This is a genomic window from Streptomyces sp. 11-1-2, from assembly GCF_003595545.1.
Classification (GTDB): domain Bacteria; phylum Actinomycetota; class Actinomycetes; order Streptomycetales; family Streptomycetaceae; genus Streptomyces; species Streptomyces hygroscopicus_B.
This window is the reverse complement of the sequence record NZ_CP022545.1, coordinates 4873626-4931296: the sequence shown is the minus strand read 5'-3', so window position 1 is coordinate 4931296 and position 57671 is coordinate 4873626. Positions and strand designations below refer to the sequence as shown.

35 protein-coding genes and 3 rRNA genes (2 of these 38 cut by a window edge) are annotated in these 57671 nt (G+C 70.1%); 28 read left to right on the top strand and 10 right to left on the bottom strand.

All coding sequences use genetic code 11. The annotated features are described in order from the left end of the window. Together cofD and CGL27_RS20540 are read right to left on the bottom strand one after the other, a co-directional pair. Positions 1-7, bottom strand: partial view of a 2-phospho-L-lactate transferase gene (cofD, locus tag CGL27_RS20545; protein WP_078641832.1) — the start only. The gene continues 965 nt to the left of window position 1, outside the view; only the first 7 of its 972 coding nucleotides appear in the window; its start codon is at positions 5-7; its stop codon lies off the left edge, out of view. Between the two features lie 49 nt (positions 8-56). Further along, positions 57-590, bottom strand: a complete 534-nt coding sequence (locus tag CGL27_RS20540; RefSeq protein WP_119989164.1) for a cysteine dioxygenase family protein — start codon at positions 588-590, stop codon at positions 57-59. Between the two features lie 712 nt (positions 591-1302). Here CGL27_RS20540 and CGL27_RS20535 point away from each other — a divergent pair. The 3 genes from CGL27_RS20535 (at position 1303) to CGL27_RS20525 (ending at position 7461) form a co-directional block, all read left to right on the top strand. Next, the gene (locus CGL27_RS20535; protein ID WP_004952403.1) at positions 1303-1566 is read left to right on the top strand and encodes a WhiB family transcriptional regulator; all 264 of its coding nucleotides are present in this window, start codon (positions 1303-1305) and stop codon (positions 1564-1566) included. 277 nt (positions 1567-1843) lie between these two features. After that, entirely contained in the window at positions 1844-5905 is a 4062-nt protein-coding gene (locus CGL27_RS20530) for a glycosyltransferase family 2 protein (protein WP_119989162.1), read from the top strand. Then, entirely contained in the window at positions 5902-7461 is a 1560-nt protein-coding gene (locus CGL27_RS20525) for a DUF5719 family protein (protein WP_119989160.1), read from the top strand. The genes CGL27_RS20530 and CGL27_RS20525 overlap by 4 nt, the downstream gene beginning before the upstream one ends. A gap of 186 nt (positions 7462-7647) precedes the next feature. Here the strand turns inward: CGL27_RS20525 and CGL27_RS20520 are convergent, their stop codons facing one another. Beyond that, positions 7648-8067, bottom strand: coding sequence for a metallopeptidase family protein (locus tag CGL27_RS20520; protein ID WP_240450577.1), 420 nt, complete (start codon positions 8065-8067; stop codon positions 7648-7650). Positions 8068-8409: 342 nt separating this feature from the next. Here CGL27_RS20520 and CGL27_RS20515 point away from each other — a divergent pair, with 342 nt between their 5' ends. The 7 genes from CGL27_RS20515 to CGL27_RS20485 all read left to right on the top strand — a co-directional run bounded on the left by CGL27_RS20515 (position 8410) and on the right by CGL27_RS20485 (position 16334). Then, positions 8410-8865: a DUF3499 domain-containing protein gene (locus tag CGL27_RS20515; protein ID WP_119989156.1), complete on the top strand. Its 456-nt coding sequence runs from the start codon at positions 8410-8412 to the stop codon at positions 8863-8865. 232 nt (positions 8866-9097) lie between these two features. Beyond that, positions 9098-10714 carry an L-lactate permease gene (locus CGL27_RS20510; RefSeq protein ID WP_119989154.1) on the top strand — a complete coding sequence of 539 codons (1617 nt, stop codon included), beginning with the start codon at positions 9098-9100 and terminating at the stop codon, positions 10712-10714. 186 nt (positions 10715-10900) lie between these two features. Then, positions 10901-12259, top strand: a complete 1359-nt coding sequence (locus CGL27_RS20505) for a phosphomannomutase/phosphoglucomutase (RefSeq protein WP_119989152.1) — start codon at positions 10901-10903, stop codon at positions 12257-12259. A 202-nt stretch (positions 12260-12461) separates the two neighbouring features. Next, positions 12462-12644 (top strand): Trm112 family protein, encoded by a 183-nt coding sequence (locus tag CGL27_RS20500; protein WP_078641824.1) that lies wholly within the window; start codon positions 12462-12464, stop codon positions 12642-12644. Between the two features lie 78 nt (positions 12645-12722). Further along, positions 12723-14030 (top strand): SIS domain-containing protein, encoded by a 1308-nt coding sequence (locus CGL27_RS20495; RefSeq protein WP_119989150.1) that lies wholly within the window; start codon positions 12723-12725, stop codon positions 14028-14030. Between the two features lie 78 nt (positions 14031-14108). Next, entirely contained in the window at positions 14109-15305 is a 1197-nt protein-coding gene (gene manA, locus CGL27_RS20490; protein ID WP_078641822.1) for a mannose-6-phosphate isomerase, class I, read from the top strand. Positions 15306-15410: 105 nt separating this feature from the next. After that, the gene (locus CGL27_RS20485; protein ID WP_078641821.1) at positions 15411-16334 is read left to right on the top strand and encodes a cation diffusion facilitator family transporter; all 924 of its coding nucleotides are present in this window, start codon (positions 15411-15413) and stop codon (positions 16332-16334) included. Positions 16335-16745: 411 nt separating this feature from the next. Here CGL27_RS20485 and CGL27_RS20480 read toward each other — a convergent pair whose 3' ends face one another. After that, positions 16746-18941, bottom strand: coding sequence for a fructose-specific PTS transporter subunit EIIC (locus CGL27_RS20480; protein WP_119989148.1), 2196 nt, complete (start codon positions 18939-18941; stop codon positions 16746-16748). Positions 18942-19352: 411 nt separating this feature from the next. On the opposite strand from CGL27_RS20480, the gene ahcY reads away from it, so the two are divergent. The 5 genes from ahcY (at position 19353) to rrf (ending at position 27365) form a co-directional block, all read left to right on the top strand. Beyond that, on the top strand, positions 19353-20810 hold the full coding sequence (gene ahcY / locus CGL27_RS20475) for an adenosylhomocysteinase (RefSeq protein ID WP_078641819.1): 1458 nt from the start codon (positions 19353-19355) through the stop codon (positions 20808-20810). 136 nt (positions 20811-20946) lie between these two features. After that, positions 20947-21564: a hypothetical protein gene (locus CGL27_RS20470; RefSeq protein ID WP_078641818.1), complete on the top strand. Its 618-nt coding sequence runs from the start codon at positions 20947-20949 to the stop codon at positions 21562-21564. A 655-nt stretch (positions 21565-22219) separates the two neighbouring features. Further along, positions 22220-23746, top strand: a 16S ribosomal RNA gene (locus CGL27_RS20460). A 285-nt stretch (positions 23747-24031) separates the two neighbouring features. Further along, positions 24032-27153, top strand: a 23S ribosomal RNA gene (locus tag CGL27_RS20455). Positions 27154-27248: 95 nt separating this feature from the next. After that, a 5S ribosomal RNA gene (rrf, locus tag CGL27_RS20450) occupies positions 27249-27365 on the top strand. Together the 16S, 23S and 5S rRNA genes form the textbook arrangement of a ribosomal RNA operon. Before the next feature lie 299 nt (positions 27366-27664). Here the strand turns inward: rrf and CGL27_RS20445 are convergent. After that, a complete protein-coding gene (locus CGL27_RS20445) occupies positions 27665-28933 on the bottom strand; it encodes a hypothetical protein (protein ID WP_119989144.1) in 1269 nt (422 codons plus the stop codon). Between the two features lie 149 nt (positions 28934-29082). Between CGL27_RS20445 and mtnA the strand changes: the two genes are divergently transcribed. From mtnA to CGL27_RS20410, 7 genes are all read left to right on the top strand, one after another. Then, positions 29083-30240 (top strand): S-methyl-5-thioribose-1-phosphate isomerase, encoded by a 1158-nt coding sequence (gene mtnA / locus CGL27_RS20440; RefSeq protein WP_119989142.1) that lies wholly within the window; start codon positions 29083-29085, stop codon positions 30238-30240. Continuing rightward, a complete protein-coding gene (gene mtrA / locus CGL27_RS20435; protein ID WP_014061181.1) occupies positions 30237-30914 on the top strand; it encodes a two-component system response regulator MtrA in 678 nt (225 codons plus the stop codon). Before mtnA ends, mtrA begins: the two co-directional genes overlap by 4 nt. A gap of 64 nt (positions 30915-30978) precedes the next feature. Beyond that, positions 30979-32952, top strand: a complete 1974-nt coding sequence (gene mtrB, locus CGL27_RS20430) for an MtrAB system histidine kinase MtrB (RefSeq protein WP_119989140.1) — start codon at positions 30979-30981, stop codon at positions 32950-32952. Further along, positions 32942-34819 (top strand): LpqB family beta-propeller domain-containing protein, encoded by a 1878-nt coding sequence (locus tag CGL27_RS20425; protein ID WP_078641814.1) that lies wholly within the window; start codon positions 32942-32944, stop codon positions 34817-34819. Before mtrB ends, CGL27_RS20425 begins: the two co-directional genes overlap by 11 nt. 120 nt (positions 34820-34939) lie before the next feature. Continuing rightward, positions 34940-35821 (top strand): ComF family protein, encoded by an 882-nt coding sequence (locus CGL27_RS20420; protein ID WP_240450576.1) that lies wholly within the window; start codon positions 34940-34942, stop codon positions 35819-35821. Positions 35822-36136: 315 nt separating this feature from the next. Further along, entirely contained in the window at positions 36137-36826 is a 690-nt protein-coding gene (gene raiA, locus CGL27_RS20415; RefSeq protein ID WP_078641812.1) for a ribosome-associated translation inhibitor RaiA, read from the top strand. A 221-nt stretch (positions 36827-37047) separates the two neighbouring features. Then, on the top strand, positions 37048-37797 hold the full coding sequence (locus CGL27_RS20410) for a response regulator transcription factor (RefSeq protein ID WP_014061176.1): 750 nt from the start codon (positions 37048-37050) through the stop codon (positions 37795-37797). A 145-nt stretch (positions 37798-37942) separates the two neighbouring features. Here the strand turns inward: CGL27_RS20410 and CGL27_RS20405 are convergent, their stop codons facing one another. Both CGL27_RS20405 and CGL27_RS20400 read right to left on the bottom strand, forming a co-directional pair. Then, the gene (locus tag CGL27_RS20405; protein WP_119989137.1) at positions 37943-39127 is read right to left on the bottom strand and encodes a crosslink repair DNA glycosylase YcaQ family protein; all 1185 of its coding nucleotides are present in this window, start codon (positions 39125-39127) and stop codon (positions 37943-37945) included. Between the two features lie 140 nt (positions 39128-39267). After that, entirely contained in the window at positions 39268-39924 is a 657-nt protein-coding gene (locus CGL27_RS20400) for a GNAT family N-acetyltransferase (RefSeq protein WP_119989135.1), read from the bottom strand. Between the two features lie 242 nt (positions 39925-40166). On the opposite strand from CGL27_RS20400, the gene secA reads away from it, so the two are divergent. Next, on the top strand, positions 40167-43010 hold the full coding sequence (gene secA, locus CGL27_RS20395) for a preprotein translocase subunit SecA (protein WP_078647455.1): 2844 nt from the start codon (positions 40167-40169) through the stop codon (positions 43008-43010). A 388-nt stretch (positions 43011-43398) separates the two neighbouring features. On the opposite strand, the gene CGL27_RS20390 is transcribed toward secA, so the two are convergent. Continuing rightward, entirely contained in the window at positions 43399-43743 is a 345-nt protein-coding gene (locus CGL27_RS20390) for an Rv3235 family protein (RefSeq protein ID WP_078641809.1), read from the bottom strand. A gap of 604 nt (positions 43744-44347) precedes the next feature. Here CGL27_RS20390 and CGL27_RS20385 point away from each other — a divergent pair. Then, positions 44348-44854 (top strand): hypothetical protein, encoded by a 507-nt coding sequence (locus CGL27_RS20385; RefSeq protein ID WP_078641807.1) that lies wholly within the window; start codon positions 44348-44350, stop codon positions 44852-44854. A 35-nt stretch (positions 44855-44889) separates the two neighbouring features. After that, a complete protein-coding gene (locus CGL27_RS20380; protein ID WP_119989133.1) occupies positions 44890-45558 on the top strand; it encodes an HAD family hydrolase in 669 nt (222 codons plus the stop codon). Positions 45559-45638: 80 nt separating this feature from the next. Here CGL27_RS20380 and CGL27_RS20375 read toward each other — a convergent pair whose 3' ends face one another. Further along, positions 45639-46205 carry a DJ-1/PfpI family protein gene (locus CGL27_RS20375; protein WP_119994472.1) on the bottom strand — a complete coding sequence of 189 codons (567 nt, stop codon included), beginning with the start codon at positions 46203-46205 and terminating at the stop codon, positions 45639-45641. Positions 46206-46703: 498 nt separating this feature from the next. On the opposite strand from CGL27_RS20375, the gene CGL27_RS20370 reads away from it, so the two are divergent. From CGL27_RS20370 to CGL27_RS20360, 3 genes are all read left to right on the top strand, one after another. Beyond that, positions 46704-51671 (top strand): NAD-glutamate dehydrogenase, encoded by a 4968-nt coding sequence (locus CGL27_RS20370; protein ID WP_119989131.1) that lies wholly within the window; start codon positions 46704-46706, stop codon positions 51669-51671. Between the two features lie 386 nt (positions 51672-52057). Further along, positions 52058-54319 carry a bifunctional glycosyltransferase/CDP-glycerol:glycerophosphate glycerophosphotransferase gene (locus CGL27_RS20365; RefSeq protein ID WP_119989129.1) on the top strand — a complete coding sequence of 754 codons (2262 nt, stop codon included), beginning with the start codon at positions 52058-52060 and terminating at the stop codon, positions 54317-54319. Between the two features lie 50 nt (positions 54320-54369). After that, positions 54370-56379: a glycosyltransferase family 2 protein gene (locus CGL27_RS20360; protein ID WP_119989127.1), complete on the top strand. Its 2010-nt coding sequence runs from the start codon at positions 54370-54372 to the stop codon at positions 56377-56379. Between the two features lie 103 nt (positions 56380-56482). On the opposite strand, the gene CGL27_RS53170 is transcribed toward CGL27_RS20360, so the two are convergent. Then, on the bottom strand, positions 56483-57671 hold the 3' portion of the coding sequence (locus CGL27_RS53170) for a glycosyltransferase (RefSeq protein WP_119989125.1). Its footprint extends 815 nt past the window's final position; 1189 of the gene's 2004 nt are visible here — the last part of the coding sequence; the start codon falls outside the window, past its right edge; the stop codon is at positions 56483-56485.

Genomic DNA, 57671 nt, shown 5'->3' with positions numbered 1-57671 from the left:
TGCGCATGGGAGACAGTCTGGCAGCAGCCCCGGACATCGCGGGCGTTCGGGGCGGCTCAGCGACCCGGGACGCCCAGCGTGCCGGGGGCCGCGGCAGGGCGCGCGGGGGCGGACAACTCGGCGCTCTGGGTGGGGTGCAGCGGCATCTCGGTCAGCCCGGGGAAGTAGATGTGCAGACTGACGGCCGGTTCGAGGGCGTCGTTGACGACGTCGTGCACATAACCGGGCGCGAAGACGCGCTGTGCGCCGGCGCGCAGCGCATGCCGCACGCCGCGCGTTCCCACCCGTTCGGTGAGCTCGCCCTGGAGCACGGTCAGCACCCCGGAGGAGCGGCCGTGGTCATGGGCTCCGCTGCCCTGTCCGGGCACCCAGCTGAGCAGCCACACCTCATAGCCGGGGCCGGTGCGCAGCCGGTGGTACCACCGGCTGGTGGCGTCGTACTCGACGAGGGACGCCCAGCCGTCGCGGTCGGCCGCGATGGTGCGGGCCAGGCCCGCGAAGGCGGAGACGGTGGAGGGGTGCGCGGGTACGGGCGGCAGCAGATGCGGGATGGCGAGCGGGTCACCGGCGATCTGGACGTCGCTGTTCATGGCGGGGGTTCCTCGGCGGGAAGGGCGCGGAGAGGTGCGCCGTAGGGGACGCGGTAAGGGCGCGAAGTGCGGTGCGAACGCGGTCTCAGGACGAGACGCCGTAAGCGATGCGAGAGAAACGCGGAGAAAGCTGGAGCTCGGTGGGCATCAACAGCTCGAACAGCGACAGCGAGCCTGCACAGCGCAGCGGAACCCGTGGTCACGGGTCGGCAGGGGCGCGTGGGTCACTGACATGCGACCAAGGAGACCCGGATCGCCGCGCCGCTGTCAACTTGATCTCACGTTTCAGCTCAAGGTTCACCTCATCAGGTCGCTATGGAGGCAGAAAGGTTTGTGCGCGCGTTGTACCGGTGAGAGGGCGCACCAACGCGCATCGACGCGCACCACCCCCGCACGACCCCTGCACGATCCCCGCACGACCCCCGCGCCACCCCGCACCATCTCCCGCGCGATGCAACGGGACCGGCGCCGATGGCGTCCTCCTCAGTGAGCGTGAGAGGAGTGGCCCGGGCGTCGAATGGGGAAGGTGTCGCGTTTAGGCCGATTTGAACACTTTCCGCGCAGCCTTGGTTCCGCAGAGTGAATAAGAGGCCCAATAGCAGATCTCGGCTTGACTGGCCCGGATCGGCGCACTTGTAATTTCACTCGTGTCGTTCTGCCGGTTCATCGACGGCATCAGGCACGGGGACGCAAAGACAGACGAGGGGCGCACATGACCGAGTTGTTCCAGCAACTGCTGGTCGAAGAGGCGGACGAGGAGCTCGGTTGGCAGGAGCGCGCACTGTGCGCCCAGACCGATCCCGAATCGTTCTTCCCGGAAAAGGGCGGATCCACCCGTGAGGCGAAGAAGGTCTGCCTCGCCTGTGAGGTCCGTTCCGAGTGCCTTGAGTACGCCCTCGCCAACGACGAGCGGTTCGGCATCTGGGGTGGTCTGTCCGAGCGTGAGCGCCGCCGACTGAAGAAGGCCGCCGTCTGACACCCGACGCCGGACCCGCCGGACCCGCCGGACCCGTCGGTCCCGTCGACTCGTCGGGCCCGTCAGACCTGCCGGAACCGTATGACCCGCGCTGACATATCCGCACAGTTCGCGGCGGGCTGAGCCACCGCGACCGGTCCGCCCCCGCCCGCATGGTGACGGGAGGCGGACCGGCCGCATACACAGCCGTTAGTGTGGGGCCCCGTCCGAGACGCTCCAACGCCCCCAGGGGGCGCGCGCGTCCACCGCAGTCCAGCGAACCGGGGCCCGTACCTCGATGTCCGTGCACAGCCACCAGGCGGCCCAATATCCGGCCGCCAACGCCGCGTTTGCGCCCGCTCAAGAACCGGTTCAGGCACCGGCCTATCCGCGTCATGTCGTCACCGCCGTCCTGGTCGCCCACGACGGCGCCCGCTGGCTGCCCGACGCGCTGTCCGGTCTGCTCGGCCAGGAGCGCCCCGTCCAGAGCGTCGTCGCGGCCGACACCGGCAGCGCCGACGACTCCGCCCGGCTGCTCACCGAGACCCTCGGCGAGCAGCGGGTGCTGCATATGGCGCGCCGCAGCGGCTTCGGCACGGCCGTCGCCGAGGCGGTCCGTACGGCCCCGGAGCTCGGCCCCGAGGAGCTCACGTACCTCAAGCGCCCCAGCGGCTGGGACCCCGTCAACCGGGCCTGGCGCGATGACGCGTACGACCTGCCGGAGTTGCCGCACGGCGAGCCCGTCCAGTGGCTGTGGCTGCTGCACGACGACTGCGCGCCCGAGCCCGACGCGCTGGCCGAGCTGCTGCGGGTCGTCGACGCCGAGCTCACCGCCAACCGCGAGCCCGCGATCGTCGGCCCCAAGCTGCGCGGCTGGTACGACCGCCGGCAGCTGCTCGAAGTCGGCGTCAGTATTGCCCGCAGTGGCCGCCGCTGGACCGGTCTGGAGCGGCGCGAGCAGGACCAGGGCCAGCACGACCAGGTGCGCCCCGTGCTGTCGGTGTCCAGCGCGGGCATGCTGGTGCGCCGCGACGTATGGGAGGAGCTGGGCGGTTTCGACACCCGGCTGCCCCTGATGCGGGACGACGTCGACCTGTGCTGGCGCGCCCAGGCGGCCGGGCACCAGGTGCTGATCGCTCCGGACGCCGTACTGCGGCATGCGGAGGCGTCCGCGCGCGAGCGGCGGCCCATCGACTGCGTGGGGCGCTCCGTGGCGAACCCCCATCGCGTGGACAAGGCCGGCGCCGTCTACACCCTGCTGGTCAACACCCGCGGCGCGCTGCTGCCCTATGTGATGCTGCGGCTTCTGTTCGGCACGCTGCTGCGCACCCTGGCCTACCTCGTGGGCAAGGTGCCGGGGCAGGCCCTGGACGAGGTCGCCGGTCTCTTCGGCATCCTGTTGCGGCCGGGGCGGATCCTCGCCGCGCGCAAGCGCAGAGGCCGCCCCGCGGCGGAGCCGAGCGAGCTGCGGCCGCTGTTCCCGCCGCCCGGCGCGACCGTAAGGGCGACGGTCGAGCAGGTCGCCAGCAATATAGGCGGCCGTTCCGAGCCCGAGCTGTCCTCCGGCGGGCGGCACGGCGCGGTCGAGTCCGGGCCCGGCGGCGATGACGCCGACTTCCTGGAGGTCGAGCAGTTCGCCCGGCTCAAGCGGATCGCGCGCAAGCCCGGGCCGATGCTCTTCCTCGTCCTGCTGGTGGTCTCGCTGGTCGCCTGCCGGGATCTGCTCGGTGCGGGCGCGCTCGCGGGCGGCGCCCTGCTGCCCGCGCCCGCTCATGTCTCCGAGCTGTGGTCGAGCTATGTGGACGGCTGGCATCCGGTCGGCACCGGCGGGACGCAGTCCGCGCCGCCGTATCTGGCCGCCCTCGCCGCGCTGGGCACGGTCTTCCTGGGCTCCACGGGCTTCACGCTGACCCTGCTGCTGGTCTGTTCGGTGCCGCTGGCCGGGTTCATCGCGTACTTCGCCTCCCGGCCCCTGGTCGAGTCCCGCCTGCTGCGCGCCTGGGGGAGCGTCGCGTACGCCTTCCTCCCGGCCGCGACCGGGGCGCTCGCGGGCGGGCGGCTCGGCACCGCCGTGCTCGCCATACTGCTGCCGCTGATGGCCCGGGCCGCTGCCGCGGCGAGCGGGTTCACGAGCAATGGGACGCGGCTGCCGAGCTGGCGGGCGGCGTGGGCGTACGCGCTGCTGCTGACGTTCACCATGGCCTTCACCCCGGTCGTCTGGCCGATGGCGCTCCTCCTGGGCGTCGGCGTGCTCGTACTGCGCTACCGGCAGAGCGGCACCGAGCAGCTCATGGGGTACGGGCTGCGGTTCCTGACCGTGGTCGTCACCCCGCTCGTCGTGCTCGCCCCCTGGTCGCTGGACCTCCTTACCGACCCCGCCCGCTTCCTCGAGGAGGCCGGGCTGGACCGCGGCGCCGGTTCCGCGTCCGCCCTGGACCTGCTCGCGCTCAGCCCCGGCGGCCCCAAGGGCGGCGGCACGCTGCTGCTGCTCGGCTTCGTCCTGGCCGCGCTCGCCGCGCTGATGCGCGGGGAGCGGCAGACGGTCGTGCGCACCGCGTGGGTCGTGGCGCTCACCGGCTTCCTCTTCGCGGCGTTCACGGGCGGCTCCGGCTGGGCCGGGCCCGCGACCCTCGTCTACGGCCTGGCGCTGCTGACCGCAGGTGTGGTCGCCGCCGAGAACGCACGCGAGCGGGTCGCGGCGCAGAGCTTCGGCTGGCGCCAGCCGGTGGCGCTGCTGATCGCGGTCGCCACGGTCGCCGCGCCGCTGTACGCCGCCGTCAGCTGGATGGTGAGCGGCGCGGACGGCCCGGTGGGGCGGCGCGACCCCTCGCAGGTTCCGGCGTTCGTGGCGGCCGAGAGCGCCACCGAGGACCAGGCCCGCACCCTGGTGCTCGGCGGCGGCAGCAGCGCCGCCCACGCCGACTACGCCCTGGTGCGCGGCTCCGGCGCCCGGCTGGGCGAGGGCGAACTCGCGGCGGCCGTCGGCGCCGACACCCGGCTCGACGGTGTCGTGGCCAATCTGATCGCGGGCTCCGGCGCCGACCAGACCCGTCAGCTCGGCGGCTACGCGGTGCGCTACGTGTACGTCCAGAAGGGCGCGCCGTCCGAGATGGAGCGGGTGCTGAACGCGACCCCGGGCCTCACCCAGCTCAGCCGCGAGCACGGCGGCGTGCTGTGGCGGGTCGACCAGCGCGTCTCGCGGGTCTCCATCGTCCCGGCCGAGTCCTCGGGCCGTCCGGCGGGCGGCGCGGCGGCCAAGCCGGTGCATGTGGCGTCCGGCCCCGTCGAGGCGCACACCACGGTGCCCGACGGCACGGCCGGGCGGGTGCTGCGGATCGCCGACCGGTCCGCGCCCGACTGGCAGGCCACGCTCGACGGCAAGCCGCTGAAGGCGACGACGGTCGACGGCTGGGCGCAGGGCTTCGAACTCCCGGCGAACGGCGGCCGGTTGGACCTCACCTACGACACACCCATCACGCACACGGCGTGGGTGTGGGCGCAGGGGCTGCTCGCGGTCGTGCTGCTGGTGCTCGCCCTGCCGGGCCGCCGCCGGAACGTCGACGACGACCTGCCGGACGCGGAGGCCGCGGCCGCCGTCATCACCGCCGAGGACATGGCGGGCGACGGACGCCGGGCGCGGCGGCTGCGGGCCGCCGCGGAGGCGCAGGCCGTGCAGGCCGAGGCCACCCAGGGGCGGCCGGAGGCGGATCCGGCCGCCGCGGACGCCATGCCCCCGCTGCCGGACGCCATGCCCCCGCAGCCGGACGAGATTCCCCCGCAGCCGGGCGAGCCGCCGATGCGGCCGCCCGCCGAGCCGGCCGCCATGGGTGACCCTTACGGCGACCAGGCCGCGGCGAACGACCCTTACGGTGACCAGGCGGTGGCGAACGATCCGTACGGCGACCAGACGGCCGCCGGTGATCCGTACGCGGCGGTGCCGCATCAGCAGCAGGCCGTGCCGCATCAGGAGCAGTACGGGCAGCAGTGGGACGCGCAGACGTACGCCGACGCCGGATACGGCCAGTACCCGGCCGGTCAGTACCAGGGGGAGCAGTACCAAGGCGAGCAGTACCAGGGCGAGGGCTACCCGGGTCAGTACCCCGGCGGCCAGTACCCGGCCGGTGACTACCAGGGCGGCTATCAGGACACCGGCTATCCGGCCGGCTACCAGGAGGGCCAGGGCCAGTACCAGGAGGGCCAGTACCCGGCGGACCCGTACGCGGGCGGCCAGTACGCCGATCCTTACGGCTACGACCAGCAGCAGCCCTACCCCGACGGCGGCTACCCCCCGCAGGGCGACACGACGTACGGCGGCGCCGACCCCGAGGACCGCCGCGACGGGAGCGAGCAGCAGCGATGAACCGCACCACCCTGTCCCTGATCGGCGCCGCCACGGCGCTGGCCGCCGTCACCGGCGTCGCGGCCCTCACCGGGGGCTCCTCCGATGACGCGGACTCCGCCGCGAAGGCCGCCACCCGGCTGCCCGTGCAGCGCTCGACGCTGCTGTGCCCGACGCCCTCCTCCTCGGATGTGAGCAGCACCACCTACACCGCGTACACGCCCAAGCGGGACGGCGTGGACGCCAAGGACGGCACCGCCGAACTGCTGCCCGCCCAGAACCCCGCTGACGACGTGGCGGATCCCGGCGGCGACGACGGCGGTAAGGGCGGCAAGGACGGCAAGAAGGGCGGCCAGCCGTCCCCGGGCGGCGACAAGCCCGTACTGCCCCTGAAGGAGCCCGGCAAGCCCGTCACCACCGACCAGGACAGCGCGGGAGCCCCCGCGCTCATCGGCACCGCCGACGGCCGCTTCGCGCCCGGCTGGACCGTCCAGCAGACCACCACGATCGACGCGGGCAGCGGGCGCGGCATCCTGGGCACCGCGTGCACGGCGCCCGACACGGACTTCTGGTTCCCCGGTGTCAGCACCGACCGGAACCGCCAGGACTTCGTCCATCTGACGAACCCGGACGACGCCGCCGCCGAGGTGGACCTGAAGCTCTACGGACCGAGCGGCCGGCTGAAGCCCTCGACCGACGAGTCGATCACGGTCCCGCCGCGCTCCACGGTCCCGGTCCTGCTCTCGACCCTCACCGACCAGCGGACGGCCAGCGCCTCGCTCCGCGTGACGGCCCGCACCGGCCGGATCGGCGCGGCCGTACAGGCCGTGGACCAGAAGGCGGGGAGCGACTGGCTTCCCGCCTCCGCCGTGCCCTCGACGAGCGTGGCGATTCCCGGCCTCCCCAAGGACGCCACCTCGGCGCGCCTGGTCGTCTTCGCGCCCGGGGCCGACGACGCGGACCTCAAGGTGCGGCTGGCCGGGCCGAACAACTCGATCACCCCCGCCGGACATGAGTCGCTGCACGTCAAGAGCGGGATGACGACCGCGATCGACCTCGGCGACGTAACCAAGGGCGAGCCCGGCTCGCTGCTGCTCACCCCCGAGGGCGGCGACGGCCCTGCCACACCGGTGGTAGCCGGGCTCCAGGTGACCCGGGGCAAGGGGAGCGAGCAGGAGACGGCGTTCATCCCGGCGACCGGCGCGATCGAGCGCAGCGCCACCGCGGCCGACAACCGCACCAAGGGCTCGACGCTCTCCCTGGTGGCGCCGGGAGCGACCGCCAAGGTGCGGATCACCGCTTCGGCGGGCGCCGGCGGCGGCAGCCCGGTCAGCAAGACCTACGAGGTCAAGGGCGGCACCACCCAGGCCCTGGAGCCACCGCGCCCGGCCTCGGGCAAGGGCCCGTACGCGGTGACGGTCGAGCGGCTCTCCGGCGGCCCGGTGCACGCCTCGCGGATGCTGGCGCTGCCGCAGGACGGGGTCCCGATGTTCACGATCCAGCCGCTGCCGGACGACCGGGGCATGGTCGCGGTGCCCGAGGCGGGCCAGGACCTGTCCCTGCTCAACGACGACTAGGGCCGCGCCTGGGGACGTCTAGGGCCGGGTCCTGGGGTCCTGCGGCCCGTGCCGGGGCGTGCAACGGAGGTTCGCGGCCCGCCCCGGGGCGGGCCGCGTCTCTGGGCGCCTCGTCCCTCGGGGCGCCTCGCGTCTCTGGGCGTCGCGTGCCTCGGAGCGCCTCGCGCCTTGGGGTGCCGCCGCCCGCTAGTCCTGCCCGTACCGCGGGTCCACGGACTCCGGAGCCAGCCCCAGCAGCTCCGCCACCTGCTCGACCACGACCTCGTGCACCAGCAGCGCCCGCTCGTCCCGGTTCTTCGCCCGGATCTCGACCGGGCGGCGGTAGATCACGATCCGGTCCGGCGCGTCCCCGCGAGCCGCGATGAAGCGCCCGAGCGGCACGGACTCGCCGTCCCAGCCGTCCGGTCCGCCGTGCCCGTCCGGGCCCCCGCCCGGCTCCGGGCCGCCGAGTCCCGACGTGGGCACCTCCAGCACCGTGAAGTCGACTCCGGAAAGCTGTGGCCAGCGTCTCTCCAGCCGCTCCGCCGAGTCCTGCACCAGATCGACGAAGGACTCCGCACGACTGACCGAGAGCGGCACCTGGGGCGGCGCGATAGGGCCGCGCATACCTCGTCCGTGGCGGTCGCGACGGCGAGGGCGCGGCTCGGACTGTTGGGGATGTACGGGCCTGGTCATCACTCACGAGGGTAGCCGTCGCCTGCCCACCCCCCATGCGCTTACCGGACAGCCGTGCCGGATGTCGCCAAATGAGCATTCCAGCCATGCTTGGGTCCAAAAACGGACGTCTCTTGCGTCGCTTCCCTGGCCCAGGATGATCTCTCTCGGTTCGAGTGCTGACCGGATTCGTTGTCGGCGGTTTTTGTCGCGCCGGAAGTCCATGCTGGTCAACCGGTAAGTTCACGTTTCGGGTGCACGGGGCGAACCAGGACGACACGGCGGAGTGAGCTGGTGGAGAGTCGTCGCGGCCCGCTCAAGAGTGCGGTACCGTCCAACGTCGTGAGCCCTGTACGTCGCTGTTCGCGCACCGCCTGCGGCCGCCCCGCCGTCGCGACGCTGACGTACGTCTATGCGGACTCGACCGCCGTTCTCGGGCCGCTCGCCACCTACGCCGAGCCCCACTGCTACGACCTGTGCTCGGAGCACTCCGAGCGGCTGACCGCCCCGCGTGGCTGGGAGGTCGTCCGGCTCGCCGTCGACACCGGCCCGACCCGGCCCAGCGGTGACGATCTGGAGGCGCTGGCCAACGCGGTCCGCGAGGCCGCCCGCCCGCATGAGCGCGCGGCGGGGGCGGCGTCCGGTTCGGGAGGATCCGGGGCCGGGAGCGGACACGGCGGCCGGGAGGGCGACCCGCGTGAGGTCGCGCGCCGCGGCCATCTGCGGGTCCTGCGGTCGCCCGAGTCCTGATCGGCCGCTAGCCGCACTTTCCCCCGCGACCTTCCCGCACTTTCCCCGCGATCTTTCCCCGCGATCTTCTCGCGAACGTCTCGCGGTCCTCTCCGGCCCCTTGCCGGGATCACTTGCTGACGGAGCATTGACTGTGACTTGGCGCGGACACGACCATGCCTGCACGCCAGGGTCCTCCGTTTCCGCATTACGGATGTGACCTTCCAGGGATGGTCCATGCCGGGAGGCCCGTGTGTTCGTGCAGCAGTTGGACCCCGTCGCCGATTCACTCTCCCTGTCCGCCCTCGTCGCCGCCCTTCCCCTCGTCACCGTCCTCGTCCTGCTCGGCGGGGTGCGGATGCGCGCCCACTACGCGGGCCCCATAGGGCTCGTCGTCGCCGCGCTCGTCGCCTGCCTCCCGTACGGAATGCCCGTCGGCCAGGCTCTCTCCAGCGCCGTCCAGGGGGCGCTCTTCGGTCTCTTCCCCATCTTGTGGATCGTCGTCAACGCCCTGTGGGTGTACCGGATGACCGTCCGCACCGACCACTTCGACGTGCTGCGCCGCTCCTTCGGCCGGCTCTCGGACGACCCCCGCGTCCAGGCACTCGTCATCGCCTTCTGCTTCGGTGCGCTCCTGGAGGCGCTCGCCGGGTTCGGCGCACCCGTGGCGATCTGCTCGGTCATGCTCGTGGCGCTCGGCTTCGACCCGGTGCGCGCCGCCGTGGTCGCGCTCGTCGCCAACACCGCGCCGGTCGCCTTCGGCGCCATGGCCACCCCCGTGGTGACGCTGGCTCAGGTCACCGGGCTGCCGCTGGACTCCGTCGCCTCCGTCGTGGGGCGGCAGACCCCGCTGCTCGCCCTCGTCGTCCCGCTGCTGCTGGTCGCGCTCGTGGACGGCCGGCGCGGGCTGCGCGAGACCTGGGCGCCCGCGCTCGCCTGCGGGGTCGCCTTCGCCGTCGCCCAGTTCACCGTCTCCAACTACCTCTCCGTCCAGCTCGCCGACATCGCGGCGGCGCTGGTCGGCGCGGCCGTGCTGGTGGCCATGCCCGCCGCCCGGCGCCCGGCCGAGGAGCCGGTGCGCGCCGCCGTGCTCACCGGCGTACGCAGCGACGATCTGGACCGCGAGGACCCGCGCCCCGAGGTGCTGCGCGCCTACGCCCCGTACGCGCTCATCGTGGCGATCTTCTCCATAGCCCAGATGGGCCCGGTCAAGGATCTCCTGGCCAAGGCCACCCGCACCTTCGACTGGCCCTTCCTGGACGTCGCGGCGCCCGACGGCAAGCCGGTCGGCGCCAATGTCTTCTCGCTGCCGCTGATCGCCACCGGCGGGACCCTGGTGCTGGTGGCCGGGGTGGCCACCGTCGCCGTGCTGGGGGTGACCGCCTGTGACGCCGCGCGGGAGTGGACAGCGACGGTGCACGAACTGCGTCATGCGATCCTTACGGTCACTTCGGTGCTCGCGCTCGCCTATGTCATGAATCTCTCCGGGCAGGCCGCCAGCATCGGGCACTTCGTCGCGGCCGCCGGGGCCGGGCTGGCCTTCCTCTCTCCGGTGCTCGGCTGGTTCGGCGTCGCCGTCTCCGGCTCGGACACCTCCGCGAACGCCCTCTTCGGTGCCCTCCAGGTGACCGCCGCCCATGAGTCCGGGCTCTCCCCGGATCTGCTGGCCGCGGCCAACAGCTCGGGCGGGGTGCTCGGCAAGATGATCTCCCCGCAGAACCTCACCATCGCCTGCGCGGCGGTCGGGCTGAAGGGGCGCGAGGGGGATCTGCTCCGTAAGGTGCTGCCGTGGAGCCTCGCGCTGCTGCTGGTGATGTGCCTCATCGTCGTCGCGCAGTCGTCGTTCCTGCTGAGCTGGATGCTGCCGTGACCCGCTCGGGGACGCCCGGCAGCACGCCATGCTGTCGTGACCCGGCCCGGGAGGCCCGGCAGCACGCCGCGCGACGGGGCTCACAGTTCCGGCCCAGGTCCTGCGGGTAGGTTTTGAGGTCCGTAGGGACGTCCCCAGAGGCGTCCGCAGATACATCTTCACCAGGACCTCCAGAAGGGGTTGGCTGTGCCCGACTTGTCGCAGATCGTGAAGGCGTACGACGTGCGCGGTGTGGTCCCGGACCAGTGGGACGAGTCGCTCTCGGAACTCTTCGGCGCCGCCTTCGCCCGGGTGACCGGCGCGGACGCGATCGTCGTCGGCCATGACATGCGCCCCTCCTCGCCCGGTCTGGCGCGGGCCTTCGCGCGTGGCGCCGCCTCGCTCGGGGTGGACGTGACCGAGATCGGGCTGTGCTCGACCGATCAGCTCTACTTCGCGAGCGGACATCTCGGCCTGCCCGGCGCGATGTTCACCGCCAGCCACAACCCCGCGCAGTACAACGGCATCAAGATGTGCCGCGCGGGCGCCGCCCCCATCGGCCAGGACAGCGGGCTCGCCGACATCCGCGCCCTGGTCGAGGAATGGGCCGACAGCGGCGCGCCCGCGCCCGCCGCCGAGGCCGGCACCATCACCCAGCGGGACGTCCTCGCCGACTACGCCGCCCATCTGCGCTCGCTGGTGGACCTGACCGCCATCCGGCCGCTGAAGGTCGTCGTGGACGCGGGCAACGGCATGGGCGGCCACACCGTCCCGACCGTCTTCGAGGGGCTCCCGCTCGAGCTCGACGCCCTCTACTTCGAGCTGGACGGCACCTTCCCCAACCACGAGGCCAACCCGCTCGACCCCAAGAACATCGTTGATCTGCAGGCCCGGGTCCTGGAGACCGGCGCCGACCTCGGGCTCGCCTTCGACGGCGACGCCGACCGCTGCTTCGTCGTGGACGGGAGCGGCGAGCCGGTGTCCCCCTCCGCCATCACCGCCCTGGTCGCCGCCCGCGAGCTGGGCAAGCACCCGGGCGGGACGGTCATCCACAACTGCATCACCTCGTGGTCGGTCCCGGAGGTCGTCAAGGAGAACGGGGGCGCCCCCGTCCGCACTCGCGTGGGCCACTCCTTCATCAAGGCCGAGATGGCCCGCACTGGCGCGATCTTCGGCGGTGAGCACTCCGCGCACTACTACTTCCGCGACTTCTGGAACGCCGACACCGGCATGCTGGCCGCCCTGCACGTCCTGGCCGCGCTCGGCGGCCAGAAGGGCCCGCTGTCGGAGCTGGTCGCGCAGTACGACCGGTACGCGGCCTCCGGGGAGATCAACAGCACCGTCGACGACCAGACCGGGCGCATGGAGGCGGTCAAGGCGGCGTACGAGGGCCGCGAAGGCGTCGAGCTCGATGAACTCGACGGCCTTACGGTCACCGCCGCCGACTGGTGGTTCAACCTCCGCCCCTCCAACACCGAGCCGCTGCTGCGGCTGAACGTGGAGGCGCGGGACGCGGAGCGGGTGGCCGGGGTCCGCGACGAGGTCCTCTCCATCGTCCGCGCGTAAGCCTTACGGCCGTCCGCGCGCGGACCCCGCGGCCGTCCGCGTCCTTACGGCGGACACCGCACGCGGGGCGCACGGCATCACCGGAGCCCGGGGGCGAGCCCCCGGGCTCCGGTGCCCACCGGCCGCGCCGCGCCCCCGCCCGGCGGTACGCTGACCACGCCGGGCCGATGTCCGGCTGGACCCATACCCGAAGGGACGCCCCATGCCGCTCGAAGCCGGTCTTCTGGACATCCTCGCCTGCCCGGCGTGCCACGCCCCGCTGCGCGAGGAGCAGTCCCCGGAGACCCCCGAGCTGGTGTGCACGGGCGAGGGGTGCGGTCTCGCGTACCCCGTCCGGGACGGCATCCCCGTGCTGCTCGTCGACGAGGCCCGCCGCCCGGCCTGACCCGGCGGCCCGCCGGAGCCCCAGCCCCGCGCGGTCCCGCGCGTACCGCCCGCCACGGCGATCGGAGGCCGAAGCACGATGCTCGACGAATCCCTCCTCGACGCCCCAGAGGCCCTAGCCCGCGCCGATAGCCGCGGGCTGCTCCGCGGAGCAGCCGAATCCGGCGCCCGCATCCGCACCGCCGCCCGGCATGCCACCGAGGCGGGGATCGGCGATCTCAAGCCGGACGGGCGGCCGCGCGCCGTCATGGTCGCGGGCCCAGGGGCGGCCGGAACCTGCACCGCCGACCTCCTCGGCGCGCTCAGCGGGGGCAACTGCCCGGTCAGCCTGATCGCGCCCACCGGCGTGGCCCCCGCGCCGGGCGCCCTGCGCTGGACGCTGCCCGGCTGGGCGGGCCCGCTCGACCTGCTGGTCGTCGCGACGCCGGACGGTACGGAACCGGGCCTTCCGCGCCTTGTCGAGCAGGCGTACCGCCGCGGCTGCGCGATCGTCGCGGTCGCCCCGGGCCAGTCCCCGCTGACCGACGCGGTCGCGCAGGCGCGCGGCCTGATGGTGCCGCTGGCCACCGCGCCGTACGCCACGGCCCCGTACGCCACGGGCGGGTACAGCACCGATCCGTACCGCAGGGACCCGCACGCGCCCGGCACGGCCGAGGACGACGACACCGCCCGCGCCGAGGGCGCCCTGGGCGATGCCCCCGGCACATACGGGACGCCTCCCGTCCCGCACCCCGTCGAGCCGCCCGGCACCGCGCCCGACGAGATGACCGGCCCCGCGCTGCCCGGCACGCTGTGGGCCCTGCTCACGCCGCTGCTGCTGCTGGTCGACCGGATCGGCCTGGTGTCCGCGTCGCCCGCCGCGCTGCTGCAGGTCGCCGACCGACTCGACCAGGTCGCCGAGCGCTGCGGCCCGGCCATCGCCACCTACACCAACCCCGCCAAGACGCTCGCGGCCGAGCTCGCCGGGGCGCTTCCGCTGCTGTGGACCGAGGGCCCGGTCGCCGCCGCGACCGGACGGCGCTTCGCGAGGCTGCTCGCGTCGCTCGCCGGGCGCCCCGCGCTCGTCGCCGAGCTCCCCGGGGCGCTCGCCGCACATGGCGCGATGCTGACCGGGGCATTCGCGGGCGGAGCCGACCCGGACGACTTCTTCCGCGACCGGGTGGAGGAGGCCGAGGCGCTCCGCGCCCGGATCGTGCTGCTCCACGAGGAGCCGGTGGGCCAGGTCTCGGCGGTGCCGACCGCCCGGGAGCTCGCGCTGGCGCATGACACCGCGTTCAGCGAGCTGGAACCGGCCGGGGGCACCCCGCTGGAGAACGCCGCGGAACTTCTCGCCATCACGGATTTCGCCGCCGTTTACCTCGCGCTCGCTTCGGCCGATAGAACTTGACGCAGTCAGAACGTGACGCCGTAAGACCACCCACCACCCGCCCCACGTCCCTCACTGCACAGTCAGGAACCGCACCGCATGGACCGCCTCGTCAACACCGTGCGCCCCTACGCCTGGGGCTCCACCACCGCCATCCCCGAGCTGCTGGGCGTCCGGCCGACTGGGGAGCCGCAGGCCGAGATGTGGATGGGGGCACACCCCGGGGCGCCGTCCCGGGTCGACCGGGGCACGGGCCCCGTCGCGCTCTCCGAGGTGATCGCCGCGGATCCCGAGGGCGAGCTCGGCGCGGACGCCGTGAGCCTCTTCGGGCCGCAGCTGCCGTTCCTGCTGAAGGTGCTGGCCGCCGCCTCGCCGCTGTCGCTCCAGGTCCACCCCGACCTCGAGCAGGCCAAGGAGGGCTACGCGGACGAGGAGGAGCGCGGCGTTCCGGCCGATGCCCCGCATCGCAACTACAAGGACGCCAACCACAAGCCCGAGTTGATATGCGCGCTCACGCCGTTCAACGGGCTGTGCGGCTTCCGCGACCCGAACGAGGCGGCCGAACTGCTGGCCGCCCTGGAGGTCGACTCGCTCAAGCCGTACGTCGACATCCTGCACGCCCACCCGGAGTCGCACGCACTGCGCGAGGTGCTGACCGCCGTGCTGACGGCCGACCCTGAGGCGATGACGGAGACCGTAAGGCAGGCAGCGGCCGCCGCCGAGCGGCTCGGCGCGCTGGACGGACCGCACGCCCCGGCGTACGCGGCGTACGCCTCCATCGCGCAGCACTACCCGGGCGACCCCGGGGCGATCGCCGCGATGCTGCTCAACTTCGTGACCCTCCAGCCCGGCGAGGCGCTTTACCTCGGCGCCGGCGTACCGCACGCCTATCTCGACGGCCTGGGCGTCGAGATCATGGCCAACTCCGACAATGTGCTGCGCTGCGGGCTCACGCCCAAGCATGTGGACGTCCCCGAGCTGCTGCGCGTCGTCCGCTTCGAAAGCGCCGCCCCCGCCGTCCTGCGGCCCGAGGCGGACCCCTCCGGTGAGGAGCTCTACACCACCCCGATCGGCGAGTTCCGGCTCTCCCGCCACGTCCTGGCCGACGGCGCCGCTCCGCGCCCGCTGCCGGCGACTGGCCCGCAGATCCTGCTGTGCGCCTCGGGCGAGGTCTCCCTGCGCGGCGCGGACGGCGAACTCCCGCTGACGCGCGGGCAGTCGGCCTTCGTACCGGCCGGCGAGGAGGCCGTACTGGGCGGCGACGGCACTGTGTTCAGGGCCACAGTGACGGCCTGACGTACGGCCCGTTCGAGGGGCTGGAACAATGGCCCGCCGTGAGGCGGTAAAGCGCTGGCAAAGCCGCCATGAGCTGTAATGAAGCGGAAGGGACATTCGGCACATATGAGTGCATCAGGCGGAACCAAGGCGATTGTTGCCGCGCTGGGCGCGAACCTGGCTATCGCCGCAGCCAAGTTCGTGGCGTTCGCCTTCAGCGGCTCGTCGTCGATGCTCGCCGAAGGCGTGCACTCGCTCGCCGACTCGGGCAACCAGGGGCTGCTGCTCCTCGGTGGGAAGAAGGCCAAGCGCGAGGCCACCCCCGAGCACCCCTTCGGCTACGGCCGCGAGCGCTATATCTACGGCTTCCTCGTCTCCATCGTGCTGTTCACCATCGGCGGTGTCTTCGCGCTGTACGAGGGCTACGAGAAGATCAAGCATCCCCATGAGGTGGAGCACTGGTACTGGCCGGTCGGGGTGCTCATCTTCGCGATCATCGCCGAGGGCTTCTCCTTCCGTACGGCCATCAAGGAGTCCAACGAGATCCGCGGCAAGCTGAGCTGGTCGCAGTTCGTGCGCCGGGCCAAGGCTCCCGAACTGCCCGTCGTCCTCCTGGAGGACTTCGGCGCCCTCGTCGGACTGGTCCTCGCGCTCGGCGGGGTCGGGCTCGCGCTGCTGACCGGCGACGGCGTCTGGGACGGCATCGGCACCCTCTGCATCGGCGTCCTGCTGGTGCTGATCGCCCTGGTGCTCGCGGCCGAGACCAAGTCGCTGCTGCTGGGCGAGGCGGCCGACGTCACCGAGGTCGCCAAGATCCGCGAAGCGGTCGTGGACGGCGAGACCGTCACCGGGCTGATCCACATGCGCACGCTCCACCTCGGCCCCGAGGAACTGCTGGTCGCCGCCAAGATCGCGGTGCAGCACGATGACACGGCGGTGGAGGTCGCCCGCGCCATCGACGCCGCGGAGGCGCGCATCCGCGAGGCGGTCCCCATCGCCCGAGTCATCTACCTGGAACCGGACATCCTCCGCACATCCACGCCCACCTGAACGCATACGGCAGAGCCGCCCCGCCGGTTTGTGGGCATTCGTTCCGCGGGGCGGAACGGGTGGGCACAAACCGGCCACCGGGCCGCACCCGGCAAAGCACCCTGGCCGCCAACGGCGCGTGCCGCACAGGCCACCGGGTGGCACCCGGCAAAGCACCTCGGCCGGTGACGGGGCGCCCCGCACGAACAACGGGGCCGCACCCGGAAGCGCACCTTGGCCGGTGACGGGGCGCCCCGCACGAACAGCCGGGCCGCACCCGGAAGCGCACCTTGGCCGCCGACGGCGCGCCCCGCACGAACAACGGGGCCGCACCCGGAAGCGCGCCCCGGCCGCCGACGGCATACGCCGCCCACGCAACCGGGGCGCACCTGCCCACAAGGGGCTGCCGGTAGGGAGCTGCCCACAAGGGGCCTACTCGATCTCCCCGAGCACCCGCAGAATCGCCGCCACATCCGTCGCCCCCAGCAACCGCTCCCGGAACTCGGCGCCCATCAACTTGCGCGACAGCAGCGCCAGAATCCGCAGATGCTCATCGCCCGCGGCCGCCTCCGGCACCGCGATCATGAACACCAGCCTGGCCTTCGTGCCGTCCGGCGCGCCCCACTCGATGCCCTCGGGGGAGCGCGCGAAGCCGACGACGGGAGCGGTCACCGCGTCCGTCTTGGCATGCGGAATCGCGATCTCCTCGCCGAGACCGGTGGTGCCCTGGTCCTCCCGGGCGAACGCGGCCCGGACCAGCTCCGCCGTATCCGCCACCTTGCCGGTCGCGGCCAGCAGCTCGGCCATCTCGCGGATCGCGGCGTCCTTACCGTCCGCCGTCAGCCGCTCCTTCACGGTCTGCCCGGTGAGATAGCCGGACAGCACCTGGTCCGCGGCATCGACCTCGGGAGCGGCCTCAGCCTCCGGAGCGGCCTCAGCCTCGGCCTCGGCCTTACCGCCGCCCCGCGGCTCAGCGGCCGAGACGGACACAGTCTTAGGGGCGGCGGCGTCAGAGGCAGCCACGGCACCGCTCGCCGAGGAATCCGCCACGGCACCGCTCGCCGCCCCCGTACCGCCCCCGCTGCCCACCCCGGCCAGCACCGGCGCACCCGCCGGCGACGGAACCAAGGAGACGGCTTCCGCGGCCCCCGCCGCCTCCGCATCCGCATCCCGCCCGCCGCCGCCGCCCAGCGACATCAGCGCGATCGTGACCAGCGCCGTAACCGCCGTACCGACGACAACCGCGACGAAGAACATCGGCACCCCGCCGACCGCGCCGAGCACCGCGACGATCGGCCCGCCGTGCGGCACGTTGTCCTCGACCGACGCCACCCCGGCTATCGCCCCGGCGACCGCGCCGCCCAGCATGTTCGCCGGGATGACCCGCGCCGGACGCGCCGCGGCGAATGGAATCGCGCCCTCGGTGATGCCGAAGAAGCCCATGAAGAGCGCCGCGAGCCCGGTCTCCCGCTCCTGGTCGTCGAACATCCGGCGGCGCAGCAGCGTGGCCAGCCCCTGGCCCAGCGGCGGAACCGGAATGGCCGCCGCACACGCCCCCATGACCTCAGGGTTCTTGGACACCAACCCCGCACCGAAGAGGAACGCGGTTTTGTTGACGGGACCGCCCATGTCGAACGCGATCATCAGCCCGAGGATGATGCCGAGCAGCGCCGCGCTGGTGCCGGTCAGCCCGCCGAGCCAGTCGGTGAGGCGCTCGAAGACCCAGGAGATCGGTTCGCCGAGGACATATATGAAGAAGAGGCCGAGCGCCGAGGTCGCCACGATCGGGATCACGATGATCGGCATGATCGGCTGGACGAACTTCGGAACCTTGACCCGCTTGATCCACAGCACCAGATAGCCGGCCAGGAAGCCGGTGACGATCGCCCCGATGAAACCGGCGCCCGCCTCGCTGTCGTACAGCTCGCCGTGGGCCGCGATCCAGCCGCCCACCATGCCCGGCACCAGCGCGGGCCGGTCCGCGATGGCGTAGGCGATATAGCCGGACAGGGCCGGGATCATCAGCGCGAAGCCGATGCTCCCGATGTCGTTGACCGTCTTCCAGAAGGAGTCGTCGGGGATGACGATGCCCTTGGACGTCGTATCACCGCCCAGGGCGAGCGAGACCGCGATCAGCAGACCGCCGACCACGACGAACGGGATCATGTACGAGACGCCGTTCATGAGCGCCTTATAGGTGACGCTGCGCCCCTTACCGCCGCCGGAAGCCGCCGAGGCGGCGCCGCGCTGGGGCTCATGGCCGTCGCCCTGGTACACCGGCGCGTTGCGCACCTGCTCGAGCAGCCGCTCCGGGCGGTGGATGCCGTCGGCGACCCCGACGACGAGCACTCTCTTCCCGATGAACCGGCTGCGGTCGACGTCCTTGTCGGCGGCGATGATGATGCCGTCGGCCTGTCTGACATCGTTGTCAGACAGAACGTTCTCGGCCCCGATCGAGCCCTGGGTCTCCACCTTCATGCTGTGGCCGAGTGACTCCGCCGCCTGAGCCAGCTTCTCAGCGGCCATATAGGTGTGGGCGATACCCGTGGGACAAGCGGTCACCGCGAGCAGCTTGAGCCCCGGTCCGCTGGCCCCCGCACCGTTGGGGGGATCGGCTGGACTGGTCACGTGGTTCTCCTTAACAACGCATCGAGCGGGCGCGGGAAGCTGCCAGCGTCCCCGCGCTCGCGGCATCGTGCAATACATCCGGCCAGGATCAAAGCGACGGGGTGAGCCACCGGGCTCCCCGAGCGGCGTGGCCGTCGGCGCAGGTCATCGCCTTACGGCCGAAGATGGCCCATGGGGGCTGGGGTTTGCCACGCCGATCGGTGTAGATTCGTGACCGAGCCAGACGTCGCTGCTGATGGCGGTCGGGCGGCCCGTACACCGGGTCGGCCGAGGGAGAGAGGGCCTCCGACGGACTGCGCACTGTGAGGTAGAAGGGGATAGGTGTGCCCGCTGCGCGGGGCCCTGTCCAGCGCCTCACATGCCCAGCCGAAACCACTCTCGCTCACACACGATCGAGGAGGAGCAGCACTCATGACGACAGCCGTCTCCGGTCAGGACTTCAAGGTCGCGGACCTCTCCTTGGCTGCCTTCGGCCGTAAGGAGATCACCCTCGCCGAGCATGAGATGCCCGGCCTGATGGCGATCCGTAAGGAGTACGCCGAGCAGCAGCCCCTGGCCGGCGCCCGTGTCACCGGCTCGCTGCACATGACCGTGCAGACCGCCGTGCTGATCGAGACCCTGGCCGCCCTTGGCGCCGAGGTCCGGTGGGCCTCCTGCAACATCTTCTCCACCCAGGACCACGCCGCGGCCGCGATCGCCGTCGGTCCGAACGGCACTGTGGAGAACCCGCAGGGCATCCCGGTCTTCGCCTGGAAGGGCGAGACCCTGGAGGAGTACTGGTGGTGCACGGAGCAGGCCCTGACCTGGCCCGGCACCCCCACCGGCGGGCCCAACATGATCCTGGACGACGGTGGCGACGCCACCCTCCTCGTCCACAAGGGCGTCGAGTACGAGAAGGCCGGCGCCGCCCCTGACGTCGCCACCGCCGAGAACGACGAGCACCGCGTCATCCTCGAGCTGCTGAACCGCACCATCGCCGAGAACCCGCAGAAGTGGACTCAGCTGGCCTCCGAGATCCGCGGGGTCACCGAGGAGACCACCACCGGCGTCCACCGCCTCTACGAGATGCAGCGGGACGGCTTGCTGCTCTTCCCGGCGATCAACGTCAACGACGCGGTGACCAAGTCCAAGTTCGACAACAAGTACGGCTGCCGCCACTCCCTGGTCGACGGCATCAACCGCGCGACCGACGTGCTGATCGGTGGCAAGGTCGCGGTCATCTGCGGCTACGGCGATGTGGGCAAGGGCTGCGCCGAGTCGCTGCGCGGCCAGGGCGCCCGGGTGATCATCACCGAGATCGACCCGATCTGCGCACTGCAGGCCGCGATGGACGGCTACCAGGTCGCCACCCTGGACGACGTGGTGGAGACCGCCGACATCTTCATCACCACGACCGGCAACAAGGACATCATCATGGCCGCGGACATGGCCAAGATGAAGCACCAGGCGATCGTCGGGAACATCGGCCACTTCGACAACGAGATCGACATGGCCGGCCTCGCCGCCCTCCCGGGCATCGTGAAGGACGAGGTCAAGCCGCAGGTCCACACCTGGACCTTCCCCGACGGCAAGACGCTCATTGTGCTCTCCGAGGGCCGTCTGCTGAACCTCGGCAACGCGACCGGTCACCCGTCGTTCGTGATGTCCAACTCCTTCGCGAACCAGACCATCGCCCAGATCGAGCTCTTCACCAAGCCGGAGTCGTACCCGACCGACGTCTACGTGCTCCCCAAGCACCTGGACGAGAAGGTCGCCCGCCTTCACCTGGACGCGCTGGGGGCGAAGCTGACCACGCTCCGGCCCGAGCAGGCCGCCTACATCGGCGTCCCGGTCGAGGGCCCGTACAAGCCCGAGCACTACCGTTACTGATCACATCCGCTGATCGCACCGGCCCCGTCGACCGCACGGTCGGCGGCCGCTGACCCGGCCCCCGCCCCGGCGGGGGCCCCAGGGCCCGTCCGCGCCGTCCGGCGGGGCGGGCCCGACGTTCGTCAAGGACCTCACCATGCCTCGCGGCCGCTACTCCCTCCACGACCCGCACGACCACACCCCGCTGGGTGAGGAGCACTTCCAGTGCGCGCCCGGCCCCAGCGGATGGCGCTATGTCGCACAGCGGACCTCACCTTCCGGCGATCACGCCGGGTCCGTGGACCTCACCCTCGACGAACTGGGCCGACCGCTCAGAGTCGAGCTGCACGCGGCGAGCTGGCAGGTCAAGGGCGCCGCACTGGACGGGGTCACCTGGGTCCGTACGGATCCCACCGGGGAGCACGCGACCGAGGGCAATGTCGGCGCCCACGCCTTCACCGGTGCCTCCCCGGCCTTCCTGGTCGCCATCTCCCGCCTGCTGCGGCTGGAGCCGGGCGCCGGAGCCGTCCGCGTCCGCCTCGTGGCCTTCACCGATCCGGTCCTCGCGCCCCTGACCCTGGACCAGTCCTGGGCACTTCGCGACAGAGCCGGACACACCACCGACACTGGCCCACTCGTTGTGGATGAATACCAGGTCAGCGAGCTGGACACCGGAGAGGTCCGGACGATCCATATCGCCGGCGACGTGGTCCTCGCAGCCCCCGGCATCGAGCTCGAGGACCTGGAGAGCCCGCCGTCGTCCTTCGCCGCCTGACCGCCGCCACGCCCCCTCTGACCTGCGACGTTGAGAATCTTCTGGGATTCCCTTGACGCAGGGAGTACGGATGTGTAGGTTGGAATGTCGCGGCGGATGGAGAGCGTAGGCGCTTCGATGGCGCCGCACAAAGAATCTTCCCCAGGATCCTTGACGAGGTTCACCTTGGGAGGTAGGTTTAAACGGTTGTGGTGAGCAGTGTCTGCTCACTCACAGACGCTTAAATCTGAACTCGCTCCGCAGACGGATGGAAATCCAACGGAGCACCTTTGACACCTGCAGGCATCATTCGAAGCCGATTAGGTTCGGCGGATGCGTGTCTGCTAAAGTCGAAAACACGCCGAAAGGCAAAGGCCCCTCCAACGGCCACCGGAATCAGAAATCGGACCGGAAACGGACCGAAAAAGAATCTGGTAAGGTTGGAAACACCGAAGGGAAGCGCCCGGAGAAACCGGTGAAACGGTTTCAAAGGAAGCGTCCGTTCCTTGAGAACTCAACAGCGTGCCAAAAGTCAACGCCAGATATGTTGATACCCCGTCCATCTCGGACGAGGTTCCTTTGGAAAAATACACAGCGAGGACGCTGTGAGCGGACTGGATTATTCCTCCGGTCTGCTCCGCTCTCGTGACTGTGTGACCGGGATATCCCGGAAGCATTCACGGAGAGTTTGATCCTGGCTCAGGACGAACGCTGGCGGCGTGCTTAACACATGCAAGTCGAACGATGAACCGGTTTCGGCCGGGGATTAGTGGCGAACGGGTGAGTAACACGTGGGCAATCTGCCCTGCACTCTGGGACAAGCCCTGGAAACGGGGTCTAATACCGGATATGACACGCTCCCGCATGGGATGCGTGTGGAAAGCTCCGGCGGTGCAGGATGAGCCCGCGGCCTATCAGCTTGTTGGTGGGGTGATGGCCTACCAAGGCGACGACGGGTAGCCGGCCTGAGAGGGCGACCGGCCACACTGGGACTGAGACACGGCCCAGACTCCTACGGGAGGCAGCAGTGGGGAATATTGCACAATGGGCGAAAGCCTGATGCAGCGACGCCGCGTGAGGGATGACGGCCTTCGGGTTGTAAACCTCTTTCAGCAGGGAAGAAGCGAGAGTGACGGTACCTGCAGAAGAAGCGCCGGCTAACTACGTGCCAGCAGCCGCGGTAATACGTAGGGCGCAAGCGTTGTCCGGAATTATTGGGCGTAAAGAGCTCGTAGGCGGCTTGTCGCGTCGGATGTGAAAGCCCGGAGCTTAACTCCGGGTCTGCATTCGATACGGGCAGGCTAGAGTTCGGTAGGGGAGATCGGAATTCCTGGTGTAGCGGTGAAATGCGCAGATATCAGGAGGAACACCGGTGGCGAAGGCGGATCTCTGGGCCGACACTGACGCTGAGGAGCGAAAGCGTGGGGAGCGAACAGGATTAGATACCCTGGTAGTCCACGCCGTAAACGTTGGGAACTAGGTGTGGGCGACATTCCACGTTGTCCGCGCCGCAGCTAACGCATTAAGTTCCCCGCCTGGGGAGTACGGCCGCAAGGCTAAAACTCAAAGGAATTGACGGGGGCCCGCACAAGCGGCGGAGCATGTGGCTTAATTCGACGCAACGCGAAGAACCTTACCAAGGCTTGACATACACCGGAAACCTCTGGAGACAGGGGCCCCCTTGTGGTCGGTGTACAGGTGGTGCATGGCTGTCGTCAGCTCGTGTCGTGAGATGTTGGGTTAAGTCCCGCAACGAGCGCAACCCTTGTTCTGTGTTGCCAGCATGCCTTTCGGGGTGATGGGGACTCACAGGAGACTGCCGGGGTCAACTCGGAGGAAGGTGGGGACGACGTCAAGTCATCATGCCCCTTATGTCTTGGGCTGCACACGTGCTACAATGGCCGGTACAATGAGCTGCGAAGCCGTGAGGTGGAGCGAATCTCAAAAAGCCGGTCTCAGTTCGGATTGGGGTCTGCAACTCGACCCCATGAAGTCGGAGTCGCTAGTAATCGCAGATCAGCATTGCTGCGGTGAATACGTTCCCGGGCCTTGTACACACCGCCCGTCACGTCACGAAAGTCGGTAACACCCGAAGCCGGTGGCCCAACCCTTGTGGGGGGAGCCGTCGAAGGTGGGACTGGCGATTGGGACGAAGTCGTAACAAGGTAGCCGTACCGGAAGGTGCGGCTGGATCACCTCCTTTCTAAGGAGCACATAGCCGACTGCGAGCGCATGTCTCGCACGGTTTGCTCATGGGTGGAACGTTGACTATTCGGCATCGTCTGGATGCTCTTCTCTGTTAGTACTGCTTCGGCGTGGAACACAGAGTGAGCAGAAAAATGATGCCGGGCACGCTGTTGGGTGTCTGAGGGTACGGGCTGGAAAGTTGCCTGTTCCTTCGGCCGGTCCCGGTGAACCGCATCGTGAGGTGTGGGTGACGGGGTACGGGTCGTTGTTTGAGAACTGCACAGTGGACGCGAGCATCTGTGGCCAAGTTTTTAAGGGCGCACGGTGGATGCCTTGGCACCAGGAACCGATGAAGGACGTGGGAGGCCGCGATAGGCCCCGGGGAGCTGTCAACCGAGCTTTGATCCGGGGGTGTCCGAATGGGGAAACCCGGCAGTCGTCATGGGCTGTCACCCATACCTGAACACATAGGGTATGTGGAGGGAACGCGGGGAAGTGAAACATCTCAGTACCCGCAGGAAGAGAAAACAACCGTGATTCCGGGAGTAGTGGCGAGCGAAACTGGATGAGGCTAAACCGTATGTGTGTGATACCCGGCAGGGGTTGCGCATACGGGGTTGTGGGAGTGCTTTTGATCGGTCTGCCGGCCGGTCGGTGAGTCAGAAATTGTTGATGTAGGCGAAGGGCATGCGAAAGGCCCGGCGTAGAGGGTAAGACCCCCGTAGCTGAAACGTCAGCAACTTGCTTGAGTATTTCCCAAGTAGCACGGGGCCCGAGAAATCCTGTGTGAATCTGGCGGGACCACCCGCTAAGCCTAAATATTCCCTGGTGACCGATAGCGGATAGTACCGTGAGGGAATGGTGAAAAGTACCGCGGGAGCGGAGTGAAATAGTACCTGAAACCGTGTGCCTACAAGCCGTGGGAGCGTCGCCGTGTTCTTCGGAGCACGGTCGTGACTGCGTGCCTTTTGAAGAATGAGCCTGCGAGTTTGCGGTGTGTTGCGAGGTTAACCCGTGTGGGGAAGCCGTAGCGAAAGCGAGTCCGAATAGGGCGGTTTAGTAGCGCGCTCAAGACCCGAAGCGGAGTGATCTAGCCATGGGCAGGTTGAAGCGGAGGTAAGACTTCGTGGAGGACCGAACCCACCAGGGTTGAAAACCTGGGGGATGACCTGTGGTTAGGGGTGAAAGGCCAATCAAACTCCGTGATAGCTGGTTCTCCCCGAAATGCATTTAGGTGCAGCGTCGTGTGTTTCTTGCCGGAGGTAGAGCACTGGATAGGCGATGGGCCCTACCGGGTTACTGACCTTAGCCAAACTCCGAATGCCGGTAAGTGAGAGCGCGGCAGTGAGACTGTGGGGGATAAGCTCCATGGTCGAGAGGGAAACAGCCCAGAGCATCGACTAAGGCCCCTAAGCGTACGCTAAGTGGGAAAGGATGTGGAGTCGCAGAGACAACCAGGAGGTTGGCTTAGAAGCAGCCATCCTTGAAAGAGTGCGTAATAGCTCACTGGTCAAGTGATTCCGCGCCGACAATGTAGCGGGGCTCAAGCGTACCGCCGAAGTCGTGTCATTGCAGCATGTGGTCTAACGATCGCTGTGATGGGTAGGGGAGCGTCGTGTGCCGGGTGAAGCAGCCGTGTAAGCGAGTTGTGGATGGTTCACGAGTGAGAATGCAGGCATGAGTAGCGATACACACGTGGGAAACGTGTGCGCCGATTGACTAAGGGTTCCTGGGTCAAGCTGATCTGCCCAGGGTAAGTCGGGACCTAAGGCGAGGCCGACAGGCGTAGTCGATGGACAACCGGTTGATATTCCGGTACCCGCTTTGAAGCGCCAACGTCGAACCAGGCGATGCTAAGTCCGTGAAGCCGCCCTGATCTCTTCGGAGTTGAGGGGAGTGGTGGAGCCGACGGTCCAGACCTGTAGTAGGTGAGTGATGGGGTGACGCAGGAAGGTAGTCCAGCCCGGGCGGTGGTTGTCCCGGGGTAAGGGTGTAGCCCGAGGAGTAGGTAAATCCGTTCCTCATTGAAGGGTGAGACCTGATGCCGAGCCGATTGTGGTGAAGTGGATGATCCTATGCTGTCGAGAAAAGCCTCTAGCGAGTTTCATGGCGGCCCGTACCCTAAACCGACTCAGGTGGTCAGGTAGAGAATACCGAGGCGTTCGGGTGAACTATGGTTAAGGAACTCGGCAAAATGCCCCCGTAACTTCGGGAGAAGGGGGGCCATTGCTGGTGATGGGATTTTCTCCTTGAGCTGGTGGTGGCCGCAGAGACCAGCGAGAAGCGACTGTTTACTAAAAACACAGGTCCGTGCGAAGCCGTAAGGCGATGTATACGGACTGACGCCTGCCCGGTGCTGGAACGTTAAGGGGACCGGTTAGTCACATTTCGGTGTGGCGAAGCTGAGAACTTAAGCGCCAGTAAACGGCGGTGGTAACTATAACCATCCTAAGGTAGCGAAATTCCTTGTCGGGTAAGTTCCGACCTGCACGAATGGCGTAACGACTTCTCGACTGTCTCAACCATAGGCCCGGTGAAATTGCACTACGAGTAAAGATGCTCGTTTCGCGCAGCAGGACGGAAAGACCCCGGGACCTTTACTATAGCTTGATATTGGTGTTCGGTTCGGCTTGTGTAGGATAGGTGGGAGACTGTGAAGCCGCAACGCCAGTTGTGGTGGAGTCATTGTTGAAATACCACTCTGGTCGTGCTGGATGTCTAACCTGGGTCCGTGATCCGGATCAGGGACAGTGTCTGGTGGGTAGTTTAACTGGGGCGGTTGCCTCCTAAAGGGTAACGGAGGCGCCCAAAGGTTCCCTCAGCCTGGTTGGCAATCAGGTGTTGAGTGTAAGTGCACAAGGGAGCTTGACTGTGAGACCGACGGGTCGAGCAGGGACGAAAGTCGGGACTAGTGATCCGGCGGTGGCTTGTGGAAGCGCCGTCGCTCAACGGATAAAAGGTACCCCGGGGATAACAGGCTGATCTTCCCCAAGAGTCCATATCGACGGGATGGTTTGGCACCTCGATGTCGGCTCGTCGCATCCTGGGGCTGGAGTCGGTCCCAAGGGTTGGGCTGTTCGCCCATTAAAGCGGTACGCGAGCTGGGTTTAGAACGTCGTGAGACAGTTCGGTCCCTATCCGCTGTGCGCGTAGGAGTCTTGAGAAGGGCTGTCCCTAGTACGAGAGGACCGGGACGGACGAACCTCTGGTGTGCCAGTTGTCCTGCCAAGGGCATGGCTGGTTGGCTACGTTCGGGAGGGATAACCGCTGAAAGCATCTAAGCGGGAAGCCTGCTTCGAGATGAGGACTCCCACCCACTTGATGGGTTAAGGCTCCCAGTAGACGACTGGGTTGATAGGCCAGATATGGAAGCCGGGTAACTGGTGGAGTTGACTGGTACTAATAGGCCGAGGGCTTGTCCTCAGGTGCTCGCGTCCACTGTGTTGGTTCTGAAGCAATGAACCGTATTGAACCCCCCTTTTGTTTTGGGGTGTGGTTCCGGTTCAGTTTCATAGTGTTTCGGTGGTCATAGCGTTAGGGAAACGCCCGGTTACATTTCGAACCCGGAAGCTAAGCCTTTCAGCGCCGATGGTACTGCAGGGGGGACCCTGTGGGAGAGTAGGACACCGCCGAACAATCTCTAGCCTCGGTCCCGAGCATTCAGTGCTCGGGACCGAGGCTTTTTTGCGTTCCCATTCGATCGGATGTTCCACCGGATCGAGTGAAAAGCCCTCAGGGCCCTGGCGTGGCGCGGTTGCTGGCACTCAGAGTTGTCAGTGAGGCCGGGGTCCAACAGGTCCGTTGACGACCGGTCAGCAGGCCGCAGGCGCGACGCCGAACGGGCGAACGGGGGAGGTGAGGGCCTGTGCGAGTGACGACCTGTGCGGTGAAGGGGCGTCGGGTGACGCCTCGTTCGTGCCCGCCTGTGAGTCCGTCAGTTCCCGGACGTCGAGGCGACGGTCGGCTGGTCCTTGCCATGGTCTTCCGTGGGTTCGCCCGGCATTCCCGCGGCGCGGGCGAGCTCGAGGTCGAGAGCCTCGCGCCGGATGCGCTGGTCCATGTAGAGAAGAGCCGTCACACCCGCGCTGATCGGGAAGGTGATGGTCGAGCTGATCACTCCGCCGACGCCGACCACGACCAGGAAGGTCCAGCTGACGGAGACGGATTCACCGGACAGCCAGTCGATGGCGTTGTCCCCGCCGATGACCATGGCGATCAGGCTGGTGGGGATCTCGACGATGGCGCCGACGATGAAGACCAGGACGACGGCGAGCAGTTGGATGCCGAAGACGCGCCCCCACGCACCGCGCACCAGCTTGAAGGAGCGTCGCAGGGCCTTGATGATCCCCTGCTTCTCCAGCATCAGCGCGGGAGGGGCGAGGCTGAAGCGGACCCAGAGCCAGACGGCGACGCCGGCCGCGGCGAACCCGCCGAGAGAGGCGAGTGCGGCGCCCTCGCTGTGCACGCCCGCGAAGGCCAGCAGCAGACCCGGCGTCATACCGGCGGCGATGACGGCCACGGCGATGGCGGGGATCAGAAGGAGCAGCCCGCACAGCTGAAGGAGACGCGGGCGGGCACCGCCCCATGCCTCCTTGGTGGACACGGACCGGCCCAGCACCGCCCGGGCGGTGACCACGGTCAGCAGGGCGGTGGTGACGATCGTTCCGAGGACGCCGAGCAGCAGGGTGACTCCGCTGTCCCCGAGCGCGGCGCCGACGGCGCGCATCGCCTGGCTCACGGTGACGTCCCGATCGTCGAGGACATTGCTCTCGTTGCCGCGGGCGTCGTTGAACCAGAGTCCCGTGGCGGCCGTGATCAGACCCTGGATGACGATCGAGACGATCAGCGAGATGCCGAGGACCGTGCGCCAGTGGGCGCGCATGGTGGCCACCGCGCCGTTCAGGATCTCGCTGACGGCCAGCGGTCGCAGCGGAATGACACCGGGGCGGGGAGCAGGTGGCTGACGCGGGCCGGTGCCCCATCCGCCGCCCGGCGTGGGAGCGGGTGGCACCTGCGGTGGCGTGGGGCCTCGTCCCGATGCGGTCCAGCGGCCGGGCGGCGGCTGGCGCCGGGCCCATTGGCCGCCCCAGGTGGGCTGCTCCGGGGCGGGCTGGTCGGCGGGCTCCTTCTGCTGCTGAGCGCCGTGGTCCGGTTCGTCGGAAGGGGACGATCCGGGCGGGGCCCAACCCGGAGTGTCATTCATCGTCGCTCCGTAGGTTGTTCGTTGACCGGCCGCGGCGTCCGCGGCGGGCGTATGCCAGCCATCGTGCCACGGTGGGTTGTGCCTCGTGCCGGTCACTGGGGGCGGTCCGGCACTTCAATAGTCGGTGGCGCACAGGGCAGACTGGGCGGATGGCTGATCAGCATCCGGTGTCCCCGGAAGGCCCCATACCTCCCATCGCCTTGGCGCTGCGCTGGGAGGAGCCCCCGGAGGAGCCCGTACTGGTACTTCTCGACCAGACCCGGCTGCCCGCCGAAGAGGTCGAGCTGGTGTGCACCGATGTGCCGGCGCTGGTGGAGGCGATCCGCTCTCTCGCCGTGCGCGGCGCCCCGCTGCTCGGCCTCGCCGGGGCATACGGGATCGCGCTTGCCGCGGCCCGGGGTTTCGATGTGGACGAGGCCGCCGAATCGCTCGCCCATGCCCGTCCCACGGCCGTCAACCTCGGCTATGGCGTTCGCCGGGCCGTCGCCGCGTATCACGGCGCGATCCGGGACGACGCGGACGACGCTCAGGCTGCCGCGGCCGCCCTCGCCGAGGCCCGGGCCCTGCATCGGGAGGATGCCGAGGCCAGCGACCGCATGGCGGCTCATGGTCGAGCGCTCCTCGATGAGCTGCTGCCTGCCGGTGGTCATCGAATCCTCACTCACTGCAACACCGGCGCCCTGGTCTCCGGAGGTGAGGGGACCGCCCTCGCCGTGGTCAAGGCGGTGCACCGGGCGGGGCAGCTGCGGCGGCTCTGGGTGGACGAGACCCGGCCCCTGCTCCAGGGGGCGCGGTTGACCGCGTACGAGGCGGCGCGTGCCGGTATGGCTTACACGCTGCTCGCGGACAACGCGGCGGGCTCGCTGTTCGCGGCCGGTGAGGTGGACGCGGTGCTGATCGGGGCGGACCGGATCGCCGCGGACGGCTCGGTGGCCAACAAGGTGGGCAGCTATCCGCTCGCGGTGCTGGCCCGCTACCACCATGTGCCGTTTGTGGTGGTAGCCCCGACCACCACGGTGGACCCGGCCACTCCCGACGGCGCCTCGATCGAGGTCGAGCAGCGCCCTGGACATGAGGTGACAGACATCACAATTCCTTACGCCCCCATCGCCGGGCACGAGGCGGGCACCGGAGTGCCGGTCGCTCCGCTGGGGACACAGGCCCACAATCCGGCTTTCGACGTCACACCACCGGAGTTGGTGACGGCGATCGTGACCGAGGAGGGTGTGATCTCTCCGGTCACGGCGGACGGTATCGCCGAGCTGTGGGCCAGGTCACGATCGGGTAATGGGATGATGTCGATATGAAGGGACGCGTCCTTGTCGTCGACGACGACACCGCACTGGCAGAGATGCTTGGCATCGTGCTGCGCGGCGAAGGCTTTGAACCGTCGTTTGTGTCGGACGGCGACAAGGCTCTTGCCGCCTTCCGCGAGACCAAGCCCGATCTGGTGCTGCTCGATCTGATGCTGCCCGGACGGGACGGCATCGAGGTCTGCCGACTGATCCGGGCCGAGTCGGGGGTCCCGATCGTCATGCTCACGGCCAAGAGCGACACGGTCGATGTGGTGGTCGGGCTCGAGTCCGGGGCGGATGACTACATCGTCAAGCCGTTCAAGCCGAAGGAGCTGGTGGCCCGGATCCGGGCCCGGCTGAGGCGTTCCGAGGAGCCGGCACCGGAGCAGCTGGCCATAGGCGATCTGGTGATCGACGTGGCGGGCCATTCGGTGAAGCGGGACGGCCAGTCGATAGCGCTGACCCCGCTGGAGTTCGATCTTCTGGTGGCGCTGGCCCGCAAGCCGTGGCAGGTCTTTACCCGTGAGGTGCTGCTGGAGCAGGTCTGGGGCTATCGGCATGCCGCCGACACCCGGCTGGTGAATGTGCATGTGCAGCGGCTGCGGTCGAAGGTCGAGAAGGACCCGGAGCGGCCGGAGATCGTGGTGACCGTGCGCGGTGTCGGCTACAAGGCCGGGCCAAGCTGAGATGACGGGTGGTACGGCGCCGCAGCCCGGAGGACCGGGAGGCGGGGCCCCGGAGGGTGCCCGGATGGGGCGGCCCGACCCGGCGGGTGAGATACCGCTGCTGCGGAGGTTGTGGAGCGGTGGGCATCTGCTGCCCGACGGGGCGTCCGGAGGGCCGGCCCATCCGGTGATCCGGCTGTTCGGACGGTGGGTGCGCCGTCCGCTGCTGCCCGCTGCCCGGCTGTGGCGGCGGAACATCCAGCTGCGGGTGGTCGCCACCACGCTGCTGATGTCGCTCGGTGTGGTGCTGCTGCTGGGCCTGGTGGTCATCGGGCAGGTGCGCAACGGTCTGCTGGACGCCAAGCGCCATGCGGCGCAGGGGCAGGCTGTCGGCGGGTTCGAGGTGGCCGAGCAGATGGCCGACCGCAAGAGCGATTCCCGTGGCCAGGACGGGCCGGGGGCCGGTGCCGAGGATTCCGGCGCCTGGCTGAACGCGCTGGTGGAGCAGCTTTCCAGCGGCGGCAAGGGCGCGTATTCGGTGGTGGCGCTCAGCTCCGACTCCGGTGAGACGCCCTATGTGGCCAGCCGGGGGCCGCGGGCCTCCGGCGATGTCCAGCCGGACAGTGTGCCCGCCGATCTGCGCCGGAGGGTGGACGAGGGCCGGACGGCGCCGTACGAGCGCTACGGAAAGATCGTGCACGCGGGCTCCGGAGACGCCGAGCCCGCGCTGATCATCGGCAAGCGTCTGGACGACAACAACGGCGACGCCTACCAGCTCTACTACCTCTTCCCGTTCACCCAGGAGGAGAAGTCGCTGAGCCTGGTCAAGGGCACCCTGGCCACGGCCGGGGTGTTCGTGGTGGTGCTGCTCGGGGCCATCGCCTGGGTGGTGGTCCGGCAGGTCGTGACGCCCGTAAGGATGGCGGCGGGGATCTCCGAGCGGCTGGCGGCCGGTCTGCTCCAGGAGCGGATGAAGGTCACCGGGGAGGACGACATCGCCCGCCTGGGGGAGTCGTTCAACAAGATGGCGCAGAACCTCCAGCTCAAGATTCAGCAGCTGGAGGAGCTCTCCCGGATGCAGCGCCGCTTCGTCTCCGATGTCTCCCATGAGCTGCGCACTCCGCTGACGACCGTAAGGATGGCGGCGGACGTCATTCACGAGGCGCGTGAGGACTTCGACCCGATCACCGCGCGCTCCGCCGAGCTGCTGTGGGGCCAGGTCGACCGCTTCGAGTCGCTGCTCAGCGATCTGCTGGAGATCAGCCGGTTCGACGCGGGCGCGGCCGCGCTGGAGGCCGAGCCGATCGATCTGCGCGATGTGGTGCACCGGGTGGTGGGCGGCGCCGAGCCGCTCGCCGAGGCGAAGGGCACCCGGATCCTGGTGCGGGGCGCCGAGGCGCCGGTGATCGCGGAGGCGGACACCCGCCGTGTCGAGCGGGTGCTGCGCAATCTGGTGGTCAACGCCGTGGAGCACGGTGAGGGCCGCGATGTGGTCGTGCGGCTCGCGACGGCGGGCGGTGCGGTGGCCGTCGCGGTGCGGGACTACGGCGTCGGGCTCAAGCCCGGCGAGGCGACGCGGGTGTTCAACCGCTTCTGGCGGGCCGATCCGGCCCGTGCGCGCACCACCGGCGGCACCGGTCTCGGCCTGTCGATCGCGGTGGAGGACGCGCGGCTGCACGATGGCTGGCTGCAGGCGTGGGGTGAGCCCGGCGGCGGTTCGCAGTTCCGGCTGACGCTGCCGCGTACCGCGGGCGATGTGCTGCGCGGCTCGCCGATCCCGCTTGAGCCCGAGGACTCCCGGCGTAACCGCCGTACGGATGACGCCGGGGCCCCGCAGCCTCCTGCGGAGGGGCTGGCGGCGGTGCCCGCGCAACCGCGGTCCGCGCTGCCCGCCGAAGCCGCTGCGCCGTCGGCCGATCCCACGGCCCTGCCGGGCAATGGGTCGCGGGTGGTGCGCGGCGCCCCGGAGACGCCGTCCGAGGGGCCGCGGGGCGGCAGGGCGCCGGCCGCCCGGCCGACGACATCGAACGAAGGGGAGGGCCGCCCTCGTGGGCGCTGACCATGCCGACCGTCGCCGTTTCCGCCGCCGTGGGCGTCGCCCGGACGGCCGGGCCCTGAGCACGCCGGCGCTGCTGGCCTGTGGCGCCCTGTTGCTGTCCGGCTGTGCCTCGATGCCCGACAGCGGCGATGTGCGGCGGGTGGACTCCTCACCGCGCTCCGACGTCGATTCGCAGGTCCGGGTGTACGGGGTGAGCCCGGGCAAGGGCGAGCAGCCCGCGGAGCTGGTCTCCGGCTTCCTGGAGGCCACGACGAGCGACGAGGAGAACTTCGGCACCGCGAAGGAGTATCTGACCAAGAGCGCGGTCAGGCGGTGGCAGCCGTTCGCGGCCACCACCGTGCTGGAGCAGGCTCCGGATGTGCGGGTGGAGACGGACCCGGGCGACCGGGACGGCAGCGGTAAGACGGTCGTGCTGTCGGGCAAGCGGATCGCCGTCGTGGACGAAACGCACGCCTACAAGCCCGATGCGCAGCCGTACGAGGAGCGCATCCATCTCACGCTGAGCGGTTCGGAGTGGCGGATCGACGGGCCGCCGCGGGGGCTGATCCTCGGCGAGTCCGACTTCCAGCGCATCTACCGCTCGGTCAACAAGTACTACTTCGCCGATCTGTCCCCGGACGCCGACGAGTCGACGGCCGGGGACAACGTGCTGGTGGCCGATCCGGTCTATGTGCGGCGCCGTATCGATCCGGTGACCGCGACCGTCAAGGCGCTGCTGGGCGGTCCCACGGAGTGGCTGGAGCCGGTGGTCAGCAGCTCCTTCCCGCGCGGTTCGGCACTCGGCCGCCGGGACGAGCGGCTGTCGCTGGACGATTCGAACACGCTGAAGGTCCGGCTGAGCGACCGGGCGGCGCAGGTCAGCGGGGCGCGGTGTGCCCGGATGGCGGCGCAGACGCTGTTCACGGTCCAGGATCTGGGCGAGGGATCGTCCGAGGTCAGCGGGGTGCGGCTGGAGCGGCAGAACGGTTCGGAGCTGTGTGCCCTCTCCAGTGACGCGGCGCGTGCCTACGCCCCGGACGGGGTCGAGGGCCATCCGCGCCACCAGTACTTCGTGGACTCCGATCATCGGATGGTCCGGCTGTCCGACGACGAGGACCGGCCACAGCCGGTTCCGGGGCCGTTCGGCTCCGAGGACGCGGGTCTGGGCACGGTGGCGGTCTCCCGCGACGAGCGGGACGTGGCGGGGGTCACCGCCGACGGCCAGGCGCTGTACGTCACCCAGATGGCCCCAGGCGCCGAGCGCGGCAAGGTGCGGCTGCGCAGCCAGGGCGGCAGCGTGGAGCACGGTCTGACGGCGCCGAGCTGGGACGGGCTGGGCGGTCTGTGGGTGGCCGACCGCAATCCGCAGCGGCCGAGGCTGCTGCGGCTGCGGGGCGGCATCGGAGCGGCGGACGAGGTGGCGCTGCCGCAGTTGGACGGCGGCCGGATCACGGCGCTGCGGGTCTCGGCGGACGGTTCCAGGATCGCGATGCTGGTCAAGCGGTCCGGCCACACCACGCTGCGGCTGGGCCGGATCGAGCGGCGGGGGACCGAGGCGGCCCCGAAGCTGTCGGTGGGGGCGCTGCGGGCGGTCGCGCCGAAGCTGGAGGACGTGGACACCTTCTCCTGGGCGGGCGACAGCCGGCTGGTGGTCGCGGGCCGGGAGTCGGACGGGGTGCAGCAGCTGCAGTACGTGGAGACGGACGGCTCCCCGTCGAACATCCCGGAGGTGCCGGGTCCGAACGGCGTGCAGTCGATCGGCGCCTCGGAGGACCAGACCCGGCCGCTGATCGCCGAGACCAGGGAGAACGGCATCGTGCGGCTGCTGCCGAACACCGACTGGAAGACCGTGGACCAGGACGGTTCGGCTCCGGTCTACCCAGGCTAGGCGGGGCCGTAGCGGCATCTTCCAGGCCAGGACACCGGTCGGGGGTGGCTGGTTGTCCACATGTGCGCGGTTGTCCACAAGGGGTGGCGCGGGGGCTTGGCCGCCGGGACAGTGGTGTTCATGCGGGGCTGGTGGCAGGAGATCGCCGATCTGGCGCTGCCGGCCGACTGTGCCGGATGCGGTCGGCCGGGCGGCGCGTTGTGTGAGCGTTGTCGTGGGGCGCTGCGCGGGTCCGGGGCGCGCCGGGTGGAGCCGAGCCCGGTGCCGCCGGGGCTGCCGGTGGTCCATGCGGCGGTGGATTACGTGGACGAGGCGCGGGCGGTGCTGCTCGCGCACAAGGAGCGCGGAGCGCTCCGGCTGGCGCGGCCCCTGGGTGAGGCGCTGGCGGGGGCGGTGCGGGCGGCTTGCCCCGGCCCGGGGTCCGGCTCAGGGGCTGGCCCAGAGCCCGGCTCAGGGCCCGGTGCGGGGTCCCGAAGATGGGCGGGCGCGGGATTGGACCGGGTATCCGGGGTGAGACCGGGTACTGGATCGGGAGCGTGTGCCGGGGCGAGACCCGGGTACGGATCCGGGGCGAGACCCGGGTACGGATCCGGGGCGAGACCCCGCGGGGGTCCGCTGCTGCTGGTGCCGGTGCCATCGGCCCGGCGAGCGGTGGGCGCCCGGGGGCATGACCCGGCCCGGCGGATCGCGCTCGCCGCGGCGGGTGTGCTGCGCGGTGGCGGGCGCTCGGCGCGGGTCCCGGCGGTGCTGCGCCAGCGGCGCCGGGTGAGCGACCAGTCGGGGCTGGACGCACGGCAGCGGCGGGCGAATGTGACGGGGGCGCTGGAGGCGGTCCCCGGCAGCGGCCGGCTGCTGGCGGCAGGCCCGGTCGTCCTGGTGGACGACCTGATGACGACGGGGGCCTCGCTCGCGGAGGCGGCGCGAGCGGTGACGGCGGCCGGTGGGCTGGTCATCGGCGCGGCCGTGGTGGCCGCACCCCTGATGCGCATCAACCGGAACTGAATACGAAGCCGCATCGTTGCAGGTGGTAACCGCGGCAAAGCACCTGATCGGAGGTACGTGCCGGTAGGGGGTGCCGACTTCCGGCCGGTCGAGCTATGTTCGGTTGTGAGGAAAGGCGAGTGCTATGACTCGCTCATCCGCTTGGCGTGTTTTGCCTGCATTCTGGTGAGGCTTGGAACAAACGGGATTGAGATCCTCTCCGTGGGAAGGAGGAGCTGAAAGCGCCAAGCCGATGGCTCCGGAGGATGCCGGAGCCAAGTGCACAAGGGATGACGCTCCGATACTGACTGGAGCTACCCGGGAACGGAGTTCTGCGTGGACATCGTCGTCAAGGGCCGTAAAACTGAGGTGCCCGAGCGGTTCCGGAAGCACGTGGCCGAGAAGCTGAAGCTGGATAAGATCCAGAAGCTCGACGGCAAGGTGATCAGCCTCGACGTCGAGGTGTCCAAGGAGCACAACCCGCGGCAGGCCGACCGCGCCGACCGAGTGGAGATCACGCTCCGCTCGCGCGGCCCGGTGATCCGGGCGGAGGCCGCCGCGGCCGATCCGTACGCGGCGCTGGACCTGGCGGCCAGCAAGCTGGAAGCACGGATGCGCAAGCAGCACGACAAGCGCCATACGCGCCGTGGAAACGGTCGCATTCCGGCCAGCGACGTGGCTGTCACCGTGCCCAACGCGGCCCGCATCAACGGGCATGGGGACATCGCCCCCCAGCGCACGACGGAGACCGTCCCCACCACCCGGATGGGCCCTCTGGAAGTCCAGGGGGAGGGCCCCCTGGTGGTCCGGGAGAAGACCCACGCCGCGGCTCCGATGAGCCTCGACCAGGCTCTCTACGAGATGGAGCTGGTCGGGCACGACTTCTATTTGTTCGTCGACTCCGACACCAACCAGCCCAGCGTCGTCTACCGGCGGCATGGTTATGACTACGGGGTGATTCATCTTCAGCCTGAGGCGTTCGTCGGAGAGGCACCCGGCGGCGCCGGTGGCGCACTCGGCGGCTGACCGAGAAATTCAGCCGAATCCGGCCTGACAAGTAAGTGGTGCCCCGGAGCGCCTGCGCGCCCCCGGGGCACCGCCGTGCGACCAAGGTAGGAACATTCCGCCGTCCGGGCATGAAATCATGGCCGGGCGGCCAACCGGTGTATCGAATGCACCGGTTGACGCCAGACCGAGTGCACCCAGGGTGCGGACCGCAAGGGCCATGGCCTTCAGGGGGAGGAACGATGGCGGACAGCTTCGGGCCCGTGTCCGACGCCGGTGAAGACCATGGCGTCGGTCCGGACGGGGGTGAGCCGCGCGGCGAACCGCGCAAGGAGCCGATTCGGGTCCTCGTCGTGGACGACCACGCGCTCTTCCGGCGTGGATTGGAGATCGTCCTGGCCCAGGAGGAGGACATCCAGGTTGTCGGCGAGGCGGGGGACGGGGCCGAGGCCGTGGACAAGGCGGCGGATCTGCTGCCGGACATCGTCCTGATGGATGTGCGGATGCCCAAGCGTGGGGGGATCGAGGCCTGCACCGCCATCAAGGAGGTGGCACCCAGCGCCAAGATCATCATGCTGACGATCAGCGATGAGGAAGCCGACCTCTACGACGCGATCAAGGCGGGTGCCACGGGCTATCTGCTGAAGGAGATCTCGACCGACGAGGTCTCGACCGCCATCCGGGCGGTGGCGGACGGCCAGTCGCAGATCAGCCCGTCGATGGCGGCCAAGCTGCTGACCGAGTTCAAGTCGATGATCCAGCGCACCGATGAGCGGCGGCTGGTGCCCGCGCCCCGGCTCACCGACCGGGAGCTGGAGGTGCTCAAGCTGGTGGCGACCGGAATGAACAACCGGGATATCGCCAAGGAGCTGTTCATCAGTGAGAACACCGTGAAGAACCACGTTCGCAACATTCTGGAGAAATTGCAGCTGCACTCCAGGATGGAGGCCGTGGTCTATGCGATGCGGGAGAAGATCCTCGAGATCAGGTAAGGGATGCGCCCGGCGCCGGAGCTGCGGAGCTCCGGACATGCCGGAGCCCTCTGTGAGCCATCACCCCGGATGAGCCGGAAGCCCAGGTGAGCCGGAGCCCCAGGTGAGCCGGAGCCCCGGCCGAGCGTCCACCGGGGCGGGCGGTTCAGACGACGGCCGCCGCGAGCGGTGCGGCGAGCTCCGGGCGGTCGACGCGCTCGACCCGTACGGAGTCACAGCCCACCCATTCGGCCGCCTCCCGCAGCGCCTGCGCCATCGGGGCCACGGCCTTCGGCGACTCCAGGGACACCTGCCGGGCGACCAGGGTCTTCCCCTCCCGGGCCGGATCGACCCGGCCCAGCAGCCGCCCGCCCGACAGCAGCGGCATGGCGAAGTAGCCGTAGATCCGCTTAGGCCTGGGCACATACGCCTCCAGCCGATGAGTGAAGCCGAAGATCCGCTCGGTGCGCGCCCGGTCCCATATCAGCGAGTCGAAGGGCGAGAGCAGCGTGGTGCGGTGCCGGCCGCGCGGCGGGGCGGCCAGCGCCTCGGGGTCCGCCCAGGCCGGCTTGTCCCAGCCCTCGACCGCCACCGGCACCAGCCCCGAGTCCGCGATCACCGCGGCCACCTGCTCGCCCTTGAGCCGGTGGTAGTCGGCGATATCCGCCCGTGTGCCCACGCCCAGGGACTGCCCGGCCAGCCGGACCAGCCGGCGCAGACACTCCCGGTCGTCCAGGTCGTCATGGAGCAGGGCATCCGGCACGGCGCGCTCCGCCAGGTCGTACACCCGCTTCCAGCCGCGCCGCTCGACGCACACCACCTCGCCGAACATCAGGGCCCGCTCGACCGCGATCTTCGCCGCCGACCAGTCCCACCACGGCCCGCCGTTCTTGGCCCCGCCCAGCTCCGTCGCGGTCAGCGGGCCCGCCGCGCGCAACTGCTTGACCACCGTCTCGTACACCCCGTCCGGCAGCTCGTGGTGCCAGTGCGGACGGAGGCGGTAGGCGCGGCGCCGGAAGGCGAAGTGCGGCCACTCCTCGATCGGCAGCACACAGGCGGCATGCGACCAGTACTCGAAGGCGTGGGTGTCGCTCCAATAGGCCGACTCGACCGTCTTACGGCCGACCGCGCCCAGCCGTGCGTACGGAATCAGCTCATGCGAGCGGGCCAGCACCGAGATCGTGTCGAGCTGCACCGCGCCCAGATGGCGCAGCACGCCCCGCACCCCGCCACGCCGGTCGGGGGCGCCCAGCAGCCCCTGGGCGCGCAGCGCGATCCGGCGCGCCTCGTCGGCGGAGAGCGTGGCCTCGGGTGTGCGGTCCACGGCGGACCCGGTGGCGGCGTTCGTCATGCGCGCCACCGTAGTAGCACCCACTGACAACGCCGCCCATGCCGCCCAGACCCCCGGCGCCCTGGGCCGCCGGGCCCGCCGCGCCTCGGCCCCGGCGGCCCCTCACGGCCGTTGGCCCCGGCGGCTCCTCAGGGCCTCTCTCAGACCGCTGGCGGCGCCGTGAACGCCCGGCCGGACGCCTCGGGAGCCTGCGGTGCGTTGGACGCCTCCGATGCCTTGGCGGGCAGATACGGCGTCGTCGACGGCAGCCCCCAGTCGGAGGGCAGCAGCGCGCCCCGCCAGGCGTCCCGCCGGGTCCCCTGGTGGACGATCCGGGCGCGGTCCGTCCCCTCCATCCGGAAGCCCACCCCGAGGGCGACCGCCCGCGAGCCCTCGTTCCCGGCCTCGCAGCACCACTCCAGGCGCTCCACCCCGAGCCGGGTGAACGCCCACTCGATCACGGCCCGCGCCGCCTCGTCCGTATAGCCGCGCCGCCGGTGCTCCCGGACCGTCCAGTAGCCCAGCTCGGCCTGGTGCTCGAGAGTGCGCAGATGGGCCAGCCGCACCAGGCCCATGGCGCCGACGAGGGTGTCGTCACTCTTGGTGACCATCGCGAAGTCGTAGGTCACGTCGTCGCGCCAGTTCTCCGGGCAGATCCGGCCGGTGAAGTCCTCCGCGTGCGCACGTTCGTACGGGGAGGGCACGGTGGTCCATCGCTGGATGTCCGGGTCCTGGCAAGCTGCGAAGAGGGCGTCCGTGTCGATGGGCCGGAAGGGGCGCAGGACCAGACGCTCGGTGGTGAGGGTGACAGGCTCCATGCGTCCCGAGTCTGCGCCGCCGTCGTCACTCACCGCGAGCGGTTTCCGCGAATTGGAGGGCACCTGGGGGAGCTCTCGGGCGTTGACACGGTGAGGTGACATCCGGTCCTCGTGGTGACGGACCTCCCGGCGTGCCGGGGTCTGTCTTACGATGGCCGTTGCGGCGGGGCCTGCGCCCCTTGACAATGCCGCGCCAGCGCACCCCGACCGTGCCAGGCCCGACCGGCAAGGAGCCAGCCTACGTGTCCGTCCTCAACAAGCTCATGCGTGCAGGCGAAGGAAAGATCCTGCGCAAGCTGCACCGCATCGCGGACCAGGTCAATTCCATCGAAGAGGACTTCCTGTCGCTCTCCGACGCCGAGCTGCGCGCCCTCACCGACGAGTACAAGCAGCGGTACGCCGACGGTGAGAGCCTCGACGACCTGATGCCCGAAGCGTTCGCCACGGTGCGCGAGGCGGCCAAGCGGGTGCTCGGCCAGCGTCACTACGACGTCCAGCTGATGGGCGGCGCGGCGCTGCACCTCGGGTATGTCGCCGAGATGAAGACCGGTGAGGGCAAGACCCTGGTCGGCACCCTCCCGGCGTATCTGAACGCGCTGTCGGACAAGGGTGTCCACCTCATCACGGTCAACGACTACCTGGCCGAGCGCGACTCCGAGTGGATGGGCCGGGTGCACCGGTTCCTCGGCCTGGAGGTCGGCTGCATCCTCGCCAACATGACCCCGGCGCAGCGCCGCGAGCAGTACGCGTGCGACATCACCTACGGCACCAACAACGAGTTCGGCTTCGACTATCTGCGCGACAACATGGCGTGGTCGCAGGACGAGCTGGTGCAGCGCGGCCACAACTTCGCGATCGTCGACGAGGTCGACTCGATCCTGGTGGACGAGGCCCGTACGCCGCTGATCATCTCCGGCCCGGCCGACCAGGCCACCAAGTGGTACGGCGACTTCGCCAAGCTGGTCACCCGGCTCAGCAGGGGCCAGGCCGCCGAGCCGCAGAAGGGCGTGGAGGAGACCGGGGACTACGAGGTCGACGAGAAGAAGCGCACCGTCGGCATCCATGAGTCCGGTGTCACCAAGGTCGAGGACTGGCTGGGGATCGACAACCTCTACGAGTCGGTCAACACCCCGCTGGTCGGCTACCTCAACAACGCGATCAAGGCCAAGGAGCTCTTCAAGAAGGACAAGGACTACGTCGTCATGGACGGCGAAGTCATGATCGTCGACGAGCACACCGGCCGTATCCTCGCGGGCCGCCGCTACAACGAGGGCATGCACCAGGCCATCGAGGCGAAGGAAGCGGTGGAGATCAAGGACGAGAACCAGACGCTCGCCACGATCACCCTGCAGAACTTCTTCCGCCTCTACGACAAGCTCTCCGGCATGACCGGTACGGCGATGACCGAGGCCGCTGAGTTCCACCAGATCTACAAGCTCGGCGTGGTCCCGATCCCGACCCACCGCCCCCTCTCCCGGATCGACCAGTCCGACCTGATCTACCGCACCGAGGTCGCGAAGTTCGACGCGGTGGTCGACGACATCGCCGAGAAGCACACGAAGGGCCAGCCGGTCCTGGTCGGCACCACCTCCGTGGAGAAGTCCGAGTACCTCTCCCAGCAGCTCGCCAAGCGCGGGGTGCCGCATGAGGTGCTCAACGCCAAGCAGCACGACCGGGAGGCGACGATCGTCGCCCAGGCCGGCCGTAAGGGCGCCGTGACGGTGGCGACCAACATGGCGGGCCGCGGTACCGACATCAAGCTCGGCGGCAACCCCGACGACCTCGCCGAGGCCGAGCTGCGCCAGCGCGGTCTGGACCCGGTGGAGCACTCCGAGGAGTGGGCCGCCGCGCTGCCCGCCGCCCTGGAGAAGGCCGAGGCCGCGGTCAAGGCCGAGTTCGAGGAGGTCAAGGAGCTCGGCGGGCTGTATGTGCTGGGCACCGAGCGCCATGAGTCACGCCGGATCGACAACCAGCTCCGTGGCCGTTCCGGCCGTCAGGGCGACCCCGGCGAGTCCCGCTTCTACCTCTCGCTCGGCGACGATCTGATGCGGCTGTTCAAGGCGCAGATGGTCGAGCGCGTCATGGCGATGGCGAACGTCCCGGACGACGTCCCGATCGAGAACAAGATGGTCACGCGGGCCATCGCCTCCGCCCAGTCGCAGGTCGAGCAGCAGAACTTCGAGACCCGTAAGAACGTCCTGAAGTACGACGAGGTCCTGAACCGGCAGCGTGAGGTCATCTACGGCGAGCGCCGCCGCGTCCTGGAGGGCGAGAACCTGGAGGACCAGGTCGGCCACTTCATGGACGACACCATCGAAGCCTATGTGCGGGCGGAGACGGTCGAGGGCTTCGCCGAGGAGTGGGACATGGACCGGCTGTGGAGCGCCTTCAAGCAGCTCTACCCGGTCAGCGCGACGATCGAGGAGCTGGAGGAGGCGGCCGGCGACCGCGCCGGGATCACCGCCGAGTTCATCGAAGAGTCCATCAGGGACGACATCCACCAGCAGTACGAAGCGCGCGAGGAGCAGCTGGGCTCCGAGATCATGCGTGAGCTGGAGCGGCGGGTCGTGCTCTCCGTCCTGGACCGCAAGTGGCGCGAGCACCTCTACGAGATGGACTACCTCCAGGAGGGCATCGGGCTGCGCGCGATGGCCCAGAAGGACCCGCTGGTCGAGTACCAGCGGGAGGGCTTCGACATGTTCCAGGCCATGATGGAGGGCATCAAGGAGGAGTCCGTCGGCTACCTGTTCAACCTGGAGGTCCAGGTCGAGCAGCAGGTCGAGGAGGTCCCGGTCGAGGCGGCGGACGAGAAGGTCGCCCTCGCGAAGGACGTGGAGGACGCGGTGCCGGCGGGCGCGCCCGCCGCGGGCTCCTCGGGCCGCCCCGAGATCCGCGCCAAGGGCCTGGAGGCCCCGCAGCGGCCGGATCGGCTGCACTTCTCCGCCCCGACGGTGGACGGTGAGGGCGGTGTCGTCGAGGGCGACTTCCCCAACGGTGAGACGCCGCCGGCGCCTCGGTCGGAGGCCGATGGGATGACGCGGGCGGAGCGGCGTAAGGCGCAGAAGGGGCGCCGCCGCAAGAAGTAGTCCGGCAGGGTTTTGGTGGACGGGCCGGGGTGCCGCGCGAGAGCGCGGCACCCCGGCCCGTCGCGTTGTGGCCGTGGCCGTGGTTGTGGGCCTATGGGGTGTCCGGCGGTCTTTCCCCTACCCGCCCCTTCCCGAACCGGGTCCCGGCCCTGGCCCCGCCGGGGCTCCGCCCCTGGACCCCGCTCCTCAAACGCCGGAGGGGCTGGGATGGCTCCCCGCCCCTTCCCGTTGCCAGGGGCTTCGCCCCCTGGACCACAGGGCCTGGGGCGAAGCCCCGGTTTCGGGAAGGCGCTCTGGGCACCGGGGTCTGGGGTGGAGCCCCGCCACGCGGCGGAGCCGCATCGATGCTGTGGGAAGGGGCGGGGAGGGGAGCAGCCTGCCGCAGGCGTCACGATCCGTTGGACACCGCTTGGGCGAGTGGCCCGAGGTCGATGGCGGCGCAGCGCCAGCGGGCGTCGGCGCCGAGCTCCAGCCGGAACGCGAGCGCGCTGAGCCGGTCTCCGGAGGCGATCCGGGCGAACGCCTCGATGACCCCGTGCCGGGGCTGGTACTCGCCACAGCGCCGTACGACGGGTGCCGTGGCACGTCCTGAGGCGGGGCGCAGCGGGGCGCGCGGGGCGAGTTCGATCAGTCGGTCGTAGGCGGCCGGGAGGGCGTGCCCGAGGAGGGTGTGGACGGGGCGCTGACCGCTGAGGGTGAGCACCAGCCGGTTGGCGAACCAGTAGCGCGGCAACCGGTCCCGCTGCCGACACGCCGCTGCGGCGGCCGCACTGCGCGATACGGCCGCGGCGCGGGATGCGGTGAGGGTGTCGTTGGTGGTGGTTGTGTTGTGTTGGGTGGTTGGGGTGGGGGGTGTGGTTGTCGTGGTGGGGGGTGCCGACGTTGTGGGGGTGGTGCGGGGGCGGCGGGGGTCCTTGCGGCCTGGGGGGCCGCTTCGGCCGGGTCCGCTGCCGCCGCGCCGTCGTACGCCCTCCCCGGTCGCCGTGGCCCGATCCGTCGCCCGGACGCCCTCGCGCATGCTTCTGGCCCCGTTCTCTCCGGCCCGGCCGAATACCGGGCGGTAGCTTTCGTCGGAGAGTCTTCTACCGGGGGGTTTTCGGCCTCCGCAATGAGCGCGGCCCCTGGTCGCGGTCGACGCTGCGGTTCACCTATTCGGGGCACCCGGGCGCTCATCGCCCCTGGTCGCGGGGTCGGGCAAGGCACAAGCCCGGCTTTGTGCGGCGCCGTCGTACCCCGTCCCCCGAAAGGGGACCACCGGGCCTGTGAAGAAGGCTCGGGACTGGGGACGGGCGATCGTATGCTTGGGGGCCTATTGGTCTCTGATGAAAGCGGCAGACATGCGCGTCTACGTCCCCCTGACCCTCTCCGCTCTCGCCGAGGCGCACAAGGAGGGCCAACTGGGGCCGACGCCGTTGACGGCCTACGCGGTCACCCCCGCGCTCCGCGAGTGGTACGTGTCGGACGACATCGAGGAGCTGGAGTACGCGGCGCTGAGCCGGGCCGCGCAGGCGTCGCTGCGGCTGCTCGCCGTCGATCCGCGCGCGCCCCGCCGTCGGGTCGTGGTGGCCGTGGACGTGCCCGACGGGCAGGCGGTCGCCGATCCGGACCGGGGGCTGGACCAGTCCGCGCTGGGCGAGGTGCGGATCAAGACCGCCGTACCGCTGGCGAAGGCCGCCGCCGTGCATCTGGACGCCGATGACGCCGAGCGCGACATCGCCGCGGCCGCCGACGCGTTGGGCGCGGCGGACCTCGGTGACGACGACGCGCAGTTCACCGTGGACGGCGCCGAGGACCATGAGCTGCTCTGGTACGCCACCCAGGAGATCCCCAATCTCATCGAGTGATGCCCGCTGTCGGACCCGGCAGGTACGGTCGTGGAATGGGGAAGAACCACGTGACGCACCTCGTCTGGGACTGGAACGGCACGCTGCTCCACGACATCGACGCCGTGATCTCGGCGACGAACGCATCGTTCGGGGAGGTCGGCCTGCCGCCGATCACCATCGAGCGCTATCGCGACCTGTACTGCGTCCCGGTCCCGCGCTTCTATGAGCGGCTGATGGGGCGGCTGCCCACCGACGAGGAGTGGGCGGTCATGGACGAGGCGTTCCACCGGCACTACTGGGCGCTGGCGGAGAGCGCCGGGCTGGCGATCGGCGCCCGGCAACTGCTCGTCGAGTGGCAGGAGGCGGGGCTCACCCAGTCGCTGTGCTCACTGGCCCCGCATGAGCATCTGGTCCCGCTGGTGCGGACGCATGGCATCGAGCGCCATTTCATCCGGGTGGACGGCCGCGTCGGCCAGAGCAACACCGGCAAGGCCGAGCAGATGATGCGCCATATCGCCGAGCTCGAAGGGGTGCCGCCGCAGCGGATGGTGGTGATCGGGGACGCCGTGGACGACGCGGTGGCGGCACGCCATGTGGGGGCGCGGGCCGTGCTCTACACGGGCGGTTCGCACAGCCGGGCCAGTCTGGAGGCGGCCGGGGTGCCGGTCGTGGACACGCTCGAGGAGGCCGTACGGGAGGCCGAGCGCATGGCCGACGGGTAAGCGAGTAAGCCGGAGCGGCCCCTCGGAAGTCAGCTTCGGCCTTCAGCCCTGGGCCGCCGGCCGTGGGCCGCCCCACCCCCTCATACCACCGGCGCCTTCGTCCGCAGCACCGCCAGGAACTCCCGCATCCACGCCGGATGGTCCGGCCAGGCCCGTGAGGAGACCAGCGAGCCGTCGACCACGACCTCCGCGTCCTGGTACTCCGCCCCCGCCGCCTGCATGTCCGGCTCCAGCGCCGGATACGCGGTGACCCGCCGCCCGCTCAGGCCGCCCACGGCCGCCGTCAGCAGCGGGCCGTGGCAGATCTGCGCCACCGGCTTGTCCGCGTCGAAGAACGCCTTGCAGATCTTGCGCAGCTCGGGGTCGTTGCGCAGATACTCCGGGGCCCGGCCGCCCGGGATCACGAGGGCTCCGTATTGACCTGGGTCGACCTCGGAGAAGGCGAGGTCGGCGGGGAGTGTGTAGCCCGGCTTCTCGGTGTAGGTGTCGAAGCCCTCCTCGAAGTCATGGACCACGAGGCGCAGCGTCTTGCGGGTCGGGGCCGCGATATGGACCTCGTACCCCTCCTCGCGCAGCCGCTGGTAGGGGTAGAGCACCTCCAGCGATTCGGCCGCGTCGCCGGTCACCAGAAGGATCTTCGTAGTCATGCCGCCCACCTCCACCTTCACATCCACGCTTACCACCGTCTACCACCGTCCCGATCACGGTGCATCCGCGCCGGCGCGTTGCCAAGAGGGCGCAAGAGGGCACAAGAGGGCACTAGAGGGCATCAGAGATGCATGAGCGGCACATCATCGGTTCGCGCGCGCCCGCGGTCGCTGTCCATTTCGTCAAACTTCAGGGCTCGGTTTTGTACACGAACGGCTCATGACGACCCCCTGGGGAGGAGCGATAGCCTTACTGCGTGATCAGCGCGATAGTCCGTGAGGGCAATGAGGCCCTCGCTCCGCGCCCGGAGCCCCACCGGCCCCGGGCCCGAGCCGCCGCTGACCCGTGGCGCGTGGGTTCTTGGTCACTTACGGCCCAGTACACCCCGGCCATTCCCCGATCCGGCATACCGTCGTCAACGACCGGATTTTTCGCGTCGCGGCGTCATGCCACCGCCATCGATGTCACGCAACGGCGCGCGACAGGAGCCAGAGGACATGCAGACCAAGCTGGACGAAGCCAAGGCCGAGTTGCTCGAACGGGCCGCCCGGGTCGCTGAGAACAGCCCTGCCGGGGGAAAACCGGTTCAGGGCCCAGGACCGGAGACCCTGACCGCATACCTCCAGCACTACTACCTGCACACGCCTCCGGAGGACCTCGCCGACCGCGACCCGGTCGACGTCTTCGGGGCGGCGCTCTCCCACTACCGGCTCGCCGAGGTGCGTCCGCAGGGCACGGCGAACGTCCGGGTGCACACCCCGACCGTCGAGGAGCACGGCTGGACCTGCAGCCACTCCGTGGTCGAGGTGGTCACCGACGACATGCCGTTCCTGGTCGACTCGGTCACCAATGAGCTCACCCGCCAGGGGCGCGGCATCCATGTCGTGATCCACCCGCAGGTGATCGTGCGCCGTGACATCACCGGCAAGCTGATCGAGCTGCTCGATGTCTCCCCGGACGGCCCGGCCAGGAAGAAGCTCCCGCATGACGCGGTCGTGGAGTCCTGGATCCATGTCGAGACCGACCGCGAGACCGACCGCGGCGATCTGAAGCAGATCACCGCCGATCTCCTGCGCGTCCTGTCCGATGTCCGCGAGGCGGTCGAGGACTGGGAGAAGATGCGCGAGTCCGCGATGCGCATCGCCGAGGGCCTGCCGGACGAGCCCAAGGCCGCCGAGGTCCGCGAGGAGGAGGTCGAGGAGGCCCGTGAGCTGCTGCGCTGGCTCGCCGACGACCACTTCACCTTCATCGGCTTCCGCGAGTACGAGCTGACGCAGGTCCCCACCGAGGCCGGTGGCGAGGAGGACGTGCTGACCGCGGTGCCCGGCACGGGCCTCGGCATCCTCCGCTCCGATCCGCAGCACAAGGACACCGACGAGAGCACCCCCGTGGGCCCCGGGGGCCCGGGGTCGCCGTCCTTCAACCGGCTTCCGGCCGACGCCCGCGCCAAGGCGCGCGAGCGCAAGCTGCTGGTGCTCACCAAGGCGAACAGCCGCGCCACCGTCCACCGCCCCTCGTACCTCGACTACATCGGCGTGAAGAAGTTCGACGCCGAGGGCAATGTGATCGGCGAGCGCCGCTTCCTGGGGCTGTTCTCCTCCGCCGCGTACACCGAGTCGGTGCGCCGGGTCCCGGTCATCCGCCGCAAGGTCGTCGAGGTGCTCGCGGGCGCGGGCTTCGCGCCCAACAGCCACGACGGCCGGGATCTGCTGCAGATCCTGGAGACCTACCCGCGCGATGAGCTGTTCCAGACCCCGGTCGACCAGCTCCGCTCGATCGTCACCAGCGTGCTCTACCTCCAGGAGCGCCGCCGGCTGCGGCTGTTCCTCCGCCAGGACGAGTACGGGCGCTACTATTCCGCGCTGGTCTATCTGCCGCGTGATCGTTTCACCACCGATGTGCGGCTGCGGCTGACCGACATCCTGCTGGAGGAGCTGAGCGGCCGCCCGCCGGTCGACTTCACCGCCCTGCACACCGAATCGGTGCTCTCGCGGCTGCACTTCGTGGTCCGCCTCCAGCCCGGCACCGAGCTGCCCGACCTCACCGACGCCGATGTGGAGCGGATCGAGGGCCGGCTGATCGAGGCCGCCCGCTCCTGGGCCGACGGCTTCGCCGAGGCGCTGGTCTCCGAGGCAGGTGAGGAGCGCGCGGCCGAGCTGCTGCGCCGCTATCAGCACGCCTTCCCCGAGGGGTACAAGGCGGACCACACCCCGCGCGGTGCCGTGGCCGACCTCCAGCACCTGGAGCGGCTGAAGGACCGGGGGAAGGAATTCGGGCTCAGCCTCTACGAGCCGGTGGGCGCGGCCCATGCCGAGCGCCGCTTCAAGATCTACCGGGCCGGGGCCCAGATCTCGCTGTCCGCGGTGCTCCCGGTGCTCAACACCCTCGGTGTCGAGGTGGTCGACGAGCGCCCGTACGAGCTGCGCTGCTCGGACAAGACCACCGCCTGGGTCTACGATTTCGGGCTGCGGCTGCCCCTGCGCGAGGGCGAGGCGCTGGCCGACGACGCCCGTGAGCGCTTCCAGAACGCGTTCGCCGCGGTGTGGACCGGCCAGGCCGAGAGCGACAACTTCAACCAGTTGGTGCTGGGCGCGGGGCTGGACTGGCGGCAGGCGATGGTGCTGCGGGCCTACGCCAAGTACCTGCGGCAGGCCGGCTCCACCTTCAGCCAGTCGTACATGGAGGACACCCTCCGCAACAATGTGCACACCACCCGGCTGCTGGTCTCCCTCTTCGAGGCGCGGATGTCGCCGGAGCGGCAGCGGGCGGGCGTGGAGCTGACCGACGCCCTGCTGGAGGAGCTGGACGCGGCGCTGGACCAGGTGGCCTCGCTGGACGAGGACCGCATCCTGCGCTCGTTCCTCACCTTGATCAAGGCGACTCTGCGGACGAACCACTTCCAGATGAACGGGGACGGCAAGCCCCACGACTACCTGTCGATCAAGCTGGACCCGCAGGCCGTGCCCGATCTGCCCGCGCCCCGCCCGGCGTACGAGATCTGGGTGTACTCGCCGCGGGTCGAGGGTGTGCATCTGCGGTTCGGCAAGGTCGCGCGCGGTGGCTTGCGCTGGTCCGACCGGCGTGAGGACTTCCGTACCGAGATCCTCGGCCTGGTCAAGGCGCAGATGGTGAAGAACACCGTCATCGTGCCGGTGGGCGCCAAGGGCGGCTTCGTCGGCAAGCGGCTGCCGGATCCGTCCGTCGACCGCGACGCCTGGATGGCCGAGGGCATCGCCTGCTACAAGACCTTCATCTCCGGTCTGCTCGACATCACCGACAACCTGGTCGCGGGCCAGGTCGAGCCGCCCAAGGACGTGGTCCGCCACGACGGGGACGACACCTATCTCGTCGTCGCCGCCGACAAGGGCACCGCGACCTTCTCCGACATCGCCAACGACGTGGCCCAGTCGTACGGCTTCTGGCTCGGGGACGCCTTCGCCTCCGGCGGCTCCGCCGGATACGACCACAAGGGCATGGGCATCACCGCCCGCGGCGCCTGGGAGTCGGTCAAGCGCCACTTCCGTGAGCTGGGCCATGACACCCAGACCCAGGACTTCACGGTCGTGGGCGTCGGTGACATGTCGGGTGACGTGTTCGGCAACGGCATGCTGCTGAGCGAGCACATCCGGCTGATCGCCGCCTTCGACCACCGGCACATCTTCCTGGACCCCAACCCGGACGCGGCCACCTCCTACGCCGAGCGCCGCCGCCTGTTCGAGCTGCCGCGTTCCTCGTGGGAGGACTACGACACCGGGCTGCTGTCGGCGGGCGGCGGCATCCACCCCCGTACGGCCAAGGCCATTCCGATCACCCCGCAGGTGCGGGCCGCGCTCGGCATCGAGAAGCGGGTCGCCAAGATGACCCCGGCCGATCTGATGAAGACGATCCTCAAGGCCCCGGTCGACCTGCTGTGGAACGGCGGCATCGGCACCTACGTCAAGGCGTCCACCGAATCCCACGGCGATGCCGGTGACAAGGCCAATGACGCGATCCGGGTGGACGGCCAGGATCTGCGGGTCAAGGTCGTCGGCGAGGGCGGCAACCTGGGCCTGACCCAGCTGGGCCGGATCGAGTTCGCCGCGGGCGGCGGCCGGATCAACACCGACGCGATCGACAACAGCGCCGGTGTGGACACCTCCGACCATGAGGTGAACATCAAGATCCTGCTCAACGCTCTGGTCACCGAGGGCGACCTCACCCTCAAGCAGCGCAACAAGCTGCTCGCCGAGATGACCGACGAGGTCGGCGCGCTGGTGCTGCGCAACAACTACGCGCAGAACGTGGCCCTGGCCAACTCGGAAGTGCAGGCCCCCAGCCTGCTCCACGCCCACCAGCGGCTGATGCGCCGCCTGGGCCGGGAGGGACGGCTGGACCGGGCGCTGGAGTTCCTGCCCACCGACCGCCAGATCCGCGAGCGGCTCTCCGCCGGGCGCGGTCTGAGCCAGCCCGAGCTGGCCGTGCTGCTCGCCTACGTCAAGATCACGGTGGCCGATGAGCTGATCGCCACCGGGCTGCCCGACGACCCGTACCTCCAGCGGCTGCTGCACGCGTACTTCCCGCAGGCGCTGCGGGAGCGGTTCCCCGAGTACATCGACGGCCACGCCCTGCGGCGCGAGATCATCACCACGGTGCTGGTCAACGACACGCTCAACACCGCCGGGACGACCTTCCTGCACCGGATGCGGGAGGAGAGCGGGGCCTCCACCGAGGAGGTCGTGCGCGCCCAGACCGCGGCCCGCGCGATCTTCGAGCTGAACCAGGTGTGGGACGAGGTCGAGGCGCTGGACACGGTCGTCGACGCCGACATCCAGACCAGGATGCGGCTGCACTCGCGGCGGCTGGTCGAGCGCGGCACCCGCTGGCTGCTCAACAACCGGCCGCAGCCGCTGGAGCTCGCCGAGACCATCGACTTCTTCGGCGAGCGGGTCGCCGCGGTCCGGGCCCAGATGCCGAAGCTGCTGCGCGGCTCCGACATCGAGTGGTACCAGCGGATCTACGACGAGATCACCGCGGCGGGTGTCCCGGAGGACCTGGCCACCCGGGTGGCGGGCTTCTCCTCGGCCTTCCCGACGCTGGACATCGTCGCCATCGCGGACCGCACCGGCAAGGAGCCGCTGGCGGTCGCCGAGGTCTACTACGACCTGGCCGACCGGCTGCGGATCAGCCAGCTGATGGACCGGATCATCGAGCTGCCGCGCGCCGACCGGTGGCAGTCCATGGCCCGGGTCTCCATCCGCGAGGACCTGTACGCGGCCCAGGCCGCCCTGACCTCCGATGTGCTGTCGGTGGGCAACGGCGGCTCCACGCCCGAGCAGCGCTTCAAGGCGTGGGAGGAGAAGAACGCCGCGATCCTGCAGCGTGCGCGCACCACGCTCGATGAGATCCAGTCGTCGGAGACCTTCGACCTGGCCAATCTGTCGGTCGCGATGCGGACGATGCGAACGCTGCTGCGCACGCATAGCTGATCCGCCACCGAGCTGACACCGCGCCGCCCGGGGCCCCGCGCCCCGGGCGGCGCGGTGCGTCCGGGCCATGACCCCGCGGCGCCGCATGGCCCACGTGCCGCACTTGTCCACGACATCGGGCCAGGGCCCGGGTGCCTGGCGGGTGCGGCGTCCGCGACGCCGTACGTCCGTGAAGCGCGGCGCCGCGCCGACGTGGAGGGAAGGCCGCGGGAGGAGAATGTGGCGGCACCGGCGCCCCCGGCGGACTTCATGTCCGCCGGGGGCGTTTGTCACCCGCTTGGGCGCCCGTCCAACGACCGAACGGGCATACCGGGACGAACCCACCTAGCGTGGGTGGTCAGTGAGTGCTTCGCACCTCGAACCGCCGTCGCGTCCCGAGGAGCCTTATGCCCCGCTTCACCATCGTCATCGCCGCCTATCGCGTCCAGGGCTATCTGAGCGCCTGCCTGGATTCCGTGCTGAGGCAGTCGTGTCAGGACGTGGAGGTGGTCGCCGTCGACGACTGCTCACCGGACCACTGCGGCGCGATCATCGACGCGTACGCGGCGCGCGACAGCCGGGTCGTGCCCGTGCACCAGCGGGTCAACTCCGGGCCGGGCCGGGCCCGTAACGCCGGTGTCGAGCGGGCCCGCGGGGACTATCTGCTCTTCCTGGACGGGGACGACACCCTCGCCCCGGGCACCCTCCAGGGCCTCGCCGACCGGCTCGCCCTCACCCATGACCCGGACATCCTCTACTTCAACCATGTGCGCACCTACTGGTCGGAGCGCCGGGCCCCCAGCCTCTTCGGGGATCTGCTGGCCTCGGCGGGCACCGATGTCTTCTCCGTCGTCGAACGCCCGGAATTCCTGCGGCTGTTCGCGATGTCGTCCAATCGCGTCTACCACCGGGATTTCTACATCCGCCATGGCTTCGCGTTCAGCGAGGGCATCTACGAGGACGCACTGCTCTCGTACAAGACGATGCTCACCGCGCGGCGAATAGCCTGTGTCGATCTGGTGGGCCTGGAATACCGGCAGCGGCGGGTCGGGGCCAGTACGGGAAGCCCCGGGGAGAAGCACTTCGTCATCTTCCAGCAGTACGCCCGGCTCTTCGACTTCCTCGACGACCACCCGGAGCTGGACCCTTTGCGCCCGCTGCTCTTCGAACGGGCCGTCTCGCATTTCCTGTTCTGCCTGGACCGGACGTCCCGGGTGGCGACGGCGGACCGGCCGCGCTTCTTCGGACGGGCCGCCGCGTGGTATCGCGGCCGTCTGCCCGCCGGGTTCACCCCGCCGGTCGAGGGCCGGTGGCGCTTCGAGGCGCTGGCGTCCGGCTCCTTCCTCCGCTACCGGGAGCGCGAGCTGGGCGTACGGGCGGCGGCCGGGGCCCGCAAACTGCGCCGGACCGTCCGGCCGCCCCTGGCCGCACGCGCCAAGCGGGGCCTGTACCGGCTGCACCGGCAGCGGCCGGTGGACCCCCATCTGGCCGTCTACTCCGCGTACTGGGGCCGTGGGGTGCTGTGCAATCCGGGGGCGATCTACCACAAGGCGCGGGAGCTGGCACCGGAGATCCACGGGGTATGGGCGGTCAAGCAGTCGGAGATCGAGTCCCTCCCGGAAGGCGTCGACTACGTCGTCACCGGCACCCGCGACTTCTACCGCACCGTGGCCCGCGCGAAATACCTCATCAACAACGTCAACTTCCCCAATGAGGTGGTGAAACGGCCGGGCACGGTGCATCTGCAGACCTTCCACGGCACCCCGCTCAAATGCATGGGGCTGGACCAGCAGCGCTATCCGGCCGCCGCGGGCGGCATGAGTTTCGGCAATCTGCTGAGGCGCATCGACCGCTGGGACGTCGCCCTCTCCTCCAATCCGCATTCCAGCCAGATCTGGGAGCGGGTCTACCCCGCCGCGTACCGGCTGCTGGAATACGGATATCCGCGCAATGACGTCTTCTTCACGGCGTCCGAGGAGGACATCCGCCGGATCCGCGGGGAGTTGGGCATCCCGGCCGGGAACACCGCCCTCCTCTACGCGCCCACCCTCCGCGACTACCAGAAGGGGTTCACCCCCCGGCTGGACCTGGAGCGGCTCAGCCGCGAACTCGGCCCGCAGACCACGCTGCTGGTGCGGGCCCACTACTCCTACCGGCCGCAGGACCATCTGTCCCGGCTCCAGGAGGCCGGGCTGGTGATCGACGTCTCCGGCCACCCGTCGGCGGAGCAACTGTGCCTGGCGGCGGACGCGCTGATCACCGACTACTCGTCGATGATGTTCGACTACGCGCTGCTGGACCGCCCCATCGTCATCTACGCCGACGACTGGGACATCTACCGGTCCTCCCGCGGGGTCTACTTCGACCTCCTCTCGGGATCCCCCGGCGAGACCCCGGGGGCCGTGGCCCGCACCGAGCGGGAGCTGGCCGAGGTCTTCCGCGAGGGCCGCTGGTGCGACGCGGACGCGAGCGCGCTGCGCACCGCCTTCCGGGCCCGCTTCTGCCGGTTCGACGACGGCCACGCGGCCGAACGGGTGGTACGGACCCTGATGCTGGGCCAGGACGACACGGCGCTCCCCCTCGCGCCCGCGCCGCGGACGCGGCCCCTGCCGGCCGACGGCGACAGCGCCCCGGCGGGGCCGCGCGGCGGCGTCCTCACCGCCGAGTGACCCCGACCCCGACCCCCGACCCGTCGAGAGCCCGGAGTCAGGAGGCCGTCATGCCCGCTGTATCCCGACCTCGTGTCAGTGTGATCATCCCCGCCTACAACGCCCTGCCCGAGCTGACCCGCGCCGTCACCTCCGCGATGGACCAGACCCTGGGCCCGGACCGGGTCGAGATCATCGCGGTGGACGACGGTTCGACCGACGGCACCGGCGAGGAGCTGGAGCGGCTCGCCCGCATCTGCTCCGCGCTGCGCGTCATCCACCAGGAGAACTCCGGCTGCGCGGGCATACCCCGCAACACCGGACTGGACCACGCCCGGGGCGACTTCGTCTTCTTCCTCGACTCCGACGACTATCTGGGGCCGGACGCGCTGCGCCGCATGGTCGCCATGGCCGACGCCCACGGCACCGACATCGTGCTGGGCAAGATCGCCTCCGTGGGGGGACGGGCCGTGCCCCGGGCCGTCTTCCAGCACAATCAGCCCCGTACCGACGTCTTCTCCTCGCACGCCTATCTGACCCTGGGCCCGTGGAAGCTGTTCCGCCGCTCCCTCATCGAGCGGCTGCACCTGCGCTTCCCGCCCTACCGCAACTGCGAGGACAAGCCGTTCACCGCCGCCGCCTACCTCAACGCATCCGGCATCTCGGTGGTCGCCGACTACGACTGCTACTACGTCCGCTACCGCGAGAACCGCAACAACCTCACCCTCACCGCCGCCGATCTCGCCCACCGCATGGACGGCACCCGGCTGTGCTTCGAGACCGTGGCCCGCTATCTGGAACCGGGCCCGCGCCGGGACCAGATCATGCGCCGCCATGTGGAGTGGGAGCTGTGCGGTCCGCTGCGCGCCCTGCTGCCCCGCGAGAGCGAACAGGAGGCGCGGGAGCGGTTCTTCCCGGAGTTCCGGCACTGGGCGAGGACGTGGGTGAGCGACGCTCTCTTCCAGCGGCTCGACGCCCCCGACCGGCTGCTGATCCAACTGCTGCGCGCCGACCGCTTCGACGAGGTGCTGACCGTGGCCCGGAACGCGGGGCGGGACGGGCGGCGCGGCCATCTCGTCGACAAGGGCCGGGTCTACTGGCTCCATCCGTTCTTCCGGGACCATGCCGCCGCCGTCCCCGACGTCTGCTTCGACGTCACCGACCGGCTGCCGGTCCACCACCACCTGGAGGCGGCGAGCTGGTACGGCGGGGCGCTGCGGCTGGCCGGCCACGCCTATATCGAGGACGTCGAAGCCCTGGACCCGGCCACCGAGATCGTGCTGCGCAAGTACCGGGCCGACCGCCCCGAGGTGCGGGTGCCCACCACGCCGTGCCTGTCCGCCAACCCGCTGCCCGGGGAGGGGCGGCGGTACGAGATGGCGGGCTTCACCGCCGAGATCGACCCGGCCACCGCCGACGGCGGGGCCCCGCTGGAACGAGGGCTGTGGAACATCTACCTGGACGTCCGCGCCCAGGGCGTCAGCCGTACGGTGCGGTTCGGCAACCGCCGCGACGGCGGTGAGGTCACCCATCCGTCCCGGCGCCGCGTCACCACGTCCCAGGGGACGGAGGTGGTGGTGCCGTACTACACCCCGTACGGCAATCTCTCGCTCGACGTCGGCGAGATCGCCCATCCCCTCGACCCGCCCTGTCAGGTGCTCCGGACCCTCTGGCGCACCCGGAGCACCCTGCTGGTCGGCGGACGGCTGACCGAGGACGCGGCGCGGGACGGCGGGACGCTGCTGCTGCGCGCCGAGGGCGGTACGGGCACGGTGCACGAGGTGCCGGTGCGCTGTGAGCCCGGCGGCTCCACGTCCGCCTTCACCGCCTGGCTGCCGGTCGGCAGGCTGGGCACGGGCCGCTGGACGCTGACGCTGATCATGGACGGCCCCGGCGAGGACACGCCGCGCCGCTCCGCGGTCGTGCCGTACTTCGACCGGCTGGACGCGACCCGCTGGCTCCGCTTCGGCTGCCGTCCGTACTACGCCAAGCCGGTGGCCCTGGGCCCGGCCCGGGCTCTCGGCCTGGAGGTGGCGCCGATCAAGGTTGCCACGGGGGTGCGGCGGCGGCTGCGGGGGTGAGCGGGGCCATCGTCCACGGAGCCACCGCCATCGTTCGCCCCGGGGTCACCGCTCACGGGTCACCCGCCACGGGGTCACGGCTCATGAGTCACCCGCCACGCGGTCACCACCGCAGCCGGTTGCGTACGGCGGCGAGCAGCCGGACCGGCGCCACCCGCAGCTCCAACGTCACCTCGCCGCGCCCCATCAGCGGCTTGGCGTAGTACGGACGGCCGCGGCGCACCCAGCGGGCGCCGGGCAGCCGGGCGGGTGGCGGGACGGGCGCGGCGGGCGCGGGGTGCTCCGGGGCCTGGTCGCCGGGGCCGATGACGGCAAGCGTCACCGTCCACCGGCCGCGGCCCAGGTCCCGCACCGGCAGCCGGGCGGTGAAGGCACCCGCCGGATGCCCCGCGGCGAACCGCACCGGATGGTCGAAAACCCGTCCGTCGGCATGCTCGGCGCGCAGCCGCAGCAGTCGCCCGCGCGCCGGGGTGCCGGGCGGCAGCAGCCGTCCGGCGACGACCAGGGTGCCCTTGTCGGACGGATGCCATACGGCCTCGGTCACCTCGCAGGGCGCGCCGCGCGGGGCCGGGCCGATGTCGAGGGAGAGATTGCGGTACGGGCTGGTGAAGTACGGCGTGACCCGGGCGCGCAGCCCGGGCCCGGCGGCCACCACCCGGCGCGCGGTGCCGATGTCGAGGGTGTCGTCATGGCGGTTGCCGAACCGTACGGTGCGGCTGATGCCCTGGGCGCGGACGTCGAGGAAGACGTCCCAGACGCCGGGGCGCAGTGGTGCGCCGCCGTCGGCGGCGGCGATGTTCACATCGGCCGCGAACTCCGCGGGGTCGTCCTCCGCCGTGGCCACCGCCGGGATCCGCACCTCGTCCGGTGCCTCGCGGCGGCGCAGCACCAGCTCGGCGCGATCCTCCTCGGGGTCGGCCGCCAGCCCGTCGATGGCCGCCCGGCCGCGCACCCGCAGGGTGCTGCGGCCGTGCCAGGCGGCGCCCGCGAGGTGGTGGCGGACCGGCAGCCGGTCGGTGACGTCGAAGCAGGCGTCGGGGACTTCGGCGTCGGGGTCGCGGAAGAAGGGGTGGAGCCAGTAGACGCTGCCCTTCTCGACGAGATGGCCGCACCGGGCGTCGCGTTTGGTGTTGCGCACGACGGACAGCAGGTCCTCGAAGCGGCCGGTGCGCAGCAGATGGACCATCAGCCGCTCGGGGGCGGTGAGGGTGGGGAAGAGCGTGTCGGAGCAGTGGGCCAGCGCCCATCGGCGCAGTTCGGGCAGGAACCGCTCGCGGGCCTCGGTCTCGTCC

Excerpts from the sequence above, each read along its gene's own strand:
- CGL27_RS20540 (WP_119989164.1), bottom strand. The coding sequence starts at position 590 with ATGAACAGCGACGTCCAGATCGCCGGTGACCCGCTCGCCATCCCGCAT.
- CGL27_RS20535 (WP_004952403.1), top strand. The coding sequence starts at position 1,303 with ATGACCGAGTTGTTCCAGCAACTGCTGGTCGAAGAGGCGGACGAGGAG.
- CGL27_RS20530 (WP_119989162.1), top strand. The coding sequence starts at position 1,844 with ATGTCCGTGCACAGCCACCAGGCGGCCCAATATCCGGCCGCCAACGCC.
- CGL27_RS20525 (WP_119989160.1), top strand. The coding sequence starts at position 5,902 with ATGAACCGCACCACCCTGTCCCTGATCGGCGCCGCCACGGCGCTGGCC.
- CGL27_RS20520 (WP_240450577.1), bottom strand. The coding sequence starts at position 8,067 with ATGCGCGGCCCTATCGCGCCGCCCCAGGTGCCGCTCTCGGTCAGTCGT.
- CGL27_RS20500 (WP_078641824.1), top strand. The coding sequence starts at position 12,462 with ATGCCGCTCGAAGCCGGTCTTCTGGACATCCTCGCCTGCCCGGCGTGC.
- CGL27_RS20495 (WP_119989150.1), top strand. The coding sequence starts at position 12,723 with ATGCTCGACGAATCCCTCCTCGACGCCCCAGAGGCCCTAGCCCGCGCC.
- manA (WP_078641822.1), top strand. The coding sequence starts at position 14,109 with ATGGACCGCCTCGTCAACACCGTGCGCCCCTACGCCTGGGGCTCCACC.
- CGL27_RS20485 (WP_078641821.1), top strand. The coding sequence starts at position 15,411 with ATGAGTGCATCAGGCGGAACCAAGGCGATTGTTGCCGCGCTGGGCGCG.
- ahcY (WP_078641819.1), top strand. The coding sequence starts at position 19,353 with ATGACGACAGCCGTCTCCGGTCAGGACTTCAAGGTCGCGGACCTCTCC.
- CGL27_RS20470 (WP_078641818.1), top strand. The coding sequence starts at position 20,947 with ATGCCTCGCGGCCGCTACTCCCTCCACGACCCGCACGACCACACCCCG.
- CGL27_RS20445 (WP_119989144.1), bottom strand. The coding sequence starts at position 28,933 with ATGAATGACACTCCGGGTTGGGCCCCGCCCGGATCGTCCCCTTCCGAC.
- mtnA (WP_119989142.1), top strand. The coding sequence starts at position 29,083 with ATGGCTGATCAGCATCCGGTGTCCCCGGAAGGCCCCATACCTCCCATC.
- mtrA (WP_014061181.1), top strand. The coding sequence starts at position 30,237 with ATGAAGGGACGCGTCCTTGTCGTCGACGACGACACCGCACTGGCAGAG.
- mtrB (WP_119989140.1), top strand. The coding sequence starts at position 30,979 with ATGGGGCGGCCCGACCCGGCGGGTGAGATACCGCTGCTGCGGAGGTTG.
- CGL27_RS20420 (WP_240450576.1), top strand. The coding sequence starts at position 34,940 with ATGCGGGGCTGGTGGCAGGAGATCGCCGATCTGGCGCTGCCGGCCGAC.
- CGL27_RS20410 (WP_014061176.1), top strand. The coding sequence starts at position 37,048 with ATGGCGGACAGCTTCGGGCCCGTGTCCGACGCCGGTGAAGACCATGGC.
- CGL27_RS20405 (WP_119989137.1), bottom strand. The coding sequence starts at position 39,127 with ATGACGAACGCCGCCACCGGGTCCGCCGTGGACCGCACACCCGAGGCC.
- CGL27_RS20400 (WP_119989135.1), bottom strand. The coding sequence starts at position 39,924 with ATGGAGCCTGTCACCCTCACCACCGAGCGTCTGGTCCTGCGCCCCTTC.
- CGL27_RS20385 (WP_078641807.1), top strand. The coding sequence starts at position 44,348 with ATGCGCGTCTACGTCCCCCTGACCCTCTCCGCTCTCGCCGAGGCGCAC.
- CGL27_RS20380 (WP_119989133.1), top strand. The coding sequence starts at position 44,890 with ATGGGGAAGAACCACGTGACGCACCTCGTCTGGGACTGGAACGGCACG.
- CGL27_RS20375 (WP_119994472.1), bottom strand. The coding sequence starts at position 46,205 with ATGACTACGAAGATCCTTCTGGTGACCGGCGACGCGGCCGAATCGCTG.
- CGL27_RS20370 (WP_119989131.1), top strand. The coding sequence starts at position 46,704 with ATGCAGACCAAGCTGGACGAAGCCAAGGCCGAGTTGCTCGAACGGGCC.
- CGL27_RS20365 (WP_119989129.1), top strand. The coding sequence starts at position 52,058 with ATGCCCCGCTTCACCATCGTCATCGCCGCCTATCGCGTCCAGGGCTAT.
- CGL27_RS20360 (WP_119989127.1), top strand. The coding sequence starts at position 54,370 with ATGCCCGCTGTATCCCGACCTCGTGTCAGTGTGATCATCCCCGCCTAC.